Source organism: Vibrio sp. 10N.247.311.51, assembly GCF_041467855.1.
In the GTDB taxonomy this organism is placed as follows: Bacteria; Pseudomonadota; Gammaproteobacteria; order Enterobacterales; family Vibrionaceae; genus Vibrio; species Vibrio coralliirubri.
On record NZ_JBFSVK010000021.1, the window covers coordinates 1 to 57,671 of the forward strand.

Genomic DNA, 57,671 nt, shown 5'->3' on the forward strand with positions numbered 1-57,671 from the left:
GAATCTCGAATCTCGAATCTCGAATCTCGAATCTCGAATCTCGAATCTCGAATCTACTTATAAATACACAGCATGTTCAAGTAGCTATCCGTTAAGCTTGAAAGCTCTTCTGGCGTTTCTACACGTTTCGCTTGGATGAATAGCGAGTAGCAAATGCCGTGGAATAGGTTCGCTAGATGTTTAGGATCGTGATCGTCGCAAACTTCGCCGCGTTCAATCGCTTTGCTAAACATGTTTTGTACTAACATTTGGTTAGTGCGGTTGGTTGTTACGAATAGTGGCCATACTTCATCACGAGTCGAAGCGCTCCATTCGAACCATACATTTAACCAATGGCTATCTTGAGCCACTAACGTCACCATTTCAGTCGCAATATTATGTAGGTTTTGTTTTGCGTGAATATCCAGATCGATATTGTCTGAAAGGAAGTTAGAGAATTGGCGTACAACGTGATTTAGTACTTCATCAACCAGATCTTCACGGGTTGGGAAGTAGTTAAATACAGTTGCGACAGACACCTGAGCGATGTCTGCAATATCAGCGTGTCCACCACGACCGATACCGCGGCGAGAGAATACCTCAAGAGCGATTTCCATCAATTGAAGTTTTCTTTTTAAAGGTGAAAGCCTAGTTCTAGGTCTCTTAGATATTGAGTCCATTTTATTTTCCTTGCCAACGAAATTTTTATATTAATGATTTTATTATTATTTAAGCCAAGATGAGTGTAATGGTGCATATGCGAATGGTCAATCCTTTCAGCTTGTTTTATAGACAGTTACATCAAACTTGATACATAAAGCGTGATCAGCATTGATGTGAAAGGAGACGAGTATTGGATAAGGCACCAGCGCACATTTCGTTGAGAATCTGACAGTAAATTCGAACCATAAGGTGGTGTGGGTATTTGAGCAGTGCTAGACTTACGCACAAAATTGAGCGACACAACTGACGAAACTGTCAACATTCGTCGCAATCACCAAATAGAATGAGAGCAGTATGAAGCATACAGTTGAAGTCATGATCTCTGAGCAAGAAGTTCAGGATCGAGTGAACGAACTAGGCAAACAGATCACGGAACACTACAACGGTAGTGAAGATCTAGTTTTAGTTGGCTTATTGCGTGGATCTTTTGTCTTTATGGCAGATCTTGCTCGTGCTATCGATTTAACTCACCAAGTTGATTTCATGACCGCGTCTAGCTACGGCAACGGCATGGAAAGCTCACGTGATGTTCGTATTTTGAAAGACCTTGATGATGATATCCAAGGTAAAGACGTTCTACTTGTAGAAGATATTATCGATACAGGTAACACGCTGACTAAAGTAAAAGAGATTCTGAGCCTACGTGGTCCTAAGTCTATCGAAATTTGTACGCTACTAGACAAGCCTTCTCGCCGTGAAGTGACAGTAGATACAAAATGGATTGGTTTTGAAATCCCAGACGAGTTTGTTGTTGGTGTTGGTATCGACTACGCACAAAAATATCGTCACCTACCGTACATCGGTAAGGTAGTACCTCAAGAGTAATCATTACGCTTGTGGTTTAGAAGTCATTAAAAAGCCCGCTTGATGCGGGCTTTTTGTATATATGACGGAATGGGTTAGCTTTGTTGACTAAGAAGAGGTGTCGTTAAGATCTTGTTTAATGCATCTAAATGACTGTTCTCTAGAGTATCGTTACTTGAGCAACGTACGCCAAGGTCCTGCAGCTTGCCATCGCCAATACCATAAACCACACCGTGGATTTCAACGTCTTGGCCACGCTCCCACGCATTCTGCATAATGGTTGAGTTGCCTAGGTTATAAACCTGTTCTGCGACGTTAATTTCGCACAACTTGTCACCCCATTGCTCACGAGGAAGCCCCTCGATTTGTTTACGGTATTTTAGGTAATTGTCACGGATGTGAAGTAACCAGTTGTTGATAAGACCAAGTTTAGGGTTATCAATCGCCGCGTTAACACCGCCACAGCCATAGTGACCGCAGACAATGATGTGTTTAACTTTGAGTACATCGACGGCGTACTGTACCACTGAGAGGCAGTTTAGGTCGGTATGAACCACTTGGTTCGCCACATTTCGGTGAACAAACAGTTCGCCAGAATACAAACCAGTGAGACGCTCGGCCGGAACACGGCTATCTGAGCAGCCAATCCATAGAAAACCAGGGCTTTGACCCTCTTCAAGCGTTGTAAAATACTCAGGTCGTTGAGATCGAATTTCTTCTGACCATTTAGAGTTGTTTTCAAAAAGCTGTTTAATCTCTGGCATTTTGCGTCTTACATCCCTTAATTAAGAATCTCAACTATACACAATGTTACAAATTCAATCTCGTAAAAACTGTGTCAAATAGTACTCATCTGACGTGTACTCGTCGTTAAAATCATTAACTTAGCGTAGAAGCTATGATCCGGTTATAAGACATTAATAATGTGATTGAATTAACACTTTCTGAACACTTGATACATTTGTTAAAGTGATAAGGTTTGTCATTTCATCATCAGGAAGGTGTGTTTTGTTTGGAAGTCGTTTTACGGATATCAATCTCAAAGGGGATATGTTTGGTGGTGTTACTACTGCCATCATCTCATTACCTTTAGCATTGGCATTTGGTGTTGCTTCTGGTGCGGGCGCGGAAGCTGGCCTCTGGGGTGCCATCATGGTTGGCCTATTTGCGGCATTGTTTGGTGGCTCGAGTAGCCTGATCTCAGAACCGACCGGCCCAATGACGGTGATCATGACAGCCGTAATGACCAGCATGGTCGCGAAATATCCTGAAACTGGCATGGCAATGACCTTCACAGTCGTGATGATGGCAGGTGCTTTTCAGATATTGCTCGGCACGTTAAAGCTCGGAAAATACGTGACTTTGATGCCATATAGCGTGATTTCCGGATTTATGTCGGGTATTGGCGTTATTTTAATTATTCTTCAGTTGTCCCCTTTATTAGGACATGCCGCACCTTCTGGTGGGGTGATGGGCACGCTCTCTGCTCTTCCTGATACGCTAGCAAACTTAAAAGTGAGTGAACTGTTTTTAGGTGCATTGACGCTCGGTATTCTTTTCGGTTTTCCGGCTAAATATCGTAAGTATGTGCCCGCTCAACTGGTCGCTTTGGTTGCTGTGACACTCTTGTCCGTCATTGTTTTTGATACCGACTCTATTCGCCGTATTGGTGAAATCCCAGCTGGTTTACCTTCTCTCGTTATCCCTACGATCAGCGCTGAACAGTTCACGACCATGGTTATTGATGCCTTGGTACTGGGTACGCTTGGCTGCATTGATACGCTTCTGACCGCGGTTATCGGAGACTCACTGACTCGTAAAGAGCATGACTCAGACAAAGAGCTTCGTGGCCAAGGCATTGCCAATATGATCTCTGGCCTGTTTGGTGCGCTACCTGGCGCGGGTGCCACTATGGGGACTGTAACCAATATTCAGGTGGGAGCGCGTTCTCCGCTTTCAGGTGTTATTCGAGCTTTAGTACTTGCGCTCGTGGTATTGGTTGCGGGTGGCTTAACAGAACCGATTCCTATGGCAGTGCTGGCTGGTATCGCGATGTATGTGGGTTTCAATATCCTAGATTGGAGTTTTATCCAGCGCGCGCACAAGGTCAGCTATGCTGGCATGGGCGTGATGTACGGCGTGATGTTACTGACTGTGTTTGTTGACTTGATTATTGCCGTTGGACTGGGCGTGTTTATCTCGAACATTCTGATTATTGAAAGATTGAGCCGAGAGCAAGCCAGACAAGTTAAGGCGATCAGTGATGGTGATGATGAAGACGATATCCCATTGACCGATAGCGAACGTCAGTTACTCGATAGTGCCAATGGTAAGGTGCTATTCTTCTACCTTTCAGGACCGATGATATTCAGCGTTTCAAAAGCGATTTCACGTCAGCACTCAAGTATTTCTGACTATGAAGCGATGATTCTAGATCTGACAGATGTCCCTATGATTGATGTCACTGTTGGCCTTGCGCTAGAGAATGCGATTAAAGATGCATTGGATGCGCAGTGTGAGGTGTACCTGCTTTGTCCCAATGAGAATACTCGTCAGCAACTAGAGAAGTTCCACGTGATTGACCTAGTACCTGAATCCAACACTTATCGATTCAGATATGAAGCCCTGACGGCAGCAACAAGCTATGTCGACAGAGATGAGCATCAATTTGAGTCAGTTTAATTATTCAGTAATAAGCGAACATGAATGAGCTGATATGAATAATCTAATATGAATAAGCTATAGACGCTCACTTCAAGACTGATCATTAATGCCGTTAAGTGAATAACTTAGCGGCATTTTTATATTTATTGAACGTTGATTTAGTCTTCACGTAGCCAAGAGGCTTATTGGTTTTCGAAAGAAACTCTCACACGATATTTGTATTAATCGTCAATCAACGATAAACTTGTTTGCAAAATGGCCGAGTAAACAAGTTTGGGTTAGTTTTCTGCTAGCTCGTTTTAAGCATTACTCTCTTCCTCAAGCTCGGTCGTCTACATCTTATCTATAGCAAATGGCAGTCTATCTCTATGTATGCATTAGAAATTGAGCAATTAAGAAAAACTTATGCTGGGGGCTTCGAGGCTCTTAAGGGCGTTAGTTTACAAGTAGAAAAAGGTGACTTTTACGCACTACTTGGTCCCAATGGTGCGGGTAAATCAACCACCATTGGTGTTATCTCTTCACTGGTAAATAAAACGTCAGGCAAGGTTAAAGTGTTCGGCTACGACATTGATACCGATCTGGAGTTAGCGAAGCAGAACTTAGGCCTTGTGCCTCAAGAGTTTAACTTTAACCCGTTCGAAACCGTTGAACAGATCGTGCTGCAACAAGCGGGTTATTACGGCGTGCCAAAATCCTTAGCAAAAGAGCGAGCGAAAAAGTACCTATCTCAACTCGATTTGTGGGAAAAACGTGGCGAACGTGCGCGTAACTTGTCTGGTGGTATGAAGCGTCGTTTGATGATCGCGCGTGCATTGATGCATGAACCTCATTTGTTGATCCTTGATGAACCAACGGCAGGCGTTGATATTGAACTGCGTCGTTCAATGTGGGAATTCCTAAAAGAGATCAATGAGAAGCAGGGCATTACCATTATCTTGACCACGCACTACCTAGAAGAAGCAGAAATGCTGTGTCGCAACATTGGTATCATCAATCGCGGTGAACTGATTGAGAACACAACAATGAAAGCGCTGTTGGGTAAATTGAGTGCTGAGACCTTTATTCTGGATCTGGAAGAGGGCACGACTGAACCTAAGCTTGAAGGCGTGAATAGCCAAGTGATGGTCAATGGCTCGCTAGAAATTGAAATCGACAAGAACCTAGGTTTGAATACCATCTTTGCTCAATTGAGCGAGCAACAGGTTAAAGTCCTCTCTATGCGTAACAAAGCAAACCGTCTAGAAGAGCTATTTGTGAGTATCGTCCGTGAGGGGAGTAAATAATATGTACAGCCTATATTGGACAGCTTTCTGCAGTTTGTTGACCAAAGAGATCAATCGCTTTACTCGTATCTGGGTGCAAACTCTGGTGCCGCCAGCGATTACCATGACGCTTTACTTCATCATCTTCGGTAACCTGATTGGTGCGCGTATTGGTGAAATGAACGGCTTTAGCTACATGGAATACATTGTTCCCGGTCTGATCATGATGTCGGTGATCACCAACTCATACTCCAACGTTGCTTCATCGTTCTTTAGCGCCAAGTTCCAGAAGAACATTGAAGAACTGCTCGTAGCACCTGTTCCTAACTACGTGATTATCGCCGGCTTCGTAATGGGTGGTGTGGTTCGTGGCTTGTTAGTGGGCACTATAGTAACCTTCGTGTCGTTGTTCTTTGTCGACTTACAAGTTGACCATTGGGGCGTGATCATTGCGACGGTATTTTTAACGTCGGTAGTATTCGCTCTGGGTGGCTTGATTAACGCGGTATTCGCACGAACGTTTGATGATATCTCTATTATCCCAACCTTTATCTTAACGCCGCTGACGTACCTTGGTGGTGTGTTCTACTCGATCAGTCTATTGCCTGAATTCTGGCAAGGTGTATCGAAGTTGAACCCTATCGTGTACATGGTTAACGCGTTCAGATATGGCTTCTTGGGTGTGTCTGATGTGGGTATCGTGACGTCGTTTGGCGTACTAGGTGTGTTTATCGTGCTGTTGTATGGCATTGCACACTACTTAGTGACAAAGGGTATCGGCTTACGTAGCTAACTTTTGGTTATCCAGGTTCTATTCATTATCCTGAATGACAGGCAAAGAAAAAGGTCGATATTACATCGACCTTTTTTGTATCTTTCGTTTGTGCTTTGCGTTAGAAGCTGGTTTACGTAAAGAGAAGAAAGCGGATTACTCAGCCGTTTCTTCTTTCACTTCTTCTTTGGTTTCCGTTACCAAATCGAGAACTTGGTTATCGATAAGACGGGTCTTACCTAGGAAAGCCGACATTAGAATCACTGCTTGAGTTGATTCTGAAGTGATCGCTTGCAGTGTTTTCGCATCGCAGATGAAGATCTCGTCAGGTTGAAGATCTGCAGCGCGTAGCTGGTCAGTTGCATCTTCAATCACTGAGGCGTAATCATCGCGGCCACCACGAATTGCGCTGCTGATCCAACGCATAGTGCGCGCTAGAACCGGTGCACGTTGACGCTCATCAATGGTGAGGTTGCTATTGCGAGAGCTCATTGCCAAACCATCCATTTCACGAACGGTCGCAACGCCGACAACTTCAATGTCTAACGCTAAATCAGTGGTCATCTGGCGAATAACAGCAAGTTGCTGAAAGTCTTTCTCGCCGAAGCATGCAAAGTCTGGCTGAACGATATTAAACAGTTTAGTGACAATGGTTGATACACCACGGAAGTGACCTGGACGAGAGGCACCTTCAAGCATGTGAGATATGCCAGGGACCTCAACAAACGTCTGCTTGTCTAATCCATCTGGGTACATCACCTCTGGCGTTGGTGTAAATACTAGCTCAACACCTTCACCTGTTAGCTTGCTTAAATCTGCTTCTAACGTGCGAGGGTAGTTGTTTAGGTCGTCGGCACGGTCAAACTGCATTGGGTTTACAAAGATGCTTACCACAACGATGTCGGCCAGCTCACGAGCTTTCTTTACCAGAGTTAGGTGGCCTTCATGCAGGTTTCCCATAGTCGGTACAAAAGCAACCGTACGTCCATCACGCTTAAACTGTTTAATCTGCTCACGAAGAGCCGCTATTTCAGCAAAAGTTTGCATACTTACTCCTAAGCGATTGTATGAGCTTCATCAGGGAAGCGCGCGCTCTCTACTTCTTCTTTGTATAGAGCTACTGCCTTACGCATATCACCTGTTTCTGCTAGGAAATTCTTAGAGAACTTCGGCATGTAGTTCGCAGAAATACCGAACATGTCATGCATAACCAAGATCTGACCATCGGTAACATTACCCGCGCCGATACCGATAACCGGTACGTCACAAGCTTCTGTAATTCGTTTTGCCAATGAAGCTGGCACACATTCAAGTAGAACGATTTGAGCGCCTGCGTTTTGCAGTGCCAACGCGTCAGCAACCATTTTGTCGGCTTGCTCGTCGTCACGACCTTGAATCTTGTAACCACCAAAAATGTTCACAGATTGAGGCGTTAAGCCTAAGTGTGCACATACTGGTACTGCACGTTCTGTTAGCATCTTCACAGTATCAACCAACCAGCTTCCGCCTTCGATTTTTACCATGTTCGCACCAGCACGCATCAAAGTCGCTGAGCTCTCACAAGCTTGCTCTGGCGTTGCGTAGCTCATGAAAGGCAAGTCAGCCATAAGAAGACAATTTGGGCTACCAGCACGCACTGAGCGAGTATGGTAAGCAATGTCTTCAACGGTTACTGGTAATGTATCGTTATGGCCTTGTAAAACCATACCCAGTGAATCACCGACAAGCAGAACTGGCATTTCTTGGCTTTCGAATAATTGAGCAAAGCTCGCATCATAAGCTGTCGAAGTCGCGAATTTACGGCCTTCACGTTTGCATTTGATCAGGTCGTTAATGGTTACTTTTTTCATTGGTTTTCCTTAATGCGCTTGGCTATTGTTGCCAAACATTGAGCCCGTTCTTATCTACTATTTTCAGCAGTTCTGTCAGCTCAGTCCCATCAGGGAGTTGTAAACTTGGTGCGATTTCAGCAAGCGGGTAGAGTACAAACTCTCGTTCTTTCATTCCATAATGAGGAACGATTAAGCGCTCTGAATCGATCACCTCATTGCCGTATAGCACAATGTCGAGATCCAAGGTTCTTGGTCCCCAACGTTCGTCTTTACGGACGCGCCCTTGCTCTAGTTCGATCTTTTGAGTGCAATCAAGTAGTTCAATTGGCGTTAATTCGGTTTGGATAGCGACTACCGCGTTGATGTAGTCAGGTTGATTTTGCGGTCCCATTGGAGTGCTACTATATAGCTGAGAGGTCGCAATAAACGTTGATCGCGGTAGGCTTTTTAGCGTTTCGATAGCCAAATTTGCTTGGCTAACTGGGTCGGCAAGGTTGCTGCCGACCGCAATGTAAGCAGTTATCATTCGGATTGCTTACTCTTTTTGTTTCGGTAAGTCTTACGGCGACGATGGCCTGACTTTGATGGTGCCGCTACGTCGTTAGCCATTGCTTGGCGCATGTTGCGACCTGCAGTCTGATAACGCTCCCACCATTTTGCTAACTCTTTGGTTTCGCCACCTTCAATCTCACCACGCATTTCTAGGAAATCGTAGCCTGCACGGAACTTGTTGAGCTCCATTAGACGAACAGCGCGTTTACCGTTACGGCGAGGCAGTCGAAGTTGCAGTTGCCAAACTTCGCGAATGGTTGCGGTGTGACGACGAGGAATCGCAATAGACTTTACTTGCTGATCAAGAATGATGTTACTCGCTTCCATGATCGCATCGTAGTGTGCCATTCCCTGTTCAGCGACAAGTTTGTCTGCCAGTTTGTTCATTGGGTACCAAAGCATCGCTGCGAACATGAATGCTGGGTTTACTCGCTTACCATCTTCGATGCGAAGGTCGGTTGAATCGAGAACCAAATCAAGCATCTGCTCTGTGTGAGAGTCGTAATCTTCTGTGAAGTGCTCAGCTACTGCTGGGAACATCTGTTGGAACAGGTTGTACTCGCGCATCAGGTGGTAGGTTTCTAAACCGTGACCTGATTGCAGTAATTTTAGAGACTCTTCGTAAAGGCGCGCTGCTGGGATGTCTCTTAGAAGGTGAGCTAACTCTTCAATCGGGTCAGCCGTGTCTTCTTCGATGTCGAAATCCAGTTTAGCGGCGAAGCGCATTGCACGTAGCATACGTACTGGGTCTTCGCGGTAACGCGTTTCTGGATCGCCAATCAGGCGGATCAGTTTATCTTCTAAATCTTCTACACCACCCGCGTAATCGTGGATGCTGTAGTCTGCAATGTTGTAGTACATCGCGTTGATTGTGAAATCACGACGTTCTGCATCTTCATCAACACTGCCGTACACGTTATCGCGCAGTAGCATGCCTTCTTTCGATTGTGCAGAAACGTTCTTCGATGGTTCTTGGTGGTGACCACGGAAAGTTGCCACTTCAATAATGTCGCGACCAAACATGATATGTGCCAAGCGGAAACGGCGACCGATAAGGCGACAGTTTCTGAAGAGGTGTTTGATTTGCTCTGGCGTTGCGTTGGTCGCAATATCAAAATCTTTTGGCTGAGAGCCTAATAAGATATCGCGCACACCACCACCGACTAGAAATGCGTCAAAACCCGCACCATTCAGGCGATATAGCACTTTTAGTGCGTTGTCGCTGATCTGCTTGCGTGAAATATTGTGCTCTTGACGAGTATAAATATTCAGAGCTAATTCGTGGAATCCGCGTTGTTCGCTTGGGGTATTGTCGTTTGTATTCATTAGTTTAGAACAAAGTAGGTATCGCCAACTTTGTTTTTCTCTTAGTCCAAAGTGGTAGTGCAGAGTTTAATTGCGGCTAATAATAGCTTAGCGCGAGCCATTTGAGAACATCGTCTGCTTAACCACAGTGGTTGGTTATGGCATTTTTATGTGTCGTTTTTGCTATTTGCCGTGAGTTTCGAGCTAATTACAGTGCTCTTTTTGTAAACTATCAGGTAACCAGCTGACGTTCCATTGTTGGCAGCCCCACAATAAAATCTCATCCATTGAAGCCTCACAAAGAGCCGTCGGGATATCAAAACCTAAGAATCGCATCGCGTTGAGTAACGTTGGTTTTGGGTTATCGAGATCTATCGCGGTGGCATGGTTCTGTTTTGACAGTTTATTCCCCAAGCTATCGGTTGCCAATGGTAAGTGCAAGTAGCTCACTGTTTTTTGTTTGAGCGTCTTATACAAACTGATTTGTCGACCAGTTGGTTCTATCAGATCTGCGCCTCTTACGACTTCTGTCACTCCTTGTTCGATGTCATCAAGGACAACAGCCAAGTTATAGGCAAACAATCCATCTCTGCGTTTAATAATAAAATCTTCTTCAGCTAGTGCTTTAGGGATTTGAATGGTGCCGTGGCGAACATCATCAAAGGACTCTACTGGAAAGTCCATGCACAAGCGCACCGCCTGTTCGCCTGAATCGATTAAACCTGCATCTCGACAGTGACCATTGTAAAAGCCACCCAAAGCCTTTATCTGCTTGCGGGTGCATTGGCAGTAGTAGGCTTGATTGTCAGCGACCCATTGATCGATTTGAGCTTGATACAAGCCATGACGCTGGCTTTGATAGACGACTTCACCATCCCAAAATAGGTGGTAAGCCTCAAGCGTCTTAAGAATGAGGTCTGCAGCGCCGGCCATTTCTCTTGGAGGGTCGAGATCTTCCATACGAACTAACCATTTTCCTTGGTTAGATTTCGCTTGAAAGTAGCTACCAAGAGCAGCAACAAGTGAGCCAAAATGAAGAGGACCTGACGGTGATGGTGCAAAGCGCCCGATATAATTCATGAGTGAACAACCTAATCTAAATGGTACCGCAGTAGCCGATTCTTAAGACGTTTAACAAGAGCTTTAATGCGTAGAACTAAGCTTCAATCTATAGAAAAAGGTTTGATGTATAGAACTAAGGCTTAAAGCTGCTATTTACTATCAAGCGTGTGAAATACTTCGCTCGGATAACAAACAAAAAAGGGAGCCAAGGCTCCCTTTCTTTACATCTGCAAGAATTAACCTTGCATCTGTTTCTCTTTGATCTCTGCAAGTGTTTTACAGTCAATACAAAGATCAGCAGTTGGACGAGCTTCAAGGCGACGAATGCCAATCTCGATACCGCAAGAATCACAGAAGCCGAAATCGTCTTCTTCGATCTTGTCTAATGTCTTCTCAATTTTTTTGATAAGACGACGCTCACGGTCACGGTTACGTAACTCTAGGCTGAATTCTTCTTCTTGAGAAGCACGGTCAACTGGGTCTGGGAAATTCGCTGCTTCGTCCTGCATGTGGTGCACAGTACGATCAACTTCTTCCCTGAGCTGGTTGCGCCAAGCTGCTAAAATTTTTGTAAAATGTTCCGTTTGCTCAGGTGACATGTACTCTTCACCTGGCTTCTCTTGGTACGGTTCAACACCTGCGATGGCTAGGATGCCTAGCGCTTTTTTCTTAGATTCTGGCATACAGCATCTCCTATTTACACCTAGTCAACTGCAAAGCAGCTAATTTTAAGGCGGGTATCTATAGCAGAAAGAACGAATGGTGGCAAATACTCTTATTCAAACTTGCAATCAATGTGATTAGTTCAGCATCTTTGCTTAGCTATTGATAAATTCAACAGCTTGTTTTAGTTGTATTTGAGTACTGCTGAGCTCTGCTTTATAGCAAAGCACTTCAACTCCAGCGTCTTGTGCTTGTTTTAGTAATAACGAATATTTGGCGTCTATATGGTGTGCCGCAGACACTTTTTCAATACCTGAATGTAAAACAGTGAATAAAAGTACGGCTCTATTTCCAGATTCGACCATTTCTGTGAGTTCACGCAGATGTTTTTGGCCTCTGGTTGTGACCGCATCAGGGAAAAAACCTTGCCCTTTAGTTGACGTTTCTTGTTCGTCGAGCAAAGTGACGCTTTTCACTTCGATATAACAAGGCGGCTTTTCGTTATCTTCAAGCAGAATATCAATGCGACTATTCTCACTGCCATATTTCACTTCGGTTCGTAACGCGTTATAACCTAAGAGTTCAACTATAGTCCCATTTTCAATTGCTTCCACTGCTAGCTGGTTTGCCCGCGCAGTATTTACACAAATACGATGACCTTTGTCTGTTTCTGAGATCTCCCAGCTGTTTGGGTACTTTCTTTTTGCATTATCGGAGGTTGAGTACCACACCGTATTGCCAGGAGTCGCACATCCTGTCATCGCTCCAGTGTTAGCGCAGTGAATAGTACGCTCGCTACCGTCTGGAAGTTGGATGTCAGTGAGGAAACGTTTATAGCGTTTAATAAGAGTCGCTGGCTCTAATGGCGGATTGAAGTGCATATTACTTATTTAGACAGGTAGGTTTTTATGTACAATGTTGCCAACATTACACCACAAGGTTCTCCCATTGCCACAACTGCCCATAGAAGCTGTGATGCCAGATCTGCTCGCTGGCGTAGAAACACACACTCAACTTATTCTAAAGGCCGCTCCCGGTGCGGGTAAGTCAACATTCTTCCCTTTACAGTTAGTTAAGACCAACGCCGTTCAAGGCAAAATCATTATGCTTGAACCGAGGCGTTTGGCGGCAAGGAATATCGCAACTTACTTAGCCAACCAATTGGGAGAAAAAGTGGGAGAGAGCATAGGTTTTAGAGTTCGTGGTGAATCTAAAACCAGCAGTGCGACTCGCTTGGAAATCGTAACCGAAGGGATTATGACGAGAATGATCCAAACCGACCCTGAATTGACTGGGGTTGATATGGTGATCTTTGATGAGTTTCATGAGCGCAGTATCCATGCAGATACCGCATTGGCGTTTAGCTTGGAGATCCAAGATGCGTTGCGTGATGATCTAAAAGTGGTTGTGATGTCGGCAACCTTAGATCAACAAGCTCTACAAACTTTGCTGCCGAATGCCAAATACGTTGAATCACAAGGTCGCACCTTTCCGGTCGATTTCCGTTATCAGCCTCTTAGTGCAAATGAATATCTAGCCCCTAAAATGGCCAACGTGATTCGCTCTCTGATGGATAAAGAGTCAGGCTCACTTCTGGCCTTTTTGCCGGGCGTTTCTGCGATTAAGCAGGTGGAATCTCAACTAGAGCAACTTGCCAGTGATATCGATGTTTGCCCTCTGTATGGGCAACTCAGCTTTCCTCAACAGCAGAAAGCGATCGCGCCATCAGAGAAAGGGCGTCGAAAGGTGGTGTTAGCGACCAATATTGCTGAGACTTCTTTGACGATTGAAGGCATTCGATTGGTGGTTGATTCCGGGCTTGAACGTGTGGCGAAGTTCGATCTGAAAACCGGTATTACTAAGCTTGAGCAAGTGAAAATTTCGCAATCTTCAGCTGAACAACGGGCGGGGCGTGCGGGACGAATTGAAGAGGGCTTGTGCGTCCGTTTGTACAGCGAAACGCAACTTATTCAGCAACCGGCTGTACCAGAACCTGAAATTCTTCATTCTGATTTGTCTTCGTTAGTGTCTGAATTGACTCAATGGGGCGCTGCGAGTGCCGATGAACTGCAATGGTTAGACGTTCCACCAAAAGCTTCTATTGGGCAAGCCAAGCAACTCTTACAGACTCTTGAATTGTTAGACGAGAATGGTCAATTTACGGCACTAGGAAAACAGGCCCAACGTTTAGGTTTAGAGCCTCGTATTGCCAGCATGTTGGTTAAAGCGCAGCAAGGTAGTCCTGCTCTGTTGAATGTCGCGATTGTTGCTGCCGCTTTGCTGGAAGAGCCGGAACGCAATGTGACGGATATTCAACACTCTTTACATCGACTTAAGCAAAGAAAACATTCCAAAAATAGCGTGGTGATGCAGCGAGCGAAAAGTCTCGCGAGCAAACTCAATCATCACTTAGATTTGTCACAAGCTGACGAATCATTGCTACCATTAGTGCTTTGTTTTGCCTTCCCAGACCGGATTGCACAAGTGAGAAGCGCGACCACCAGTGCTTTCCTTTTGGCGAATGGTCACGGCGCTGAGGTTCGTGATGATGATCCACTGGCGAACAATGACTATATCGTAGTGATTGATTTGATGCGCAGCACAGGGCGAGCCAGTCAAATTTTCTTAGCCACCGCGGTTGATATTGCGCAGCTAGAAGCTGAATTTCCAAAGCTGTTTGTGCGTTCCGATTACGCCGATTGGGATGAGAAACGTGGCCGTTTAGTTGCCGAGCAGCGTGTATCTCTGGGCAAGTTGATTATCAGCACCAAAGCTTTAGCTGATCCCGATGCGAATCAGGCGAGCCAAGCGCTGCTCAATTATGTCGCTCGGTGCGGGTTGGATCGCTTAAATTGGACAGCTTCGGCTAAGCAGTTGGTTGAGCGTGTACGCTGTGCAGAGCTTTGGATGCCTGAGCATGATTGGCCAGCGATGGACGAGGCAAGTTTGGTTGAACACCTTGATGAGTGGTTATCCCCCTATCTGAATGGCATTAAGTCGGCAAAAGGGCTGGCTAGTGTTTCGATTGAGCAAGCATTGTCGGCTTATCTTGGCTGGCCTTTGAATCAGGAAATCGACCAATGGCTGCCAACGCATTATCTGATGCCGACCGGCAGTAAGAAGGCCATTCGTTATCAATATCAATCTGAACCAGTGATCTCAGTGCGAATGCAGGAAGTCTTTGGCGAACAAGACTCGCCATTGATCGCGCAAGGGCGTAAAAAAGTCGTGCTTGAGCTACTTTCTCCAGCACAGCGACCACTGCAAATTACTCAAGATTTAGCCGGCTTTTGGGCTGGCGCGTACAAAGAAGTACAAAAAGAGATGAAAGGCCGTTACCCAAAACATCCTTGGCCGGATGACCCTGCTAACCATGTAGCAACCACTAAAACCAAACGACAGTTGAATCGATGATGACCAAAATGTTAACGCCAAAAAAGGCACCACCTAAAAAAGCGCCAGCAAAGAAGTCACCAGCGACCAAAGCCAAGCCTAGAAAACCAAGAGCGGCTGCGAAAAAGACCAAATCTAAGGCTAAGAAGTCTGGCAAAAGAGGTTGGTTGAAGATCCTATGGGGCATTTCTTGGAAAGCGGGCTTGGCTCTTGCGGCATTGCTGTTGTTCGTCGGTATTTATCTCGATTCTGTGGTCAAACAGCGCTTTGAAGGTCAGCTGTTTGATTTGCCAACCGTGGTTTATGCGCGTGTGCTAGACCTGTCTCCGGGAACTCCGGTGAGTTTAGTTCAGGTTAAGAATGAGCTCGATGTACTTAATTATCGTAAGGTGAACGCGCCTCGTCACCCGGGCGAATACTCCTCTTCTTCAACCAAGATTGAAATGATTCGTCGTCCGTTCGAGTTTGTCGATGGACCGGAAGCGGATCGTCATGTGATGCTGCATTTCAACGGTAACGAGTTAACTCGTATTCAGTCGCTAGAGAAGAAAGGCGACATGGGTTATCTGCGTGTTGAACCGAAAATGCTTGGCATGCTTGAGAAAAGTAACGATGAGCAGCGCCTGTTCTTAAAACGTAATCAATTCCCAGAAGTGATGGTTGATGCCTTATTAGCAACCGAAGACCGAAATTTCTATCAACACGATGGAGTGTCGCCACTGGCTATCGCTCGTGCAATGGTCGTTAACGTCAAAGCTGGGCGAACGGTACAAGGTGGTAGTACGCTGACACAACAGCTGGCAAAAAACCTGTTCCTGTCCAGTGAACGTACATTGTGGCGTAAGGTCCGTGAAGCCTACATTGCACTTATCTTGGACCATCGTTACAGCAAAGACCGTATCCTAGAGGCTTACTTAAACGAGGTTTATCTTGGGCAAAATGGTGGGCAAGCGATTCATGGCTTCGGTTTAGCGTCTCGCTTGTACTTCGGTCAGCCAATTCAAGAGCTCCGTATTGATCAACTAGCACTGCTGGTGGGTATGGTGAAAGGACCTTCGTATTACAATCCGGTTCGTTATCCTGAGCGTGCCAAGACTCGACGAGATCTTGTTCTTCGCTTATTGATGCAACAAGACATATTAACTCCGCGACAATACGAAGAAGCGGCGAGTCGTGATTTGGATATTCAAGACAACCCGCGCATTGCTAGCCGTCAGCCCGCTTACTTCCAACAAGTAAACATTGAGCTTAAGAAGTATGTCGGCGATCGATTTGAGGCGAAAAAAGGGATTCGAGTCTTCACCTCTCTGGATCCGGTCTCTCAAGACAAGTTAGAGAAGTCGATTGCTCGTAAGGTGCCTGATTTATCGAAAACCGCAGGTAACAAACTGGAAGCAGCAGCTATTGCCGTGGATAGAAATACCGGTGAAATCCGAGCGATGGTCGGTGGTAAGCGTACTGGCTACGATGGCTTTAACCGTGCCTTGAACGCGAGTCGCCCAATTGGTTCTTTGGTCAAGCCTGCAATTTACTTAACCGCACTAGAGCAGCCTCAGAAGTACACGTTGGCGACAACATTGAAGGACACGCCACTGAGCTTGAAAGGCAGTAAAGGCAGCGTGTGGAGCCCGAGAAACTTCGATCGTAAGTTCCGTGGCGATGTGCCCTTGTATGTGGCGCTTTCTAAGTCTTACAACGTACCTACCGTTCGTTTAGGCATGCAGTTAGGCATTGATAGCGTCTCAGATACGATTGGAAAGCTGGGGGTCGATAAAAATGAGATTCGCCCAGTACCATCGATGTTTTTGGGTTCGTTCTCACTGACTCCGTTCCAAGTTGCGCAGATGTATCAAACTATCACCAACTCTGGCCGTATCGCACCTTTGTCTGCGCTTCGCTCTGTGGTTGATAATGATGGTGAGGTCTTATATCAATCGATTCCTCGTGTATCACAAAGCGTTGACCAGCAAGCCGCTTGGCTAACAACCTATGCGATGAAGCGTGGTGTCTCGGAAGGTACAGGCCGTTTCCTACAAGGTCAGTTTGCATGGGCAGGGTTAGCTGGTAAAACGGGCACTAGTAATGACAGCCGAGACAGCTGGTTCGTGGGCGTTGATGGCCGTGAAGTGACGACCATCTGGCTAGGGCGAGATGACAATAAGCCGACTAAGCTTACTGGTTCGAGTGGTGCGTTACGTGTTTATGCCGATTATCTCAAACAGAGAACGCCCGAGCAGTTATTGCTGCCTTGGCCGACAGGCATTGTCACGGCCAACTTTACTCGAACTTCTGAAGGGGCTTTAGAGTTTGATTGTGATGGTGCAGTCAAACTGCCAGTTTGGGATGAGGATGGAAACATTAAAAAGGGCTGTGAAAGTCAACCAAAACAGTGGCTAAAGAAGCTTTTTCAGTGGTAAAGTCGTAACAGGAAAGAATGACAAGGACAGTTAAAATAATGATTTCTCGTTGGTTAGTGAGTGGCTTAGGCATTGTCGGTACTGTGATCAGTTTTCAGCTGTTTGCATCCACCGCGACACAGGTTGATCAATCTCAGCAGGCTGAACAAGCTCATAAAAGACCAACCGTTGCTGTCGTTCTTGCGGGTGGTGGGGCAAAAGGTGCAGCTCACATTGGTGTGCTTAAAGCTCTAGAAGAGATGCAAATCCCGGTTGATTACATTACCGGTACCAGTATGGGCTCATACGTTGGTGGTCTTTATGCGACAGGGATGAGCGCAGACGAGATCGAGAGCTTTATTTATACGGTCGATTGGAATCGCGGTTATCGTGATCGCGTTAACCGTAGTGATCGCCGTGTACGTGACAAAGAATATGAAGACCGCTACCAACTGAACACCGATCTCGGTTTAGGTTGGGGCGAAATCAAAGCAAGGAAAGGGGTGGTGCAAGGCCAGAATATGTTACGTATTCTGCGTGAGACCACAGGTAATCTATCCTCATTCGATTCTTTCGACCATCTTGCGATTCCATACCGTTCCGTCGCAACCGACATCATCGAACTTGAAGAGGTGGTCATCGACCATGGTCACCTTGTTGATGCCATGATGGCCAGTATGTCAGTTCCCGGCGCGCTTCCTCCTTATGAACTCGATGGTCGAATGCTGGTTGATGGTGGTGTCACCAATAACATGCCCGTCGACGTTGCCAGAGCGATGGGTGCAGACATCGTCATTGCGGTGGATATCAGTACCAACTACAAAGGCAAAGATGATTTCACGAATTTTCTAGCCGCAGCTGACCAACTCTCTAATTATCTTGTTCAACGCAGCACCCAAGAGCAAGCTGAAACACTCACAGACGATGATGTCTTCCTGCGCCCAGATGTTGGGGAAATGGAGACGACAGAATTTGATAAAATGCCATCGGCTTTCCTCGCGGGCTATGAAGCCGCTAAGCAGCATACTGATGAACTTTCTAAGCTATCGCTCTCAAATGCCGATTATCAGCATTATATCGAGGACAAACAAAAAGCACGCAGACAGCTAAAACACGGCGATCAGACCGTCGTTGACCGAGTTGTGATCAATAACAACACCCACTATTCCGATAAGCTGATCGAAAACCGTTTAAACCTTGATTCAGGTGAGGTTCTGAAGACCAGTGAAATTGAATCTAAAGTACAAGACCTCTATGCGCTAGATAGATTCGAGTTGGTGACGTATGAATTTGACACTGTGGATGGCGAGGAGCAACTGCAGGTCGATGTGAACGAAAAATCTTGGGGGCCAAACTACCTCAACTTTCGATTCTTTCTTGAAGATGACTTCTCGACTACCAGTCAGTACTCGATCGGTGTTTCAGCCAACTTTACCGATATCAACTCGCACGGTGCAGAGCTAAGAACCAATATCGAGATGGGAACGGATAAACGAATTGAGGCGGAACTCTATTCGCCATTCTTTTCGAGTCAAAAATTGTTCACTTCTGCATCGATTGCTTATAGCAAGGAAAACAGAAATCTACCGGTAGATATTGACGATATTGAAGAGCCGACACTGGACGTAACGAAAGACTACTTTCCAATGACTTATAGCGAGTATGTCGGTGAATTGGCATTAGGCTATCAACCTACTTTGTGGCAAGAACTGAAATTTGGTGCTCGTTATACTGATGGGGATGTTGAGGTGGCTTCTTTACCTTCGTTAGGTAATGGTGGTTACACTCGTATTGGTGGGTTTATCAATTATCGATTGGATACTTTGGATAACTTCAGCTTGCCTACTGAAGGTTATTTTGTTGATTTAGAATACCTTGTTTCTCATGATGACTTTCAGAATGATACCTCGATTAACGAAACAGAGCTGACGTCTGAGAGCGATACGGTTTATGAATTTTCGGCTAATTTAATGGCTGCAAAGAGTATCGAGAAGCATACTTTAGTCGCAAAGCTCGATTACGGTATTGTAGAGAGTAAAAATTCGATTTTCCCTATTGATCCTAAAGAGCTTGGTGGCTTCTTAAACCTGTCAGGTATTCCAAGGAACAGTATGATTGGCCAGAACTTGGCCTACACCAGCCTTATCTATCGTTATAAGTGGTTTGAAAATGACTTCGGCCTTTTTGAATCACCATTCTACGTGGGTGCATCCATTGAGCATGGTGGTGTTTGGTCGAACAATGATTTGAGTATTGATGAAGCGCCAATGTACACCGCGGGTTCTGTTTTCGCGGGTGTCGATTCACCAATCGGGCCGATCATTTTAGCTTATGGCCGAACCGAAGATAATTTCGATTCGGTGTATCTGATTGTAGGTACGTCCTACAAATAATCATGCGCAGAGTCGCCATTTAAGTGCGTAATTAGGCAAAAATAGTGGGACTTTCGTCTTAACTTGCTATGTTGGTCAAAATGATAAGATTTTAATTTAACGTTAAATTTGCTATTCTACCGCCCACAGTTTGGCCTCTATGACGCCGCTCATCAATACAAATTGAATGACAAAAATGGCAATGGAGAGCCAAGTTTCCAAGGATGTTCACTTCTTTATTTTACTAACAATTATGAAGGGAAGAAGTGAACCGCAATGAGAGGAAAAAAGTCGTGCTTGAAGCCTACCGTAAACACGTCGAAGAACGTGCTGCCGAAGGAGTTGTTCCAAAACCACTAGATGCTGAGCAGGTAGCTGGCCTAGTTGAACTTCTGAAGAATCCACCTCAAGGTGAAGAAGAAATCATTCTTGACCTACTAGAAAATCGCATTCCACCGGGTGTAGATGAAGCTGCTTACGTAAAAGCTGGCTTTCTTACGGCTATCACTAAAGGTGAAGTAGCTTCTCCACTAGTAAGCAAAGCAAAAGCTGCAGAACTGCTTGGTACTATGCAAGGCGGTTACAACATCGAATCTCTAGTATCTCTACTAGACGATGCTGAGCTTGCTCCAATCGCTGTTAAAGCGCTATCTCATACTCTACTGATGTTCGATGCGTTCTATGACGTAGAAGAGAAAGCAAAAGCTGGCAATGCATCTGCACAACAAGTACTTCAATCTTGGGCTGATGCTGAATGGTTTACAGCGAAAAACAAAGTAGCGGAAAAGATCACCGTTAAAGTATTTAAAGTTACCGGTGAAACGAACACTGATGACTTATCTCCAGCACCTGATGCATGGTCACGTCCTGATATCCCAGTGCACGCGAAAGCGATGCTGAAGATGGAACGTGATGGCATTACTCCTGATGAACAGGGTAGCGTTGGTCCAATCAATCAAATTGAAGAAATGCAAAAAGATGGCATTCCACTGGCTTACGTTGGTGATGTTGTTGGTACAGGTTCTTCACGTAAATCGGCAACAAACTCAGTACTTTGGTTCATGGGTGAAGATATCCCATTCGTACCAAACAAGCGTACTGGCGGTGTTTGTCTTGGTGGTAAAATTGCACCAATCTTCTACAACACAATGGAAGATTCAGGCGCACTACCCATTGAACTGAACGTACAAGACATGAACATGGGCGATATCATTGATATCTACCCGTACGAAGGTGTTGTTCACAAGAACGGTTCTGTGATTTCAAACTTTGAGCTAAGCAAAGTACTTCTTGATGAAGTGCGTGCTGGTGGCCGTATTCCACTGATCATCGGTCGTGGTCTAACGGGTCGTGCTCGTGACGCTCTAGGTCTAGCTGAAACGGATCTGTTTGCTAAACCAATCGATCCATCTGCATCTGATAAAGGCTACACGCTAGCTCAGAAGATGGTTGGTAAAGCATGTGGCGTTGAAGGTGTTCGTGCTGGTCAGTACTGTGAACCTAAAATGACGACAGTCGGTTCTCAAGATACGACCGGTCCTATGACTCGTGATGAGCTTAAAGATCTGGCGTGTCTTGGTTTCTCTGCAGACCTTGTAATGCAGTCTTTCTGTCACACATCGGCATACCCTAAACCGGTAGATGTAAACACTCACCATACGCTACCTGATTTCATCATGAACCGTGCGGGTGTTTCACTTCGTCCGGGTGATGGCGTTATCCACTCATGGCTAAACCGTATGCTTCTTCCTGATACTGTAGGTACAGGTGGTGACTCGCATACTCGTTTCCCTCTAGGTATTTCATTCCCTGCGGGTTCTGGCTTAGTAGCATTTGCTGCAGCAACAGGCGTTATGCCTCTTGATATGCCTGAATCTATCTTGGTTCGCTTTAAAGGTGAAATGCAACCGGGTATCACGCTACGTGACCTCGTACACGCGATTCCTCTATACGGTATCAAGCAAGGTCTACTAACGGTAGAGAAAGCCGGTAAGATCAACGAATTCTCTGGTCGTGTACTAGAAATTGAAGGTGTTGAGCACTTATCTGTTGAGCAAGCATTTGAGCTTTCTGATGCATCTGCTGAGCGTTCTGCTGCAGGTTGTACGGTTAAGCTATCTCAAGAGTCTATCGATGAGTACCTGAACTCGAATATCGTTATGCTTAAGTGGATGATTGCTGAAGGTTACGGTGATGTTCGTACGATTGAGCGTCGCATCACAGCAATGGAAGAGTGGTTAGCGAACCCTGAGTTGCTATCTGCTGATTCAGATGCGGAATACGCGCATGTTATTGAGATTGATCTTGCTGACATCGATCAACCAATCCTATGTGCACCAAACGATCCAGATGATGCTCGTCTTCTTTCTGACGTTCAAGGTACTGAGATTCAAGAAGTGTTCATCGGTTCTTGTATGACCAACATCGGTCACTTCCGTGCTGCAGGTAAGATGCTAGAAGAGTTTAACGGCTCACTAAATACTCGCCTATGGGTGGCTCCGCCAACGAAGATGGATAAAGACCAACTGACAGAAGAGGGCTACTACGGCATCTTCGGTCGTGCTGGGGTACGTATCGAAACTCCTGGCTGTTCACTATGTATGGGTAACCAAGCTCGTGTTGCTGATGCTTCGACGGTTATGTCGACGTCAACGCGTAACTTCCCGAACCGCTTAGGTAATGGCGCGAACGTTTATCTGGCTTCTGCTGAGCTTTCTGCTGTTGGTGCGATTCTAGGTCGCATCCCAACGAAAGAAGAGTACTTAGAGTACGCTGAGAAGATTAATGCAACGGCTGCTGATACATACCGTTACCTGAACTTCCATAAAATGGGTCAGTACACGGAAAAAGCAGACACGGTTATCTTCCAAGAACCAGCTTAGTTCCTCGTTATATTTGTAGCTGCAGCGTTGTTGACTGCGTACGTTCACCGGAACGCCGGCCGCCCTAATTACATAGAGCTTCTATGCTCATAGGGATGAACGTACTTGTCGCCTAACTGCAACTATTTAGAGGAACCCAAATGATAGAACGTCTACTTCGGTAGGCGTTTTTTTATGTCTGAATACTGGACGACGAGCGACTCGATCTCTTGATGACTTCGCTATATACTCTTGCCTCATTTTTGCCACAACCCTTTTATTGAGCCTCTTTTTATTAGAGCTTTGGAGCCTTATGGAATTCGAATTTACTAGAAACACTCTAATGGGTGAATACTATGTGAAATGCAGTATGGGCCATGAGATTGTTGGCCGTTGGCTTCAAGAAGAGATCGGTAAAGATAAGCAGAAATTAGATCATGTGATGGCGTTGATTGAGCAATCTCGACAGGACTTGAGCAATGAAGTGACGCTGCTTGGCAAAGAGATTAGCCTTGCGATCAATGAAGATGAAGTAACGATTCAAGAAAACGTGTTAGCGCATGAGCAAGAGATGGAAGAGGGCAGTGAATTCGACTTCTATAATTGTGAAAGCCAAGCAAGCTGCGGAATCGACGATTTCGAACTGCTCATCGAACGCTGGATGGATTTTTTAGGTTACTAGTCCTAAGACCTATTTGTTAGTCACTCAGAGCTTTGAAGGCTCCGTTGCCCAAAACTGGAGCAATAAGAGCATCACGCATTAAGATAGTGAAAAGGCCGCACCATATTGGTGCGGCCTTTTTCGTTATTACGACCTTATTATCTTCATCTTATTTAAAATCAACCACTTAACTTTTTGGCACGCTACTTGGATTGTAATAAGAGAATTAACGGATTAAGTAAGAATTTAAGGAACGAATATGAAATTGATAAATGCCATTGTTAAGCCATTCAAATTAGACGATGTACGCGAAGCGCTCTCTGATGTGGGTATTGAAGGTATGACTGTTTCTGAAGTGAAAGGCTTTGGTCGTCAGAAGGGACACACTGAATTGTATCGTGGTGCAGAGTACCAAGTGGATTTCCTACCAAAGGTGAAGCTAGAGATTGCTACCCAAGCTGAGAATGTTGACCGAGTTGTTGAAGCGATTAGCCAAGCGGCACACACCGGAAAAATCGGCGACGGCAAAATTTTTGTGTATGACCTAAGCCAAGCCGTACGAATTCGTACTGGTGAAATGGATGCTGAAGCACTTTAAAGAATTACAAGGACTGGAGACTTTAATATGGAACTTACAACAACAGTAACGGAACTACGTTACGCACTAGACACTTTTTTCTTCCTCATTTCAGGTGCGTTGGTAATGTGGATGGCAGCAGGCTTCGCGATGTTAGAAGCTGGCCTAGTTCGTTCAAAGAACACCACAGAAATTTTAACTAAGAACATCTGTTTGTACGCAATTGCTTGTACAGCTTTCTTAGTGGTTGGTTACAACATCATGTATGTCGACAACGGTGAAGGCGGTTGGTTGCCATCATTTGGTACTCTAATTGGTACACAAGGTGAAGGCGCAGACCACTCTCTAGAATCAGACTTCTTCTTCCAGGTAGTATTCGTTGCAACAGCAATGTCTGTAGTATCTGGTGCGGTTGCTGAGCGTATGAAGCTTTGGTCATTCCTAATCTTCTCTGTAGTACTAACAGCGTTCATTTACCCAATTGAAGGTTACTGGACTTGGGGCGGCGGTTTCTTATCAGAAGCGGGTTTCAGTGACTTCGCAGGTTCAGGTATCGTACACATGGCAGGTGCAGCAGCAGCGTTAGCTGGTGTTCTACTACTCGGTGCTCGTAAAGGTAAATACGGTAAGAACGGTGAAATCTACCCGATTCCTGGTTCAAACATGCCACTTGCAACGCTAGGTACATTTATCCTTTGGTTCGGTTGGTTCGGTTTCAACGGCGGTTCTCAACTAATGGTTTCAGACTTCGAGAATGCGACAGCAGTTGGTCAAATCTTCCTTAACACCAACGCAGCAGCAGCAGCGGGTGCAATCGCAGCACTACTAGTATGTAAAACAACTTGGGGTAAAGCAGACCTAACAATGATTCTTAACGGCGCGTTAGCGGGCCTAGTAGCAATCACTGCAGACCCTCTATCACCATCACCTCTATTTGCTGTAGCGATTGGTTCGGTATCTGGTGCATTGGTTGTATTCAGCATCATCGCTCTAGACAAAGCTAAGATTGATGATCCAGTAGGTGCTATCTCTGTACACGGTGTATGTGGTTTCTTCGGTCTAATGGCTGTGCCACTAAGCAACGCTGATGCAACGTTTGGTGCTCAACTATTAGGTGCAGCAGTAATCTTTGCATGGGTATTCGGTGCTAGCTTAGCGGTATGGGCAGTGCTTAAAGCAACAATCGGTATCCGAGTAACGGAAGATGAAGAACTTGAAGGTATGGACATGCACGATTGTGGTGTCGGCGCTTACCCTGAGTTTGTATCAGTAAAATAATCAACAGTCGTCGCCTAATCTGAATGGGTTAGGTTGGACAAAGAAAGCCCCGTAACTCTTGTTGCGGGGCTTTGTTGTATTTACGGTTGAACAATATATAAACACGAGCGTTGAAGTTAGGCTCATTGTTTAAGGGGGATGACAAGACACAAAGTTGAAATGGTTTGTTACAAAAGTGAGAGTTTAAATGGTCTGAGTAGACGGATTTTTTGTTGGTCGTCATTGTAATTATGTTAATGATGAATATAATAACGCAACTGATAGACATTATCATTTCGATATAAAGGATTTTACAATGAAGAAACTGCTAACACTTTCAGCTCTAGCGTGTGGTGTAATTGCCCCGACAGCAATGGCTGCGGAAGAAGTAAACGTATACTCTTACCGTCAACCTTTCCTTGTTGAGCCAATGTTCAAAGAGTTCACAAAAGAGACTGGCATTAAAGTAAACGTTAAGTTTGCTAAAAAAGGTTTAGCAGAGAAGTTAGCTCAAGAGGGTGAATACAGCCCAGCTGACGTTGTCTTAACTGTAGATATCAGCCGTCTATCTGAACTAACTAAACAAGGTCTAGTTCAATCTGTAGAGAGCGATGTACTTGAAAAGAACATCCCTGCTCAATACCAAGATACAGATAACGAGTGGTTCGCTCTAACAACTCGTACACGTAGCGTTTATTCTTCACGTGACCGTGTTGGTCGTCTAGGTGAAGAGTTCACTTACGAAGATCTAACTAAGCCTGAATTTAAAGGCAAAATCTGTACTCGTAGCGGTAAGCACCCATACAATGTTTCTCTAGTATCTTCGATGATTGCTCACAAAGGTGAAGCTGAAACGAAAGAATGGCTAGAAGGCGTAAAAGCAAACCTAGCACGTAAGCCTCAAGGTAACGACCGCGCGCAAGTTAAAGCGATTAAAGAAGGTCTATGTGATGTTGCTCTTGGTAACAGCTACTACCTAGGTAAGATGGTTAATGATAAAGAGCAAAAAGCTTGGGCTGACTCTGTTTACATTAACTTCCCTAACCAAGAGACTACAGGTACTCACGTAAACATCTCTGGTATGGCAATGGCTAAATACTCTCCAAATGAAGAGAATGCCGTTAAGCTGATGGAATTCCTATCTGGTAACACAGCACAAAGCATGTACGCAGAAGTGAACTACGAATACCCAGTGAAAGCAGACGTTAAACCTTCGGAGCTTGTTGCTTCATGGGGCGAGTTCAAAGCGGATACTATTTCTCTAGATGAAATTGCAAACCACCACGCGGCTGCAATCAAGCTATTAGACGAAGTTAAGTTCGATCTATAATTTATTACGGTAGGCTTCGGCCTAAGTAAAATAACAACCTCAAGTCGCCATTTTGGCTACTTGGGGTTGTTTGTTATTGGAAAATCACTTTTTGATACAAAGCACCCCGTTGATCCCTTGAGTTATTAGCATCTCACCTTGAAGTCATTAGAGTATATGGGTATAAATAACCCCACCATTAAAAGGATATGAGATGTATTTGCAAATGCATTTGTGTTTCATTAAGCCTCGTTGTAGTTAGGCGATGAAAGAAAAGAATTATTTATGGAACACCAGTAGCGGCATTATTGCTGTATTACTGGTTTTACCGATCTTAGCGATTTTTACGACGGCTGTTGGAGAAACAGATGAGCTATTTTCTCATCTGATGTCCACAGTGATGCCTACCTATGCCTACAATACGGTGGTTTTAGTCATAGGAACCATGTTCCTGTCTTTAGTTTTTGGTATTCCGTCGGCTTGGGTTATGGCAATGTGCCGTGTTCCGGGAGAGCGTGTTTTGCAGTGGGCACTCGTCCTGCCATTAGCAATGCCAGGCTATATTGTTGGCTATATCTTTACTGATTGGTTCGACTTTGCTGGTCCTGTTCAGGTTCTACTGCGAGATCTTACTGGGTGGGGACCCGGTGAGTATTGGTTCCCGGATATTAGAACCTTATCTGGCGCTATTATTGTTCTATCTCTCGTTCTCTATCCTTATGTTTATTTGCTGTGCCGCGCGGCATTTATGGAACAAAACGTCTCCTTATTGCAATCCGCTCGGTTACTAAAATGCTCACCTTGGGAAAGCTTCCGTCGTATCTCCTTACCACTTGTTCGTCCATCAATGGCGGTCGGTTTATCGCTTGTTGCAATGGAAACCATCGGTGACTTTGGTACCGTGAGTTACTTTGCGGTAAATACTTTAACGACTGCGGTTTATGATACTTGGCTAGGCTACTCAAGCTTAACGGCAGCTGCGAAAATATCGGCAATCATGCTGGTTATCGTGATCCTACTGTTGAGCTCAGAGCGATACAGTCGCCGTAAGCAGAAGCTATTCCAGAATCAGTTCAGCAGCCGCGAAGATTTTCGTTACGACCTTTCTGGTTGGAAAAAATGGCTGGTACTATTCTGGTGCTGGGGATTAGTTTGCGTTGCATTCCTGTTCCCTCTTGGCCAGCTCATTATTTACGCCTACAAATATTTTGCTCAAAGCTGGACCCCTGAATTCAGAGAATATGCCATCAACAGCCTTTACGTTTCGGTAGCTGCTGCGATTATTGGCGTGATTATCGCGATGATTGTTAACTTTAACCAACGCGTTAGTCCGAGTAAGAAAAATCAGGCTTATATGCGCCTCGCTTCGATGGGCTATGCCGTCCCAGGCACCGTGTTAGCGATTGGTGTGATGGTACCTGTTTTGTTCATGGATCACTTGGTCAATGACATTGCGAAAGTGATGGAGTGGGGGCGACCTGGTTTGATCTTCTCTGGTTCGATGTTCGCGCTAATCTTTGCCATGGTGGTGCGCTTTTCGGCAGTGGCAATTGGCAGTATTGAAAGTAGCTTGAGTAAAGTATCTCCTTCATTGGATATGGCCTCTAAAACCATGGGTTGCAATACCAATCAGATGTTACGCCGTGTTCATTTACCTTTGATTAAACGCGGCGCATTGATCGCTGGTTTACTGGTGTTTATCGAATCAATGAAAGAGTTGAATGCGGCATTGCTGCTGCGTCCTTTCAACTTCGAAACATTGGCGACTTATGTTTATAACTATGCCTCAGATGAGCACCTAGAGTTGGCGGCGATGCCTGCTGTATTATTGGTGTTGGTGGGTTTAATTCCTCTGATCATCGTAAACCGTTCCTTGGAGCAGAAAAACTAATGAGTTGTGCATTATCAATTAAAGATCTGACTTGTAAGTATGAGTCGCAAACCATTTTGGAAGCGCTCTCGTTAGAAGTTGAGCATGGTGAAATTGTTTGTCTTCTTGGTGCGAGTGGCTGCGGTAAAACGACCTTACTGAAGGCGATTGCGGGCTTACTTCCATTAAGTAGCGGTGTGATGAGTTTGAACTGTCAAACCATTGATGATGGCGAGAATTGGTTGCCACCAGAGCAGCGTAACATTGGTATGATTTTCCAAGATTACGCCCTGTTTCCGCACCTGACGGTAAACCAGAATGTCGGCTTTGGCTTGAAAGACCTTTCTGAGCAGCAAAAGAAAGACAAGGTTCAAGAGATGCTGGAGCTGGTTCACTTAGATGAGTACGGTGACCGCTACCCACACCAACTTTCAGGTGGTCAACAACAGCGTGTCGCTATTGCTCGTTCTTTGGCGTACAAGCCAGACTTACTACTGTTAGATGAACCATTCTCAAACATCGATACTCAGGTTCGTCATGAGCTGATTTCTCAGATTCGTAAGATCTTTAAGAAGCAGGGTGTTACAGCTATCTTCGTAACTCACAGCCGTGAAGAAGCGTTCGCGTTTGCAGATAAAATGGCAGTAATGAACCATGGTGTGATTGAGCAGTATGGTTCGGCCTCTGAGTTGTATTTCCATCCTTCGAGTAAGTTCGTTGCAGACTTTTTGGGCGGCGGTAGCTACCTTAATGCACAGCGTATTTCAGAGCATGAATTTGAAACCAGTTTGGGTATGGTTGAAGCCAAACCGCAAACGGAGATTGAGTTCGGCAATACGTGTGAGCTTCTGCTAAGACCCCAGCATATACAAGCAAGTTACGAGCAAGATAGTGCTATTTCGGTGCTAGAACAGCAATTTATGGGTGATCATTGTCGTTATGTAATCGAAGCGCATGGTCAGAAGTTATTAGCAACCTCGTCAGAAGCACTTGAAGTGGGTATGCCGGTCAACGTAAAAGTCGATACCAAAGGCGTATTGGCTTTTTAAAGAGATATAACGCGATACTAATCGTTACAAGAATCGTGATAAAAAAGCCCAGCACTTTAATCAAAGTACTGGGCAAGAGTTCTTCACTTATAGGCTTTAACAAGGCAGTGATTTGTTAAGTCCCATACAAAACTGCTGCACTCTATAAGCCTATAGAGAGAGGAAGTCTTTCACTTTTTGAAGAACACGTTCTGCAGTGTCTTTATCTTCCATTTCTGCGAAGATTCGTAGTAACGGCTCTGTTCCTGAGAAGCGAGCAATGACCCAGCCGCCATTTTTGAAGTACACCTTGGCACCATCTTCATAGCTGACTTTTTCAATTTCGTATTCAAATTCAGGCAGTTGCTTCTCGACGTAGATCTTAGTGTAGAGAGCTTCTTTCTCTGAAGGTTTAAACTTACAATCGCCTTCTGCGGTGTAGGCATAGCCATATTTAGAGTAAATCTCATCAAGTAATTCAGACAGCTTCTTGCCTGTCACACTGATCATCTCAACCAGCAAGCTTGAAGCAAATACGCCATCCTTACCTTTGATGTGACCTCGAATGGTTAAACCACCCGAACTTTCGCCGCCAATCAGGGAATCATCAGCTTCCATTTGCGAGCTGATGTGCTTAAAGCCTACAGGAACCTCAAAGCTCTTCTCACCATGATCTGCCGCCACTTTATCCAGTAGATGTGTGGTTGCGATGTTACGAACGACAGAGCCCTTCCAGCCTTTGTATTCCAGCAAGTAGTAGTAAAGTAGGAGTAGTACTTCGTTAGGATGAATGAAGTGACCTTTCTCATCGATGATTCCCAAACGGTCGGCATCGCCATCAGTACCAATACCAATGTCATAGCCTTCTGCTGCAACTAAGTGCTTCAAGCGATACAACGTTGCAGCATTTGGAGATGGCATTAAACCACCAAAATCTGGGTTTTTGCCATCGTTGATGACGTCGACATCACAGCGACCGTTAATCAGCACGGTTTGCAGAGCATTTTTTGCCACGCCAAACATTGGATCAATCAGTACACGTAGGTTAGCTTTCTTGATCGACTCGATATCGATGAAGTTGATGATTGAATCAACAAAGTCGTTCATCGGGTTGATGATCTCGATTTCTTTGTCGTTTAATGCTTGTTCGAAATCGACTCGGATAACGTCTTCGTTGGTCAGTGTTGCGATTTGCTGTTCGATCTTCTCTGTGATGATCTCATCGGCATCGCGGCCGCCTTCAATGAACACCTTGATGCCATTGTAGTCTGCTGGGTTGTGAGAAGCGGTAATACACGCCGAGTAGGTGCATCCCATCTCTTTCGCTTGGAACATCACGATAGGTGTTGGAACGAACTTATCAATGAAGCTTACTTTGATGTTGTTCGCCGCAAGTACTTCTGCAAACCAACATGCGGCTTTATCTGAAAGGAAGCGGCGGTCATAGCCGATCACAAACCCATTCTTGGCTGCATCTTCGTTGTTGATGATGTTAGCGAGCGCTTGTGCTACCAAACGGACGTTTTCTCTAGTGAATTCCTCACCAATGAAAGCGCGCCAGCCACCTGTACCAAATTTAATCATTAGAAAATCCTTTTAGTCTCATTGTCTCAAGCCGTAAAGACTTGAGACAAGAGCTGTTCGTTAAATTGCGTGACTAGCCTAGAACAACGACAACATCGTTCACGCTGCCTTCTGCTTGTACTGGGATTGCGCCTTCAACTGATTCACCGTTGATAGTGATAGAGGCAACGCCTTTGCTTACGGCATTCGGGTTTTGTACTATGATGTTGTAAGTCGCGCCGCGCCATTGACGAGTAACCTCGAACTCTGGCCAATCAGTCGGGATACAAGGATCAACCGTTAAGCCTTCAAAGCCTGTACGAACACCAAGAATGAAGTTGGTTACCGCGAAGTAAGCCCAACCCGACGTACCCGTTAACCAAGGGTGGTTTGCACGGCCGTGGTCTTGGTGATCTTTACCCATGATGAACTGCACGTACGAGTATGGTTCTGCGTAACGTGTTTCAATCATGTCGTTTTGGTTGTACGGGTTCAGTGCGTCGTAGAACTTCATAGCACGGTCACCACGACCTAGTTTAGCTTCTGCTACCCAAGCCCATGGGTTAGGGTGAGAGAAGATTGCGCCGTTCTCTTTTACGCCTTGGTAAACGCGAGTTACGAAGCCGATGTCATCGTTTGGTGTTGCGAATGAAGGAGAGTTTAGGTGTAGGCCATATTCAGAGAAAAGGTTCTCATCAACAGCGTCCATCGCTTTCTCACCGCGTTCTTGAGATACCGCGCCAGATAGAACCGCGAGCGTGTTTGACTCAAGGTGTACACGACCTTCAGCTTGTTGAGCTGTACCGATCTTGTCGCCATTTTTAGTCAGACCACGGATGTACCAACCACCCTCGTCATCCCAAAGATGCGTTTCACACGCTTCGCGAACGTTAGCTGCCATTTCAGTGTATTTCGCAACGTCAGCATCGTTATTGCGGAACTTAGCAAGATCTAGGAATTCTTGTAGAGCCCAGAAGTGTAGGAATGAAACCATTGAAGATTCACCGCCACCTAGGTTCAAACAGTCATTCCAGTCTGCGCGAAGGCCTTTACAGATACCCGTTTGACCCACGTATTCTGCAGAGAAGTTCAGTGCCGCTTTCATGTGTTCGTAAACTGTTGCGTCGCCACCGTCTGCGTATGGAATCACTTCATCAAAGAAGTCGTGCTCACCGGTTTCCATTACGTATTTGATGATGGTCGGAACGATCCATAGGTGATCATCAGAACATGTGTCTTCAATGCCGTGGATCTTGTCGTCATCTGACGGTGTTGGAACAACTGTTGGTGATTTTGATGGCTTAACGTCGGCTTTCTCTGGATCGAACCAGTCAGGATCGAACAAGTGTAGACCGTAGCCCGCTTTCACTTGGCCGCGAAGCAGGTCGATAATACGCTTCTTGGTCATTTGTGGGTTGGCATGAGGTACTGAAATAGCATCTTGCGCCGTATCACGGTAACCAAGACCAGTACGACCGCCAACTTCGATGAATGATGCAAAGCGTGACCAAACCACACAGGTTTCCGCTTGGTATAGCGTCCACGTGTTGATCATTGTGTCTAAGCCTTCGTTTGGCGACTTAACTTGGAATTTGTTGCAACGCTCGTCCCAGTGATCTTTGATGCCTTGGAAAGCCGCGTCTACGTTTGCTGTGTCTTGGTACTTCTCACGTAGGCGTTCACCGTTGCCTTTACCGATACCGAGTACATACGCAAAGCGAACTTCTTCACCTGGTTGAATCGTAAATTGCTTGTGCAGAGAACCACAATGGTTGTAACAAGTTTGAGCGCTGTTAGAACACTTACCGTTTTCAACCGCAATTGGATTTGCTTCATCACGGTACATACCAAGGAAGTTGTCACGTTGGCCATCGTAGCTATCTGGTGAGAAAGTTGAAGCTAAGTAGTAGAAACCTTCAAAGTCGTTAGTGTTGTAGTACAAGTCGTATTCCAGAACACCTTCTTGGTAAGACGTGCCCGCAGAGTACAAGGACATCTGATGGTTCTGGTTGTCTGATTGAATGTGGCTGAAAGAGAACTCAACGAACGAGAATGTGCTGATGGTTCTTGGTTTGTCAGTGTTGTTCTTCAGTACGACATCCCAAACTTCTGCATCTTCACCCTTGGGAACGAATAGCGTTTTAGTTGCGGTAATACCGCTGTATTCACACTTGAACTTAGAGTATGACAGGCCATGGCGTACTTCGTAGTTCGCTTCATCTAGGCTTTTTGCCACTGGCTGCCAAGAGATAGACCAGTAATCACCTGTCTCATCATCACGCAGGTAAACATAGTGTCCTGGACGGTCGAATGTGCCGTTTGGACGGAATTTAGTAACACGGTTGTATTCCGGAGAATTGTAGAACGAGTAACCGCCCGCATTGTGCGAAATTACGGTACAAAACTTTTCAGTACCTAGGTAATTGGTCCAAGGTGCTGGTACATCAGGGCGAGTGATGACGTATTCGCGATTGTCGTTATCGAAATAGCCGTATTTCATTGTCATTTCCTTTTTAACAAACTGCATCTATGCAGCTAATTTTTAAATAGTGATGCTGAGTCTTATCTGACTGAGCACCTTAATTTGAGTCAGCAACCGCTCGATGTGAGTGTCGCTTTGGTTTTGTTTTATTGAGCTTTCCAAGGGTTGCGATAGTCAACATTGAGTCTGTCGAGTAATAGCAGGTGGCCCTTTAGGCGAGATAGGTAATCTAGCCAGTTTCGGTTGTTTTTATGTGTCCAACATCCTTCAGCTAAAGCGCTAATTCTTGGAAATACCATGTAATCCATACGCTTTTGGTTGGTGACGATCTCACACCATAGAGCACACTGAATTCCGCGGATCCGCTTACGAATTGGGTCGGTGTCGGATATCTCAGCAAGTGCTTCGTAGGTATAAGCTTGTTCTAATGGGATAACGGCAGCCCAATCTACGCCCGGTTCTTCCGGTGCATAATCTTGGGTCATGTCGAGATAGGTAAACTGTGCAGGTTGCAACACCACATCAAAGCCTTGGCGAGCGCAATTGACAGCCGCTTCTTCACTGAGCCATGAGTAAATGATGGTCTCTTTACTCACTTTGTCGCCGTGCTGTGCTTCTTCCCAGCCGACCATGCGTTTGCCGAGCTGCTTAAGCTTGTTCTCGGCATAGCGGAATAGGTGGCCTTGTAGGTCTTTGCTGTCTTGGTACTGGTGTTCTTTCATCAATGCTTGAGCAGCAGGGCTGTTGCTCCACACGCCCGGTGGCACTTCGTCTGCACCCATGTGAATCAATTCGCTCGGGAACAGCTCTGCGACTTCTTCAATAACCGCGTCTAAGAATTGGTAAGTGCCGGGCAAGCCTGGGTTCAGGACGTTGTCGTTGTAGTGCTGAATGCTCTTGTATTGAGTGGTATCCGCTTGCTCTACCAGCATGTCAGGCAGTGATTTGATTGCGGCGCGACAGTGTCCCGGAATATCGATCTCTGGGATCACGGTGATGCTGCGTTGCTCTGCGTATTCAATGACTTCGCGAATCTGTTGTTGTGTGTAGAAGCCGCCATAGTTGTCAGCAATGTGGGTGTATTGCGGTTCTAGTGCATGATCAGGGCCACGCCAAGCGCCAATTTCTGTTAGCTGTGGCAGGCTCTTTATCTCAATTCTCCAGCCTTCATCATCGGTGAGGTGCCAGTGAAAAACGTTGAATTTGTAGTGCGCCAATTGGTTGATTAAACGCTTCACTTGATCCACTGAGTGGAAGTGACGAGCGCAATCCAACATCATGCCGCGGTACTTAAAGCGCGGTTGGTCGGCTACCTTGCAACATGGTAGAGAGAAGTTCTCTGCGTCCAGTTGTTGAACTAGTTGAATCAAGCTTGCCACAGCGTGTGTAAAGCCCGACTGGCTGCCTGATTCAGCAATAATCTGTTGTGCAGTGATGGTCAGCTTGTATTCGGCTTCATCTAACGTCGGGTTGCTGCGAAATAGAATGTCGCCGCTTTCGTCTTTTGAAAGTTCAGCTGAAAGCGCGGTCGAAAGAGACAGCTCAAAGGTCGAGAGCAATTCTTGCTGGAACCAAGAGACTGCCTTATCAGCAAGATGAGATTGAACCTCAACCTTGCATTCGCTGTTTAGCGCGAAGCTACCTTGCTGAAATTCGATCTGGTTCGGCTGAGGAATCAATGCAATCTCAGCTGCATTCACTTCAGGTATCTGGTTGCGTTCACGGTATGGCGAAGCCAGTACAATGGGTGATATCGCGACAGGCAGTACCGATGTTTCTCCATCATGATGTGACTGGATAAAGGCATCGTTAAGGCCATCAGAATAGAAGCGGAATGGTGCGCTTTGAATACTGAATTCAAGGTAGTAATGGTTGTTGGCCTTTAACACTGACGAACTTGGTGTGAACGAGCAAAAGCTGCCAACTTGAGTCAGCTCTCCTTGCGATAAACTCTCTGGAAGGATGAAACGATCAAACGCAAAGTGCAGAGACCAATCTTTTACGTCGAGGTCACTTAAGTTATGTACCGTAAGGCCAAATCGGCAGTTATTTTTTTGTTCAGAAAGAACAGCTAAGTCGATGCGATAATTCATATAACTTCCCTGCTAAGCCTGTTGATACAAGTTGTGTTGTGGTTTTCCGGCAAACATCAATGCGCCTTCAATAGCGTCGAATTGAGGTTTTACGATCCATTGTTGTACTGGTGGTGATAGCCAGTTGAGAATACGCTCAGCGATACTTCCCATTAAGCACACCTTGTCAGCGCCTTTTCGATGCAGTGCTAAGACAAACATTTCGATATCAGCCGCGGTTTGCTTGAGCATATCGATAGCCAGTTCGTCACCTTCGTTAGCGAGTTGAAAAATCACTGGTGAGAATTGACCGTAATCCTTTGGAATCGCGCCTTTTGACCATTCGACAATGGCATCCACATCATTATTAAAGTGATTCATAACGTGCTGAGTCAGTGGGGTTTTGCTGCGAATACCGTCTTCTGCAAGTAAGACTTGTTGAATCAAACGTAAGCCCATAACCGCGCCTCCGCCTTGATCTGAAACCGGGAATTCACGACCGCCAACCACATGTTGCTCGCCGTCTTTTAGGTAGATACCGCAAGAACCCGTACCACCAATCATGATTGCGCCGTTTTGGCCATTGTGAGCACCAATGCAAGCGCCATAAGCGTCGGTATTTAGTGTCATGCTTGCGAAAGGGTGTGGTTGAGCCATGAAGTCGAACCATGCTGATTTTTGCTCAGCACCAGCCAGTGCTAGGCCAACATGCATGTTTGAAAAATGGCCTGAATTGAGTTGCCCTTGCTGAGCAGCTTGGGTAATTGCATCAACGATAGAGTTCATCGCGACATCAACACCCAATAAAATGTTGGCACTGCCACTTTTCGCTTCACCAATCAATTTGCCTTGGTCGTCACGAATACGAGCACGACAAGAAGTACCACCACCATCAATACCTACATAGTAAAGAGTCATGATTATTGCTCCTTACGCTGAGCTAAGAAGTTGAACTGTGCAGCGGTTGCTAATAGGAACCACGCACCGTGAGGGATCCATTGTTCACCCCAGCGCCAGTTTTGAAGCATGTCATCTTTTTGTGCTGGTGGATTGAACGCAATGTCTTGCTCATCTTCAAAACCAGCTGTGATGCCATTACAGATACCGCCTTTCGCATTGAAGAAACCAAGCTGAGGCAGGTAGTCTGGGTTGTTATGGCCATGACCATCGAGCATGCACATGTGATATGGGTTTAGGCCCAAGATCCAATCAAGGCTATTTTGTGAAAGCTGGATTAAACGCTTCTGAAGGTCATTATCTTTAATGTGCGGTTGAACTAGGTAAGCCATGGTTGCGATCGAGCCAAGGCGTGCGTTCTCGCCTTGCCACCAGTAACCGGTTTCGTTCTGTTGAGCTACGAAGAAGGCATCACGTTTATCACCATCGACAGATTTAACGTACTGTCTTGGGTAGCCGAATGGGTTGGTGACTTTGTCGGTGATGTTGATTTCGAACTGACAAGCTTGTTCAACAACTGTGCGAGCCTGTTCTTTTAGTTCAGCATTGGTTTCGTTGTCGATGTATTCACATAGTGCAATCACCGGAAGGCCGGCTTCTGCTGCATGAAAGTATGGTCGAGTACCATCAGAGTTCGCAGACCAGAAGTGCTCAAATGAATCATCTGAATGTTGGCGAGAGATTAAACGAGTCGCCCAAGTTCGGGCTTCTGTTAAGTATTGCTGATCTTGAGTTACGCGATACAGCTCATTGGCTGCGAGTAGGGCGCAATACTCATCGATGATGTTCTCTTCACCATCGTTTAGATACTGTAGGTTGTACTCTTTTAGGTGCCAGTAACCCTTAACAGCCGTTTCAAGGTATGTGTGGCTCGAGTAGCTGCCAGAGATTTCAAGCTCAGAAGCGGCGGCTAATGCTGCGATAGCAACACCTGCACCTTGTCGGTAGCCCGCTTGTAAGTCCGTTGATTTATGACCTTCTTGAGTCGCATAAGCACAGATATCGCGCTGGTTGATATCTTTGCTCCATTTATCGAATACCGTCATATAGAAGTATCCGTCAGCGTCTTGCATACGTACTAAGAAGTCGGCACCGAACAGAGCCTCTTCCGTTAGACGAGTCATGGAGAATTTTGGGAAGTCTGGGTTATAGCTAGTCAAGCGTACGCTTTTTAGCATGTTCCAAACGACCATTGGAATTTGTTGTGGGTTTAGGTAGTTACCATAAGACAGGTGGCTAAAATACTTACTGACATCACCTGATGCGTCATACCATCCACCGTGGACATCGACGTATCGGTCGGTACCTAGAATTTGTGCTTGTCGATCTTTTTTGTCGAAAATGCCGCCACAGCGTTGTGACTTAAAGTAATGAAGCACATCAGAGAATGTGTGGTTCATTAATAGGTTGCTACCAATCTCAAATACTTCTGAACGCAGGTTGTCAAAACGTAGATAGTAGCGACCAGATTCAGTGACTGAACCGAAATCGATAGTGAAGAATTGCCCTTGATGCCAATTTGCTACGCCGCCTTGTTTAACCACATCAAAACTTCCGACAGTCATATGGTTGTCTGCACAGACGAGCAGAGCCGTTGTGCTAGATAGGCGAGCTTTCTTCGTTTGTAGGATAGCTTGCTTGGGGCCTGTGGACTCATAGCCAATATGGTTGGTCAATAACAGCATCAATATTCTCCGACAGTCCTAGTTTCTATTGGCTAGGTACTTGAATGTTTTGGATATAAATAGTTAGGGCCCGCAGACCCTAACTTGGGTTTTATTGCTTAGCTTTCGTGTAGGTAACAGCGCACAAAGTGGTTATCAGCGAGCTGCGTAACCCCTGGTAGCTGCTCTTTACACTTATCCATTGCATGAGTACAACGACCTGCAAATGGGCAGCCTGCTGATACTGGTGTCCACAGAGGAATCTCCCCTTTATTGCCAGCAAGTTGTTCGTGGATCGATTTCTTAGGATCTGGAACAGCAGAAACAAGCAATTGCGTGTATGGGTGCTGAGGGTTAGCAATTACGTCATCGGTATCGCCCCATTCCACCATGTGTCCTACGTACATCACTGAAAGATCTTCAGCGATATAACGAGCGGTTGCGATATCGTGAGTGATGTAAAGCAGAGACATTTGCTTCTCAAACTTCATCTCTTCCATCAGGTTCAAAACGCCCGCACGAATCGATACATCAAGCATTGATGTTGGTTCATCGGCTAATACAACTTCTGCACCTACCGCGATGTTGCGCGCTAGGTTGACACGTTGACGCTGACCACCAGACAGTTGGTGAGGGTACTTTTTCGCCGTCTCTTTTGGCGGAATGAGACCGACTTGCTCTAAAAGATCGTAAACGCGTTCTTCTAGCTCTTTCTTGTTGCCCGGAGATACTTTCTTGTGGATCAACAGTGGTCGAGCAATGTGGTGGAAGATATTGTGCGTTGGGTTCAATGAACCAAACGGGTCTTGCCATACCATCTGCACGCCTTCACGGTAGTGCATAAGATCTTTTCTGCTTGAGATCTCTTGGATATCACGACCTTTGTATTCGATCGTGCCGCCTGAAGGTGCGTACATTTTGGCGATCATTTTTGCGGTTGTTGATTTGCCTGAACCAGACTCACCAACCACTGCTAGGCCGCGGCTTTTGTACATCTTGAATGACACGTCGTTAATCGCACGCATCATTGGGGTTTGAATGGTGGTACTGCTTATTGGGAAGTCTTTTACGACATTCTTGCCTTCTACCAATAATTGACCGAAATCTTTGCTCATAATTGTCTCCAGAATCCTTATTCGCTTTGCTTGTTTTTAGGCGGTCGAGCCGCCTTGTTCGTTATTCACGCTGAGTCAGCGTGCAAGCTATAGCTTCCTTTGTACTATTGGGTCACCGTACAGGTGACAGTTAGACAAATGTCCCGGGTCGATAGAACGCAGCTTGGTTGGCACCTTGGTACACGTTTCATGTACACGGTCACAACGAGCTTGGAAACGACACCCTTCAGGGATCTCTAACAGGTTCAGAGGGTTACCCGGAATACCTGCTAACTTTGTCTTTGGCCCTGTCAGTGGAGGGAAAGAACTTCCCAGCCCTTTGGTGTAAGGGTGGTAAGGGTTTTCTAGAATATCTTGAGAGTTAGCCACCTCGATTAGCTCACCTGAGTACATGATGCCGATGCGGTCAGAGAACTCGACCATCAATGACAAGTCATGGGTGATGAACAGAATCGAGAAGCCAAACTCTTCTTTCAGTGCATAGATCTTTTGTAGGATTTCGCGTTGCACAACCACATCAAGTGCGGTTGTCGGCTCATCCATAATGATCAGCTTTGGATTCAGTGCTAACGCGATAGCAATAACCAAGCGCTGACGCATGCCGCCAGAGAATTGGTGAGGGTAGTCACTCAATCGGCTCGGGTGAATATCGACGATTTCAAGTAGACCTTCAGCACGTTGTTTAGCTTGCTCACGAGTCATGTTGGTGTGACGCATAATTACGTCACAGAACTGCTCTTCCATCGGTAGTACTGGGTTGAGTGCGTTCATCGCGCTCTGGAATACCATCGACATCTCACTCCAACGGAACGACTGCATACGGTCATCACTGTATTCAAGGATGTTCTCACCGTTGAAGATAACCTCACCACCACTGATGTAAGCGGGCGGCTTATGAAGACGCATAAGGGAGAAAGCGACCGTTGATTTACCACAGCCAGATTCACCAGCTAGGCCGAATACTTCACCTGGAGCGATGTCGAAACTTACGTTGTTACACGCACGAACATCGCCTGACTCTGTGATGTAATCCACGCATAAGTTGCGGATAGAAATTAGTGGTTCAGACATGATTATTTATCTCCGCTCCAAAGTGCATTTTGTGGTGGTAGTTCTGGTTCACGTTCTTCTTTGTCTTGAGCTGCTAGTTTCTTCCAACGCTTCATGCCTTTGTGAGAACGCAGTTGCGGGTTAGCAATTTCATCGACAGCGAAGTTAAGTAGAGCAAGGCCAGTTACAAGTAGTGTCAGTGCGATACAAGGAGCCAACAGTTCCCACCAAGCGCCAATCAGCATTGATGAAGAGGTTTGAACGTTGTAAAGCATGATGCCCCAGCTGATTGTGTTCGGGTCACCAAGACCTAGGAACGAGATGGTTGCTTCCATCATGATTGCGTACATCACCGAACCGATGAAGCTTGCGCCAACGATAGAGATAAGGTTTGGCAGAATCTCTACGAAGATGATACGGAATGAAGATTCACCCAAAACTTCAGCGGCTTTTACAAACTCTTTTTCACGCAGTGCTAAGGTCTGGGAGCGAACAACACGGGCGCCCCAAGCCCAGGACATAAAGCCGATAACCAAGGTTATGGTGAGTGGCCCTGCCTCACCGATAAAGGCTGCTACTACGAACAGTAATGGGTATTGAGGGATTACCAGCATGATGTTCATTGCGGCTGTTAGTACGTCATCGACACGGCCACCGAAGTAACCTGCAGAAACACCAATAACAGTTGCGAGTAAACATACGGTTAAACCCGCACCAAAACCTACAGCAAGAGATACGCGTGCGCCGTATACCACTTGAGACCAAACGTCACGACCCATACGAGTTGTACCTAGTACGTGGTCTGCCTTTTTAGACATGATCAGTGTACGACGGTCGTCTGCTAGGTTTTGAGCAACCCAGCCATCAGGGTTAGTTTGTGCAGACTTCACTACGAAACCAGGGTATTCGTGTGGGTTACCTGTACGTTTGTCTGGTACATGTTTAGTGATCAATGGAGCTGCAATCGCGCCAAGAATAAAGATACTTAGGATGATGACGCCTGTTAGAGCCATCGGGTTACGCCAAATGAGTTTTAGAAAGTCTTTCATGATTATTTACCACCCTTACGAAGACGAGGGTCAAGAACAACGTAAAGCATGTCTGCAACTAGGTTAAAGAACAGCATGAATAGCGTCATGATAAGCAGCTGACCTTGCAGTACTTGGTAGTCACGAGCGTTAATTGCGTTGAAAAGTACGCTGCCAAGACCTGGGTAGTTAAAGATGATTTCGATAATTAACTGACCACCGATTGCCATACCTAGCGACATTGAAAGGGCTGTCACACTAGGTAGCATCGCGTTACGAGCTGCGTAGTTGAATACCACTCGGTTTTCGCTCAGGCCTTTGCCTTTCGCCATGGTGATGTAGTCTTCGGCTAGTAGGTTGATCATGTTGTTACGCATGTTTACTAGGAAGCCACCAATTTGAACAACAGAAGCACAGAACAGTGGTAAGAAGGCGTGGTAAGCGACATCTTTAATGAATGCCCAGCTTGTCCAGTCAGGCATAGTACCTGCGGTGTAGGCGTAACCTGTTGGGAACCACTTCAAGCCAATTGCAAAGGTAAATAGTGCAATCATTGCGATAACAACTTGAGGAACGGCTTGTAGAATCAGCATCCCTGGCGTTACGAAGGCATCGTACTTACTGCCGCGTTTCCACGCTGCGAAAATACCTAGGATTGAACCAATCGAGAAAGAAAGAATAACTGCGGTGCCGGCTAAGAAAAGCGACCAACCGAATGCTCCACCCAACAGTGTGTTTACAGAAAGTGGGTAGAATTGAATTGATGTACCAAGTTCCCAGCTAAGAATGTTCTTCATGTACGCTACGTATTGAACCAGTAGACCGCCATCAACGAAGCCTAATAGTTCTTTCATTGCAGCAATACGCTCTGGAGTAACTTGTACAGAAGCGTTCGCAAACATCATGGTAACTGGGTCACCAGGCATTGCTCTTGGAATAATAAAGTTTAACGTCGCAGCAACTAATAGCGCGACAAAATAAAATGACAAACGTCTTAAAAAATAACCCATAACTCACACCTTACTCACCCAGATTGTTTCCCTGTTTCTGGATTCAGGTCGCTCCTAGCGAAATTTGGAACGAAAAATCCCCTGACGACTAGCGCCATACTTTCAATTGAGAGTGTGGGGATTTTTATAAGCGGCGTAAGAGGTTACGCCGCAAGGATTGAACGATTACTTATTTAACTGGTTTTAGGTCCAGTACATGAAGTAGACGCTCTGGAATACCAGCCCAAATGTTTGGACGGCCTTTTGGATTTTCTTCGTTCCACCAACCAGTGAAGCGAGTTGTGTTGTATTGGTACATGTAAGCACCAGACATCACAGGGATTGTCACTTGGTCTGCAGCGATGATTTGCTGGATACCGTGTGCAATGTCTAGCTGCTCGTTCTTATCAGCTGTTTTGTAGAAGCTGTTTAGAAGACCATCTAGCTTGTCGTTTTTGTAGAAGTGCATTGCGAAACGAGGCATACCATCACCAGATTGTAGTGATGAGTTGTAAGCACTGTTCCAGTACGTGTATGGATCCGCACCGTGGAAGTAGTTTGTGTATGCTACGTCGTATGTACCTTCAAGCATTGCTTGGTTGTAAACAGAGAAGTCAGGTGTACGAGCTTTCGCTTTAATACCGATTTCGTTCAGCTGTTCTACCGCTAGTTGAACTGTGTTGTTGAAGTCAGTCCAGCCGTTTGGCGATTGAATCATTAGTTCGAAAGACTTGCCTGATGGAGTGTCAACAAAACCATCTTTGTTTACATCTTTGAAGCCAGCGTCAGCAAGAAGCTTCTTCGCGCCTTCAGCGTTGTAAGTGTTGAAGCCTTTGTACTTGTCGTGAGTTTTTTCATCAGACCAAGCTTCAAACGCGTAGCCAAGACCCGATGCGAAATCGTTCACAGTACCGCCACCGTAGAATGCGATGTCGATGATAGTTTGACGGTCAAGAGCCATAGAGAAAGCACGACGGAAGTCAACGTTGCTCAATGCTTCATGCTTCGCAGCATCAGGGTGCTTGAAGTTAACGATGAATGCCTGTGTACCTGCTGGCGGGTACCAGTAGTGGTGTTTAGGGCTAGCTGCTGCGTATGTACGATCGATATCTGGAACGAAAGAAGACGTCCAGTCCATTTCACTGTTTACAACTTTACCTAGGAATTGGTCGTTGTTCGCAATTTGTGGAACACGTAGACAGTCAACATCTAGGTTGTCTGCATCCCAGTAGTTCGGGTTTGCACACTGGATGTAAAGTTGCGCTGTAAACGTATCGATTTCTGTAAATGGACCAGAACCTACCGGGTTCTCATTGGTAAACGTTGATGGATCTTTAACGTCTTTCCAGATGTGCTTAGGTACTACAGGTACTTTAGCAATCTCGTAAGGTACGTTTGAGTTTGCTTCTGTTAGTGTGAACTTAACTTGATTGTCGTTCAGTTTTTCTACAGAAGTTACCCAAGAGTTGATACCAGATTGGTCAAGCTCTGGTTTCTCTTTTACAAGGTTGAAAGAAAAAACAACATCATCAGCAGAGAAAGTTTCTCCGTCTGACCATTTAACACCCTTACGAATGTCGAAAACAACGCTCATCAGATCATCTGACATCTTGAAGTTTTCAGCTAGACGGAACACTGGAGTGTTACCGTGCATTTCGTTAAATACTACTAGCGGCTCATACATGAAGTCAGTTGTAGTATGTAGGTTAGTAGCACCAAGGTACGGGTTAAAGTTACGTACGAATGTAGTGTACTCTTTCGGGTGAACGGTCAGTTCACTGCGTTCTGCAGCGGTTGCTACTGATGCAAAACCTGTTGTAGCAGTTGCAATAATTGCTGTTGCTATTGCTGTTTTTTTTATATTGGCAAGCATAGCTGTTCCTTACTATTTGCTTTCATTTCACTAATGGATTGAATGTTATCTGTCGCTAAATTGTTTAGTAGATACACACTCTGGTTAAAGGCCTACCTCTTCTTCGTTGCTCCAGATTCATCGTTGATTCTGAGAAGTGGTAAGAGTGGCCTGTAGGCCTTTGGCAGGAGTAAGAAAACACCTTATCGATGAATTAATCAAACTCGTTTCCCGTCAAAAACGTTAAAAACACACAACCTCACGTCATTAACGTCAAAATAGGTTGCTTTGGTGGTTTTTTGTGCGCAATTGTTAAGGTGATGTGACTCGCATTTGGTTTTGTGGTTACCGCTAGTTGTAAGTGGTCACTAACTTTAAAGGCTTTTTATTATAATGCTTTACCCTACGTTGGTATAATTGTAGATCTCGGTCACTTGCCAGTTTTACGTTAAATTTCCCTAGAAAATTAAATCTGCCGTTCTGTTGTGACTCGCTTCTCAAACTGCAACAAAGAGTCAGATAACGGTCAGATATGATTGAGAATAGAACGAAAAGTACTGACACTTACAAGCACGCACTGTGCGTAATTGGCGTGAATTCTTCCTTGTTTAAAGACGTAAAAAAAGTGTGTTGCAAGCGTTGGGATTCTACTTTTTGTGTTTATGAGTCGTACAAAAAAGCCCACGCTAGGTGGGCTAATTTGGTGATGTTGGTTCAGGGTTTAACTGGTCAGTAGTTTCTGCAGTTTATCCCTTAGCATCTCAATATGGGTTCTTTCTGGCGTCTGTTCTTTACAGTGTTCCAGTATGAATTCGATTGAGCTCAGTACCGTTCGCCAGCGAGGCGTTTTCGGTAGGGTTTCGACGCGTAGGTATTTGTCTAGCGTTCGAGTTTGCAGTGTACTGCGGTCTAAGTAGACGCGCCACAAGCCACTCTTTTCGGCGAAAGCAAACTTGGTTTCACCAGTCACTGATTCCCAGTAGATGATGGCATTAGTCATCGCATCGACCAGTACCTCACGCATTAACTCTTGCTTGTTTTTACCTTCACCGGTTGCCTTGTCAGCAAGACGAGTAAATTCTCCGCCAAGCTCTTTCAGCTGCTGTAACTTGTCTTTGTCGCCTTCAAAGGCATAGCTAGAAAGAGCCTCAACCGCCGTTTCAAGGTTATTGATTCGGTTGGAGTTAACACCACCACCTACATTAAAGATATACATGGTGTCGAGCCCTGAGCCTTCAGGCAGCTTAAGGATGTCACTTGGTATGCGCTGACGTGTGTCGTCTATATAGATATCAATGTCACCGCAGTAGTGGGCTTGTTCCACCTTAAGGTACTTAGGCGCAATGATCTCGTCGGCCATTGAGCGTTTAAGTTGTTCTTGTCCGCGCCTGAATAGCTTCGCCGCCGCTTCGTTAGCAAAGCGAATACGTTGGTCATCACGAATACAGATGATGGCTTCAGGTGCCGATTCTAGTTGCTCTAATAAGCGCCCTTGAGTTTCTAACAAGTTAGCCTCAACCATCGCTCTATGTTTGAGCTCGAGTTGCAGTTGGTCGTTTTCAAGGCGTCTCTGTTCAGCTTTGCTTGCTGATAGATGCGCTGTTATTCGAGCCGCTAATTCTTGTTTGTTGAACGGTTTAGACAAATAGTCATTAGCGCCCGCTTCGAAACCTCGAACACGGTCTTCTGCTTGGTTGAGGGCTGTTAGCATGATGATTGGCAATTGAGCATGATCGTATTGCTTTCTCAGTGCTTCACAAACCTGATAGCCGCTCATTCCTGGCATCATGATGTCGAGTAGAAGCAGCTCTGGCTTCTCTTTTTCAATCAGTTCAATGGTTTCAGGGCCATCACATGCAGTACGCACTCGATAACCTTCTAACTTCAAGAAGCTGTCTAATACTCGCAGGTTAACCGGCTCATCATCGGCGATGACCAGTAACGGGCCATCTGGGTTCTCACTGATAACACTGTTTTCTTGTTGGCTGTTATCAATCAAATCAGGCGCTTGGAAGTGCGAGTAGTGACCGGATTCGTTGTAACTGTCCAACTCATCTTGAGTCGCTAGGGGCAGGGTAAAGCTAAACGTAGTGCCAAGCATTGGCTGACTACTAACGTAAAGTGAACCGCCCATTAGCTCGATCAGCTGACGACTGATAGATAATCCAAGTCCGGCACCTTGGCGGTAGTTACTCGCATCTTGGCCTGCTTGAATCAATGGCTCAAAGATGTGTTCAAGATATTCGGCCGGAATACCTTGACCAGTATCGACAACTTGTACACGAATGTTGTCGTCGATAACGCTGGCAGAGATAACAATTTTACCTTCCGAGGTGTACTTGATAGCATTGCCGACCAAGTTATACATCACTTGCTCAAGTCGTTGAGGGTCAGATGAAACCAGCCCTAAATCACTTGGGACTTGGTTAATGATACGGATTGGTTTATTGCCCAATAAGTGATGAGATAACTCTAGGACCAAGCTGGTGGCTGCAGATAAATCAACGGCTGATTTCTTAATGTCTAAGCTGCCATAGCGCATCTTGTGATAATCAAGCAGATCATCAACCAAGGTCGCCAATCTTTGACCACTATTGATGATGATATCCAGCTGATATTTCTGGTTAGCCGGAATAGGACCGTTCGCTCCAGATATCAACGCTTCAGCGATACCCACCATGCCATGCAGTGGTGTTCTCAACTCATGTGAAGTAGTCGCTAAGAACTCATCTTTGAGTTTGTTGGCCAGTTGCAACTCTTCGTTTTGCTTTTGAATGGTCTTAAGGTTGTCCTCAAGCTCATCGTTTTGGCTTTTGATGAGTTGCATTTTTTCACGAATAGAGCGCTGCATTCTTTCGAAGCTCACCGCGAGGCGGCCGATTTCATCTTTGCGTTCGGTATTGATCATGGTTTCATCGAGATCACCCGCCGATACTTTCTCGGCAGCCCACGTCAGTTTAAGTAGTGGGGATGTGATGAAGTTAGACAGGTAGTGCGATGCAACGACTACGAGAATGATCGCCGTTAGCATCACGATCACGAAGATCTTTTCTAACTGATGAATACGAGCAAACGCCTCTTTTTCTGGCAGCTCTACGACAAGAGCCCATGTTGCATATTTCAGCTCAATTGGTGTATATGCTGCGATGATCGCTTGATCTAGGGTGTTGTCGAAGGTGCCAACCGCTGTTTCGCCAGCCAATGCTTTATCAACAACGTCTAGGCTCAAGTTGATAGATTCTTGTGAATGGGCAAGGCTACGCGGTAGGTGATCATCACCTACAAGCAGCGTTTGAATATTCGAACTCTTGTTGAGATCCGCAATCAGCTTAGTAATGCCGTTGATTGGCAGCCTAAACATCGCGTAGCTGTGTAGATAGCCTTGTTGGACAATAGGCGCACCTAACCATGCAGTCTGCTTGCCGTTCTCGTCTTTAAAGTCAGAAACGATAACCGGCGTGTAATCTTCGTTAGATTTACGTCGGTCGGTTACGTCTTTGGCTAGTCGTTGAAAGGTAATCCCTAGGTTGGAATCCTTGTATTTTCCAGTCAGTAAATTGGTTCCGTAATCGTCATTTTTAAAGACGGAATAAGCGACGTTACCGTTGATATCAACTAAGAGAATATCGTCAAAATCAGAGCGTTTAAGCAGTTCTAGGTAAGCATTATGGTAGCGCTTGTGCAGTAAGCGATAACGTTCGCTGCCAATAAAGCTGCTGGACTCTGGAAGAATCGACGTTTTGATTTGATCGCCAGAGCCTTGAATGTAGCGTTGCTGCGCATTACTGCGTGCCTCGTGAATATCTAACCCCAATCGTTGGAATGCATTGATCAAACCATAAAATCGCCCGCCACTGGCATTGGCCAATTCTGAGCGAACAAAGCCCATCACTTGGGATTCTTGAGCTTGTAGGTAATCGACAATTTGCTGCTGCTTAGTATCACGAACCGAAACAAGGTGTGAGGTGCTTTGTTCCTGGAGATCCTGACTGTGCGATTGGAGGAAAAATATCGCGATAAGTGTCACTGGGGTAATACTGAGGACAAGAAATGCCAGCATTAGGGTATTTTGAAGGCGCTTAAACTTCTGCTTACGATAGAATCTAAACATAAATTGGGTACTACTTTCCTTTGATGTACTGCTAAAAGGGGCGAAAACAAGTACAGAGAATAGAATTAACGGGTTCCAATTTAACGAAATTAACGAGTTTTTTTACTTTGACAAGTAAGTGGTATTTAAAGCGTGTGCAAAAGCTCATTTTTATAGAGTTTTGACAAAAATATGAACAGACAGCGCAGATAATGACCCTGCGCTGTGCTAGAGAGGTTATTTGTTTGCGTGATAGATCGCGAATTTAGTAGTCTTATTTAGAGTCGCGCATTTTCCAAACGCTTGTTCAATAATTGGAATGTATTTTAAGAAACTATTCGCAACAATAATCATCTCTCCAGAACGCTTCAAATGCTTTGGAGCCTGAGCAAGTAAGGTCTCAGTCGCGCTGTAGCTAGTATCTAAACCTGAATGGAATGGCGGGTTACTGATGATGAACTGATAGTCTTCTGCAGTATTAGAATAGACATCGGATGCGAAGACTTTACCCGATAAACCATTCGCTTCTAGCGTTGCTTGGCTTGATGCCACGGCAAACGCACTGATGTCGCACATTTCTAGCTCGATATCAGGGTTACGAGATGCCATTACCGCGCCCAGCACGCCTGCACCACAACCAAAATCCAGTACCTTGCCTTTTAGTTTTGGCAGAGTATCCAGCAGCAGTTGGCTACCAACATCGAATTGACCGTGACTGAAGACGCCAGGAAGGCTTTTTACCGTCAGAGGTTGTTCATCAATGTTAACCGTGTAGGTCTTAAACCAGTCTTGTAGGTTAAATGCTTGTGGCTGCTCGAAGCATTGACCCCAGTAGAAAGAGCAACGACGCGCTGAATCGTATTTAACAACTTTGCCGTAAGGAGCAAACATCTTCTCGATGCTTTTCACGCCTGAACGGTTTTCACCAACCACGACGATCTCGGTATCTTTGCCTAGCTTGGCAAATAGCATCGCCAACAAAAACTCTGCTTCCGCTTTGGCTTTTGGCCAGTACAGCATCACTAAGTCGGCTTTGGTCTCTTCGGTAAACTCCGCACCATAAAAACGTTGGATGGTGTTGCAGCCTTCTAATTGACGGTAGTAGCTGTAATTAGAAGTAAACACAGAGACAGATTCACAATGCTTCGCTAACTCAACAGGGAACAAGTCTTCTGCCTCACCGGCAACTAAAACATGTTTGCCTTCAAAGTAGGCGAGTTGGCGTTGAGCAATCTGGCTTGGGGCAATATAAGCTGACATAGGACACTCTGTTGAATCGTTAGCAAAAAATGAGGGCGGATTTTCGCATAATCCGCCCAAAGCTTGAAGTGTTTAATACTCGTTCGGCAACCAAGTTGTCGAACCGCTGATTAACTCTTGTCTTGCTGGTTTAAAAAGTCCTTAAACTCTTCATCGTAGATGTTGAATAGGACAATGGTAATCGCAAAAATCAGTGGGCCGTAGATAAGACCAATTAGGCCAAACAGTTGAATACCGCCCAAGAGTGAGAAGAAGATCATTAGGGTATTCATGCCTGCACTGCCTTGCATCAGCAGCGGACGTAGCAGGTTATCAATTGAACCAACAATCGCTACACAGTAAACCGTTAGGAAAATCGCCCACGTGGTATCACCCGTTAGGAACAAGTAGGTTGCAGCTGGGATCCAGATTAATGCGGTACCCACAACTGGGATGAAAGAGGCAAAGCCCATCATGGTGCCCCAGAATAGACCTGGGAAACCAGCAATCCACATACCTAAACCGCCGGCAAAACCTTGCGCGATTGCGGTTAAGAATGAGCCCATTACTGCTGATTTAGATACTTGCTCTATCTCTGTTAGAAGTTTGTCTTCTTGGCTACGAGACAGCGGCAGAATATGACGAACCACACTGATGATTTTGTCATGATCTCTTAATAAGAAGAACAAAACGAACAGCATCAAGAAGAAATCCATCAAGAAATTGGTCGCATCACCTAAGATTTTGGCACTGATACCAACTAGCTTAGAACCAAAGCTTGTCGCAAACTCACCGACTTTTTGTGCGATGGCTTGGGGCTCAATGTTGTCGAAAGGCAGGTAGTTATTCACAAACGACAGCGCTTTGACCACTAACGGATGAGCAAACAGAGTTTGAATGCCGCCGTGTGTCACCCATTGGTAAGTGTTCTGAGAGAATAGAGAGCCTTGCTGGACAATTGCTGCGAATACTGCCAATAAAGGGATAACAATAATGAAGGTCAGTATGATACAAGACAGCAGAGAGACGATGTTTTCTTTATTAGGGAGCTTTTTTTCAAGCCACTCATGGATTGGGAACATCAATAGTGAAATGATAAAGGCCATCACGATAGAGTTAACGTATGGCTCAATAAGCAGGTAACAAGCATAAGCCGCCGCGAGTAGGGCAATGATGATCACCCAGTGGCTGGAATTGATTTTGAGTTTTTCTGACACGGTAATGGTCTCTATATTTGCGTTCTGAGTTTATAATGGCTGCAAAACAGAGAGTTAGCAATGAGGAGTTTTGATAATGGGATGCTGTAATAAAGATAAGAAATGCCAAGACGATGAACAGCAAGCAAAAAAAGAGATCCCTTGGTTCAGAATGTTCCTTGGTACCTTGATGCTGTTGGTTTTTCTTTTCTGGGAACGTTAGTCGCTTTTGGTTCAGTTTTAGCCTCAATTAACGGCTAAATAAGCTGTCATATTTGTGGCTGGTGAGCGCAATATATAAAAAAGGGCTGCATTTAATGCAGCCCTAAATTCAATCGGTTAGCGACTTATAAAGTGCTTTCGATTATTTGCTTTCAGCAGCAATGATCGCAAGAGAGCGGTCAGCAGCTTCTAGTGTTGCATCAAGTTCTTTTGAACCATGAGCAAGAGAAGTAAAGCTTGCTTCGAATGCTGAAGGTGCAAGGTAAACACCGTGATCCAGCATTAGGTGGAAGAAGCGCTTGAAGCGTTCTACATCACACTTAGTTACATCTTCGTAGCACGTCACGGTTTCTTGGTCTGTGAAGAAGAAACCAAACATACCACCCACTTGGTGTACTAGCATCGGGATACCGTGCTTGTCAGCAAGCTGCTTGAAGCCATTCGCTAGCTGCTTAGTTTTTGAAGCTAGACGCTTTTCGTTGCCTTCTTCACGTAGAAGGTTCAAACATGCGTAGCCAGCAGCCATTGCAACAGGGTTACCTGAAAGCGTACCTGCTTGGTAAACTGGGCCAGTTGGTGCGATGTATTGCATCACTTCTTTACGACCACCAAAAGCACCGACAGGCATACCGCCGCCGATAACTTTACCAAGACACGTTAGGTCTGGCTTGATGTTGTAGTAAGCCTGCGCACAGCCTTCAGCAACGCGGAAACCTGTCATTACTTCATCAAAGATTAGCAATGCACCTTCTTGGTCACAGATTTCACGTAGACCTTCGTGGAAGCCTTCTACTGGTGGGATACAGTTCATGTTGCCCGCAACTGGTTCAACGATGATGCACGAGATCTCGCCTTTGTTCGCTGCGAATAGCTCACGCACTGAATCTAGGTTGTTGAAGGTTGCTGTAAGCGTGTGCTTAGCAAAATCAGCTGGAACGCCTGGAGAGCTAGGTTGACCTAGAGTTAGCGCACCAGAACCTGCTTTCACAAGTAGGCTGTCTGCGTGGCCGTGGTAGCAGCCTTCAAACTTAAGAATTTTGTCACGACCAGTGAAGCCACGAGCAAGACGAATCGCACTCATTGTTGCTTCTGTACCTGAGCTCACCATACGTAGCTGTTCCATTGAGGGAACCATCTCAGACACCAGTTCAGCCATTTTGATTTCAGTTTCGGTTGGAGCACCGAAGCTAAGGCCGCGTTGAGCTGCTGCAATAACAGCGTCACGAATAACCGCGTGGTTGTGACCAAGGATCATTGGACCCCAAGAGCCAACGTAATCGATATACGCTTTACCATCAGCATCAAAAATAAGTGGGCCATCAGCGCGTTCAACGAAGATTGGAGAACCACCTACGCCATTGAATGCACGAACTGGAGAGTTTACGCCACCAGGAATAGTTTGCTGTGCTTTTTCGTACAGCTCTGCTGATTTGGTCATTGATATATCCTCTTTTGACTGTCGGACCAATTGGCACGCATTGTACCTATCCCTAATCCAACTAGGAATGCTTTCGCCCAGATAATCACCCGAATCTGGTTGTTTTGTGTGGTTACACGTTTTAATTGTTAGATATTGGTGAGTTTACAGCAGTAAAAGGACCGATCCTGTGGTGAATACTTGAACGTTTCAGTCAGGTATTAGATAATCACCGGAATATAAGAAAATACTCAACAACTATGGTCTCGAATTAGATTTGTATCATGTTGTTTTTGACACAGGTAAGAGAGGTTGTCGTGAGCGAAGTAAATATCCCATTGTCTTTTTCTGATGCAGCAGCTACCCGCGTACAAACGCTAATTGCTGAAGAAGAAAATCCAGAACTAAAACTACGTGTGTACATTACAGGTGGTGGTTGTAGCGGTTTCCAATACGGCTTCACATTTGATGAAAAAGTAAATGATGGCGACACTACGATTGTAAACAGCGGTGTAACGCTGGTTGTTGATCCAATGAGCCTACAGTACTTAATGGGCGGCATGGTTGATTACACAGAAGGCCTAGAAGGCGCTCGTTTCTTTGTGAACAACCCGAACGCGACAACAACATGTGGTTGTGGTGCATCATTCAGCGTATAGCATGAGTTGAAAATAGCTTGAGCTCAAAGCTGCATTAGAAATATTTCAAACGCCGAACTTATGTTCGGCGTTTTTGTTTTTATATCCCCAAATTTCTCTTCATAACAACGCTCCTTTCTTAGCAAGGCTCTTGTTTTTCACGCAGCCTCAAAATTGCTAAGACATATTAAGTTATTGCTTTTAAAACCATTCCAACCTTCTATTTTGTCATTTTTAGTACACGGCATATTTTTTAAACTGTCGATAGCGTCCAACTTCGTTGAGGATTGGTCTGTTAAGGTTACCTTTGTGCATAAGGAAGTTGCACATCACGCTATTAAGCCAACTAGCGCGCCTGAATTACATCGGACAAAAGGATTTGTTATGCCCACTCTATTTTCTAACTCACCACTTTTTCAGAAATTGAAGCAGCCGTGGCTGGTTTCTCTGACTCTAGTCGTGTTGTTGTCGATCTGGCTTGGTTTAGGCGTAGGGCAAGCAGAAGAGTCACCTGAAAAAAAGGCGACAGAAATTCCGTTGGCTAAGGTTTCCTTTCAAACATTCACCTCATCACCGACCTTTAAAACGATTGATCTCTATGGAAGAACGGCGCCCGATCGGCATGCTCGTCTAGGTGCAGAAGTCGCGGGCAAGATTGTCAGATTGAACGTTGTTAAGGGGGATATGGTTAAAGCTGGACAAGCCATTGCCCAGATAGATAAGGGTGATTTAGAGATTCAACTAGAGCGAGCCTCGGCTTTATATCGCTTGAAGCAGAAAGAGTTTAAAGCGGCGCAGTCACTGAAGAAAAGAGGACTGCAAGGCGAAATCGCCTACACCACAGCAGAGGCTTCATTAACAGAAGCAAAAGCCATGATGCGCAATGCGGAATTGGCTTTAAAGAATACTGTCATTACTTCGCCTTTTTCGGGTGTGGTTCAAGACTTAATGGTTGAGCTTGGTGACTTTGTTGGGGTTGGCGATCCGGTCGCGGGCGTGATTGATCTCGATCCTCTGGTCATCGAAGCCGATGTCAGTGAACGTCATATCCAGCATTTGTTAGTTAATCAGTCCGCTTTGGTTCGCTTGTTGGGAAGAGAAGAAGCGGAAGGCCGCTTGCGTTATGTTTCTCGAATCTCTTCGGCCTCTACCAATACTTTCCCAATCGAGATTGAAATTGATAATTCCAAAGGCCTATTACCTGCAGGTGTCAGTGCCGAAGTAAAACTCAACCTAGAAACAAGAGACGCAATCAAGATAACACCGGCGATGCTGGCATTGGATGAAGCGGGTAACCTCGGGGTCAAAACTTTGGTTTCAGTCGATGTCTCACCAGCGGTGAAGTTTGTAGGCATTCAGCTAGTAAAGGCCGAACAAGATGGAGTGTGGCTCACTGGACTGGGTCAACGCGTCGACATCATCACCGTAGGCCAAGGCTTTGTGCGTGATGGTGATTCTGTGATTGCTGTTGAGCAGGGTGCTGAACCCTCAAATGTAACCGCAGAGTAGGAGATTGCCGATGTATTCAATTATTGATGCAGCTTTGTCTCGTGCTCGAACAATGCTTTCCCTTTTGGCGTTGATCCTTGTAGCCGGTGTCGTCACCTATATCACGATCCCCAAAGAATCGAGCCCAGATATTACCATCCCTATTATCTATGTCTCTGTTGGGCACCAAGGTATTTCGCCAACCGATGCCGAACGCTTATTGGTTAGGCCGATAGAGCAAGAGCTGAGGTCGATTGAAGGCGTAAAAGAGATGACAGCAACCGCAGCAGAAGGCCACGCCTCTGTTGTGTTGGAGTTTAATGTCGGAGTCGATCTCACCAAAGCGATGGCCGATGTGCGTGATGCCGTTGATCTGGCTAAGCCCAAATTGCCAGAAGACAGTGATGAGCCGACCGTAAATGAAGTGACGCTGGCTTCTGAGCAGCCTGTTCTGTCTGTTGTGCTATTCGGTACCGTTCCTGAGCGCACCATAGTACAAATCGCTCGAGAGCTCGGAGATAAACTCGAAAGCTATCGCCAAATCCTTGAAGTCGATATTGCAGGCGATCGCGAGGACATCGTCGAGATCATTGTCGATCCGTTATTGATGGAGAGCTACAGCTTAGATCAAGCGGATATCTATAACCTGATCGCTCTGAACAATCGAGTGGTTGCCGCTGGCTTTGTTGATACGGGGTATGGGCGTTTCTCTGTCAAAGTCCCTTCAGTGTTTAACTCCTTAAAAGACGTGCTTGAGTTGCCAATCAAAGTGGATGGTAAACAGGTAGTCACTTTTGGTGATGTCGCCACGGTTCGTCGAGCGTTTCGAGATCCTGAAAGTTTTGCTCGTTTAGATGGCAAATCTGCGGTGGTGTTGGATATCAAGAAGCGTGCAGGCGAAAACATCATCGAAACGGTTGAGCTAGTCAAAGCAGTAATGGCAGGCGCTCAGCACCTAGCGGAATGGCCAAATAACCTGTTGGTCAAATACACCTGGGATGAATCTAAAGATGTGAAGATCATGCTTAATGATCTGCAAAACAATATTCTATCCGCCATCATTTTGGTGGTGATCGTGATCATCGCTATTCTTGGTGTGCGTACTGCATTATTGGTGGGTATCTCCATTCCTGGTTCATTCCTGACGGGGTTATTGGTTCTGTCTGTATTCGGTTTAACCGTTAACATCGTGGTGCTGTTTTCGCTGATTATGGCGGTGGGGATGCTAGTAGACGGTGCGATTGTGGTGACCGAATTTGCCGACAGGCGAATGCAAGAGGGGGAAGGGCGCAAAGCCGCTTACCGAGATGCTGCGAAACGGATGGCGTGGCCAATAACCGCATCCACAGCCACAACCTTAGCCGCATTTGCCCCGTTACTGTTTTGGCCGGATGTGACGGGCGAATTCATGAAGTTCTTACCACTAACTCTGATCGCGACATTAACTGCTTCGTTAATTATGGCGCTGTTGTTTGTGCCCGTGCTGGGAGGTTTGATTGGCAAACCGCAATACGTATCGTCTCAGAGCCAAGCTCGAATGGTCGCACTGCACAACGGTGATTTCTCACAGGCTACTGGTTTAACCAAGGCTTACTACCACACGCTTTCGATTGCGATTAAACACCCATTTAAGATCCTCTTCAGTGCGATATTACTCGCGGTTGCGGTTGGCTTTACTTACTCCAAAGCCGGTCTTGGAGCAGAGTTCTTTCCTGAGGTTGATCCGCCATTCTTTAACGTCAAAGTTCGTTCTCATGGTGATCTGTCTATCCAAGAAAAGGATGGCATTATGCGCGATATTGAACTGATGATGCTCAATCATGATGAGTTCGATACCGTTTACACGCGAACGGGTGGTGACGACCAGATTGGTTTGATCTCAATTACGCCGGTTGACTGGCAATACCGCCGCAGCGTTAAAGCGATCATTGATGAATTGAAGGTACAAACCGATCAATACGCTGGTGTTGAGATTGAATATAAGTTCCCTGATGCTGGGCCTCCGGTTGAAAATGACTTAGTGATTGAGCTGTCGGCAAGAACGCCAGAGCAACTTAATCAGGCTGCAAAAATTGTGAGAGATTGGGCGGATGGCAATCAGGCACTGACCAATATCAGTGATACCGCGAGTAAAGACGGCATCGATTGGAAGGTGGATATTCGCCGCGACGATGCTGCGCGTTTTGCAGCTGATGCGACCTTGGTGGGTAATACCGTTCAATTCGTGACTAATGGTCTCAAGATTGGTGATTATCTGCCCGATGACTCTTCAGAAGAGGTCGATATCTTGGTGCGTTACCCGAATGATAAAAGGGATATCGGACGCTTCGACCAGCTGAGAGTCAAAACACCTGCGGGCTTGGTGCCGATCACCAATTTTGCTCAGATTGTTCCCGACCATAAGCAAGATACGATTAAACGCCTCGATGGTAAGCGTGTGGTGAACATCATGGCTGATATGGAAGAGGGTTATAACCTTGCCCTTGAATTACCAAAGATTGAGCAAGCGTTGAGTGAGCTGGGGCTACCGAGTAGTGTAGAATTTCGTATCCGCGGTCAAAACGAAGAACAAGAAAACTCGTCAGCCTTCTTACAAAGTGCTTTCTTGGTTGCTTTGGCGGTAATGGCGTTGATTCTGATTACTCAGTTTAATAGTTTCTATCAAGCATTCCTGATTCTGAGTGCGGTGTTGTTCTCAACGGTTGGTGTGTTTGTTGGTCTGCTAATCTTCCAGCGCCCGTTTGGCATCGTGATGTCTGGTATTGGAGTGATTGCACTGGCAGGTATCGTGGTGAACAACAATATCGTGCTGATCGACACCTATAACCAGCTAATCAAAAGAGGCTTGGATAAGCGAGATGCGATTCTAAGAACCGGTGTTCAACGTTTAAGACCTGTAATGCTGACTACGGTCACCACCATTTTAGGCTTAATGCCGATGGTGTTAGAGATGAACATCGACCTGATTAATCAAAAGATAGAATTCGGCGCTCCGAGTACGCAGTGGTGGTCACAACTCGCTACGGCAATTGCCGGGGGCTTAGCTTTTGCGACAGTACTAACCTTGGTACTGACACCATGTCTGTTAATGCTAGGCCGAGACAAGAAGACTGAAAAATAGTAGATGTAGTGGTTCGATGAACATAAAAAAGAGCACCTTGACGGGCGCTCTTTTCGTTGGTTTATATGGCTATTAACCTAATTGGTCGCTAGTAGCTTAATTAGTCGCTAGCAACTGGCCGTATCGCTCAAGGTTATTCAGTC

42 protein-coding genes (1 of these 42 running past the window's edge) are annotated in these 57,671 nt (G+C 45.6%); 18 read left to right on the plus strand and 24 right to left on the minus strand.

Annotated elements, in window-relative coordinates:
* Window positions 1–53 precede the first annotated feature (53 nt).
* Window positions 54–659, minus strand: a complete 606-nt coding sequence (locus AB6E85_RS17480; protein WP_019824386.1) for a LuxR/HapR/OpaR family quorum-sensing transcriptional regulator — start codon at window positions 657–659, stop codon at window positions 54–56.
* A gap of 337 nt (window positions 660–996) precedes the next feature.
* On the opposite strand from AB6E85_RS17480, the gene hpt reads away from it, so the two are divergent.
* Window positions 997–1,527, plus strand: coding sequence for a hypoxanthine phosphoribosyltransferase (gene hpt / locus AB6E85_RS17485; protein ID WP_017059438.1), 531 nt, complete (start codon window positions 997–999; stop codon window positions 1,525–1,527).
* Window positions 1,528–1,601: 74 nt separating this feature from the next.
* Here the strand turns inward: hpt and can are convergent, their stop codons facing one another.
* On the minus strand, window positions 1,602–2,270 hold the full coding sequence (gene can / locus AB6E85_RS17490; RefSeq protein WP_017059437.1) for a carbonate dehydratase: 669 nt from the start codon (window positions 2,268–2,270) through the stop codon (window positions 1,602–1,604).
* 286 nt (window positions 2,271–2,556) lie between these two features.
* Between can and AB6E85_RS17495 the strand changes: the two genes are divergently transcribed.
* From AB6E85_RS17495 to AB6E85_RS17505, 3 genes are all read left to right on the plus strand, one after another.
* Window positions 2,557–4,188 (plus strand): SulP family inorganic anion transporter, encoded by a 1,632-nt coding sequence (locus AB6E85_RS17495; protein ID WP_197279006.1) that lies wholly within the window; start codon window positions 2,557–2,559, stop codon window positions 4,186–4,188.
* 350 nt (window positions 4,189–4,538) lie between these two features.
* Window positions 4,539–5,456: an ABC transporter ATP-binding protein gene (locus AB6E85_RS17500; RefSeq protein ID WP_372143377.1), complete on the plus strand. Its 918-nt coding sequence runs from the start codon at window positions 4,539–4,541 to the stop codon at window positions 5,454–5,456.
* A 1-nt stretch (window position 5,457) separates the two neighbouring features.
* The gene (locus AB6E85_RS17505; protein ID WP_010435987.1) at window positions 5,458–6,228 is read left to right on the plus strand and encodes an ABC transporter permease; all 771 of its coding nucleotides are present in this window, start codon (window positions 5,458–5,460) and stop codon (window positions 6,226–6,228) included.
* Between the two features lie 135 nt (window positions 6,229–6,363).
* On the opposite strand, the gene panC is transcribed toward AB6E85_RS17505, so the two are convergent.
* The 7 genes from panC to sfsA form a co-directional block, all read right to left on the minus strand.
* Entirely contained in the window at window positions 6,364–7,254 is an 891-nt protein-coding gene (gene panC / locus AB6E85_RS17510; protein ID WP_048615611.1) for a pantoate--beta-alanine ligase, read from the minus strand.
* A gap of 8 nt (window positions 7,255–7,262) precedes the next feature.
* Window positions 7,263–8,057 carry a 3-methyl-2-oxobutanoate hydroxymethyltransferase gene (panB, locus tag AB6E85_RS17515; RefSeq protein ID WP_048605732.1) on the minus strand — a complete coding sequence of 265 codons (795 nt, stop codon included), beginning with the start codon at window positions 8,055–8,057 and terminating at the stop codon, window positions 7,263–7,265.
* A gap of 22 nt (window positions 8,058–8,079) precedes the next feature.
* Window positions 8,080–8,565, minus strand: coding sequence for a 2-amino-4-hydroxy-6-hydroxymethyldihydropteridine diphosphokinase (gene folK / locus AB6E85_RS17520; RefSeq protein WP_004735459.1), 486 nt, complete (start codon window positions 8,563–8,565; stop codon window positions 8,080–8,082).
* A complete protein-coding gene (pcnB, locus tag AB6E85_RS17525; protein WP_017059432.1) occupies window positions 8,562–9,917 on the minus strand; it encodes a polynucleotide adenylyltransferase PcnB in 1,356 nt (451 codons plus the stop codon). The genes folK and pcnB overlap by 4 nt, the downstream gene beginning before the upstream one ends.
* A 183-nt stretch (window positions 9,918–10,100) precedes the next feature.
* Window positions 10,101–10,976, minus strand: a complete 876-nt coding sequence (gluQRS, locus tag AB6E85_RS17530; protein ID WP_372143379.1) for a tRNA glutamyl-Q(34) synthetase GluQRS — start codon at window positions 10,974–10,976, stop codon at window positions 10,101–10,103.
* A gap of 218 nt (window positions 10,977–11,194) precedes the next feature.
* A complete protein-coding gene (gene dksA, locus AB6E85_RS17535; RefSeq protein WP_004738189.1) occupies window positions 11,195–11,641 on the minus strand; it encodes an RNA polymerase-binding protein DksA in 447 nt (148 codons plus the stop codon).
* A 135-nt stretch (window positions 11,642–11,776) separates the two neighbouring features.
* Window positions 11,777–12,502, minus strand: a complete 726-nt coding sequence (gene sfsA, locus AB6E85_RS17540; RefSeq protein WP_017066814.1) for a DNA/RNA nuclease SfsA — start codon at window positions 12,500–12,502, stop codon at window positions 11,777–11,779.
* Between the two features lie 34 nt (window positions 12,503–12,536).
* On the opposite strand from sfsA, the gene hrpB reads away from it, so the two are divergent.
* The 10 genes from hrpB (at window position 12,537) to AB6E85_RS17590 (ending at window position 29,366) form a co-directional block, all read left to right on the plus strand.
* The gene (hrpB, locus tag AB6E85_RS17545; protein ID WP_372143381.1) at window positions 12,537–15,035 is read left to right on the plus strand and encodes an ATP-dependent helicase HrpB; all 2,499 of its coding nucleotides are present in this window, start codon (window positions 12,537–12,539) and stop codon (window positions 15,033–15,035) included.
* Window positions 15,032–17,431, plus strand: coding sequence for a penicillin-binding protein 1B (mrcB, locus tag AB6E85_RS17550; protein ID WP_048612327.1), 2,400 nt, complete (start codon window positions 15,032–15,034; stop codon window positions 17,429–17,431). Before hrpB ends, mrcB begins: the two co-directional genes overlap by 4 nt.
* A gap of 38 nt (window positions 17,432–17,469) precedes the next feature.
* Window positions 17,470–19,803: a patatin-like phospholipase family protein gene (locus tag AB6E85_RS17555; RefSeq protein WP_372143383.1), complete on the plus strand. Its 2,334-nt coding sequence runs from the start codon at window positions 17,470–17,472 to the stop codon at window positions 19,801–19,803.
* A gap of 272 nt (window positions 19,804–20,075) precedes the next feature.
* Entirely contained in the window at window positions 20,076–22,664 is a 2,589-nt protein-coding gene (gene acnB / locus AB6E85_RS17560; RefSeq protein ID WP_048605714.1) for a bifunctional aconitate hydratase 2/2-methylisocitrate dehydratase, read from the plus strand.
* Window positions 22,665–22,956: 292 nt separating this feature from the next.
* Window positions 22,957–23,325 carry a YacL family protein gene (locus AB6E85_RS17565; protein WP_019824378.1) on the plus strand — a complete coding sequence of 123 codons (369 nt, stop codon included), beginning with the start codon at window positions 22,957–22,959 and terminating at the stop codon, window positions 23,323–23,325.
* Window positions 23,326–23,563: 238 nt separating this feature from the next.
* Window positions 23,564–23,902, plus strand: coding sequence for a P-II family nitrogen regulator (gene glnK, locus AB6E85_RS17570; protein ID WP_004738200.1), 339 nt, complete (start codon window positions 23,564–23,566; stop codon window positions 23,900–23,902).
* Window positions 23,903–23,929: 27 nt separating this feature from the next.
* Window positions 23,930–25,159 carry an ammonium transporter gene (locus AB6E85_RS17575; RefSeq protein ID WP_048612324.1) on the plus strand — a complete coding sequence of 410 codons (1,230 nt, stop codon included), beginning with the start codon at window positions 23,930–23,932 and terminating at the stop codon, window positions 25,157–25,159.
* Between the two features lie 295 nt (window positions 25,160–25,454).
* Complete coding sequence (locus AB6E85_RS17580) at window positions 25,455–26,468, plus strand: Fe(3+) ABC transporter substrate-binding protein (RefSeq protein WP_016790767.1); 1,014 nt, start codon at window positions 25,455–25,457, stop codon at window positions 26,466–26,468.
* 244 nt (window positions 26,469–26,712) lie between these two features.
* Window positions 26,713–28,338, plus strand: coding sequence for an ABC transporter permease (locus AB6E85_RS17585; RefSeq protein WP_372143385.1), 1,626 nt, complete (start codon window positions 26,713–26,715; stop codon window positions 28,336–28,338).
* Complete coding sequence (locus AB6E85_RS17590; protein ID WP_017059417.1) at window positions 28,338–29,366, plus strand: ABC transporter ATP-binding protein; 1,029 nt, start codon at window positions 28,338–28,340, stop codon at window positions 29,364–29,366. The genes AB6E85_RS17585 and AB6E85_RS17590 overlap by 1 nt, the downstream gene beginning before the upstream one ends.
* Before the next feature lie 150 nt (window positions 29,367–29,516).
* On the opposite strand, the gene AB6E85_RS17595 is transcribed toward AB6E85_RS17590, so the two are convergent.
* The 13 genes from AB6E85_RS17595 to AB6E85_RS17655 form a co-directional block, all read right to left on the minus strand.
* Window positions 29,517–30,929 (minus strand): phosphoglucomutase/phosphomannomutase family protein, encoded by a 1,413-nt coding sequence (locus AB6E85_RS17595; protein WP_048612323.1) that lies wholly within the window; start codon window positions 30,927–30,929, stop codon window positions 29,517–29,519.
* A gap of 73 nt (window positions 30,930–31,002) precedes the next feature.
* Complete coding sequence (locus tag AB6E85_RS17600) at window positions 31,003–33,408, minus strand: GH36-type glycosyl hydrolase domain-containing protein (protein WP_372143387.1); 2,406 nt, start codon at window positions 33,406–33,408, stop codon at window positions 31,003–31,005.
* 128 nt (window positions 33,409–33,536) lie between these two features.
* Window positions 33,537–35,483 (minus strand): beta-N-acetylhexosaminidase, encoded by a 1,947-nt coding sequence (locus AB6E85_RS17605; protein WP_372143388.1) that lies wholly within the window; start codon window positions 35,481–35,483, stop codon window positions 33,537–33,539.
* Between the two features lie 12 nt (window positions 35,484–35,495).
* A complete protein-coding gene (locus AB6E85_RS17610; protein ID WP_372143390.1) occupies window positions 35,496–36,380 on the minus strand; it encodes a BadF/BadG/BcrA/BcrD ATPase family protein in 885 nt (294 codons plus the stop codon).
* A 2-nt stretch (window positions 36,381–36,382) separates the two neighbouring features.
* Window positions 36,383–38,104, minus strand: coding sequence for a glycoside hydrolase family 9 protein (locus AB6E85_RS17615; RefSeq protein ID WP_372143392.1), 1,722 nt, complete (start codon window positions 38,102–38,104; stop codon window positions 36,383–36,385).
* 98 nt (window positions 38,105–38,202) lie between these two features.
* The gene (locus AB6E85_RS17620; protein ID WP_017059411.1) at window positions 38,203–39,198 is read right to left on the minus strand and encodes an ABC transporter ATP-binding protein; all 996 of its coding nucleotides are present in this window, start codon (window positions 39,196–39,198) and stop codon (window positions 38,203–38,205) included.
* Between the two features lie 87 nt (window positions 39,199–39,285).
* Entirely contained in the window at window positions 39,286–40,269 is a 984-nt protein-coding gene (locus AB6E85_RS17625; protein ID WP_048605693.1) for an ABC transporter ATP-binding protein, read from the minus strand.
* Window positions 40,270–40,271: 2 nt separating this feature from the next.
* Complete coding sequence (locus AB6E85_RS17630) at window positions 40,272–41,297, minus strand: ABC transporter permease (RefSeq protein WP_017056648.1); 1,026 nt, start codon at window positions 41,295–41,297, stop codon at window positions 40,272–40,274.
* A 2-nt stretch (window positions 41,298–41,299) separates the two neighbouring features.
* Window positions 41,300–42,286, minus strand: a complete 987-nt coding sequence (locus tag AB6E85_RS17635) for an ABC transporter permease (protein ID WP_017633262.1) — start codon at window positions 42,284–42,286, stop codon at window positions 41,300–41,302.
* 169 nt (window positions 42,287–42,455) lie between these two features.
* Window positions 42,456–44,138, minus strand: coding sequence for an ABC transporter substrate-binding protein (locus AB6E85_RS17640; protein WP_017056650.1), 1,683 nt, complete (start codon window positions 44,136–44,138; stop codon window positions 42,456–42,458).
* 700 nt (window positions 44,139–44,838) lie between these two features.
* Window positions 44,839–48,228: a response regulator gene (locus AB6E85_RS17645; protein WP_372143394.1), complete on the minus strand. Its 3,390-nt coding sequence runs from the start codon at window positions 48,226–48,228 to the stop codon at window positions 44,839–44,841.
* Between the two features lie 216 nt (window positions 48,229–48,444).
* Window positions 48,445–49,467, minus strand: coding sequence for a 16S rRNA (guanine(1207)-N(2))-methyltransferase RsmC (rsmC, locus tag AB6E85_RS17650; RefSeq protein WP_248366676.1), 1,023 nt, complete (start codon window positions 49,465–49,467; stop codon window positions 48,445–48,447).
* Window positions 49,468–49,577: 110 nt separating this feature from the next.
* Window positions 49,578–50,663 carry an AI-2E family transporter gene (locus AB6E85_RS17655; RefSeq protein ID WP_017059406.1) on the minus strand — a complete coding sequence of 362 codons (1,086 nt, stop codon included), beginning with the start codon at window positions 50,661–50,663 and terminating at the stop codon, window positions 49,578–49,580.
* A 76-nt stretch (window positions 50,664–50,739) separates the two neighbouring features.
* Here AB6E85_RS17655 and AB6E85_RS17660 point away from each other — a divergent pair, with 76 nt between their 5' ends.
* A complete protein-coding gene (locus AB6E85_RS17660; protein WP_372143396.1) occupies window positions 50,740–50,865 on the plus strand; it encodes a hypothetical protein in 126 nt (41 codons plus the stop codon).
* Window positions 50,866–51,006: 141 nt separating this feature from the next.
* Here AB6E85_RS17660 and hemL read toward each other — a convergent pair whose 3' ends face one another.
* Window positions 51,007–52,302, minus strand: coding sequence for a glutamate-1-semialdehyde 2,1-aminomutase (gene hemL / locus AB6E85_RS17665; RefSeq protein WP_060982636.1), 1,296 nt, complete (start codon window positions 52,300–52,302; stop codon window positions 51,007–51,009).
* 296 nt (window positions 52,303–52,598) lie between these two features.
* Between hemL and erpA the strand changes: the two genes are divergently transcribed.
* The 3 genes from erpA (at window position 52,599) to AB6E85_RS17680 (ending at window position 57,528) form a co-directional block, all read left to right on the plus strand.
* Window positions 52,599–52,940, plus strand: a complete 342-nt coding sequence (erpA, locus tag AB6E85_RS17670; RefSeq protein WP_004734539.1) for an iron-sulfur cluster insertion protein ErpA — start codon at window positions 52,599–52,601, stop codon at window positions 52,938–52,940.
* A gap of 363 nt (window positions 52,941–53,303) precedes the next feature.
* The gene (locus tag AB6E85_RS17675; protein WP_372143398.1) at window positions 53,304–54,428 is read left to right on the plus strand and encodes an efflux RND transporter periplasmic adaptor subunit; all 1,125 of its coding nucleotides are present in this window, start codon (window positions 53,304–53,306) and stop codon (window positions 54,426–54,428) included.
* 10 nt (window positions 54,429–54,438) lie between these two features.
* Window positions 54,439–57,528, plus strand: a complete 3,090-nt coding sequence (locus AB6E85_RS17680) for an efflux RND transporter permease subunit (RefSeq protein WP_372143400.1) — start codon at window positions 54,439–54,441, stop codon at window positions 57,526–57,528.
* Between the two features lie 96 nt (window positions 57,529–57,624).
* On the opposite strand, the gene AB6E85_RS17685 is transcribed toward AB6E85_RS17680, so the two are convergent.
* A protein-coding gene (locus tag AB6E85_RS17685; protein ID WP_050645391.1) for a peptidoglycan DD-metalloendopeptidase family protein crosses the window boundary here: on the minus strand, window positions 57,625–57,671 show its final stretch. 1,243 nt of this gene lie beyond the right edge of the window; the window shows 47 of its 1,290 coding nt (coding positions 1,244–1,290); its start codon lies beyond the right edge, outside the window; the stop codon is at window positions 57,625–57,627.

Bases quoted from the DNA above. Each gene is read 5' to 3' on its own strand.
- panB (WP_048605732.1), bottom strand. From the start codon at position 8,057: ATGAAAAAAGTAACCATTAACGACCTGATCAAATGCAAACGTGAAGGC.
- pcnB (WP_017059432.1), bottom strand. From the start codon at position 9,917: ATGAATACAAACGACAATACCCCAAGCGAACAACGCGGATTCCACGAA.
- gluQRS (WP_372143379.1), bottom strand. From the start codon at position 10,976: ATGAATTATATCGGGCGCTTTGCACCATCACCGTCAGGTCCTCTTCAT.
- dksA (WP_004738189.1), bottom strand. From the start codon at position 11,641: ATGCCAGAATCTAAGAAAAAAGCGCTAGGCATCCTAGCCATCGCAGGT.
- AB6E85_RS17555 (WP_372143383.1), top strand. From the start codon at position 17,470: ATGATTTCTCGTTGGTTAGTGAGTGGCTTAGGCATTGTCGGTACTGTG.
- hrpB (WP_372143381.1), top strand. From the start codon at position 12,537: ATGTTGCCAACATTACACCACAAGGTTCTCCCATTGCCACAACTGCCC.
- AB6E85_RS17505 (WP_010435987.1), top strand. From the start codon at position 5,458: ATGTACAGCCTATATTGGACAGCTTTCTGCAGTTTGTTGACCAAAGAG.
- hpt (WP_017059438.1), top strand. From the start codon at position 997: ATGAAGCATACAGTTGAAGTCATGATCTCTGAGCAAGAAGTTCAGGAT.
- AB6E85_RS17680 (WP_372143400.1), top strand. From the start codon at position 54,439: ATGTATTCAATTATTGATGCAGCTTTGTCTCGTGCTCGAACAATGCTT.
- hemL (WP_060982636.1), bottom strand. From the start codon at position 52,302: ATGACCAAATCAGCAGAGCTGTACGAAAAAGCACAGCAAACTATTCCT.
- AB6E85_RS17660 (WP_372143396.1), top strand. From the start codon at position 50,740: ATGGGATGCTGTAATAAAGATAAGAAATGCCAAGACGATGAACAGCAA.
- AB6E85_RS17480 (WP_019824386.1), bottom strand. From the start codon at position 659: ATGGACTCAATATCTAAGAGACCTAGAACTAGGCTTTCACCTTTAAAA.
- AB6E85_RS17615 (WP_372143392.1), bottom strand. From the start codon at position 38,104: ATGCTGTTATTGACCAACCATATTGGCTATGAGTCCACAGGCCCCAAG.
- AB6E85_RS17595 (WP_048612323.1), bottom strand. From the start codon at position 30,929: ATGATTAAATTTGGTACAGGTGGCTGGCGCGCTTTCATTGGTGAGGAA.
- AB6E85_RS17590 (WP_017059417.1), top strand. From the start codon at position 28,338: ATGAGTTGTGCATTATCAATTAAAGATCTGACTTGTAAGTATGAGTCG.
- glnK (WP_004738200.1), top strand. From the start codon at position 23,564: ATGAAATTGATAAATGCCATTGTTAAGCCATTCAAATTAGACGATGTA.
- AB6E85_RS17580 (WP_016790767.1), top strand. From the start codon at position 25,455: ATGAAGAAACTGCTAACACTTTCAGCTCTAGCGTGTGGTGTAATTGCC.
- AB6E85_RS17610 (WP_372143390.1), bottom strand. From the start codon at position 36,380: ATGACTCTTTACTATGTAGGTATTGATGGTGGTGGTACTTCTTGTCGT.
- AB6E85_RS17600 (WP_372143387.1), bottom strand. From the start codon at position 33,408: ATGAAATACGGCTATTTCGATAACGACAATCGCGAATACGTCATCACT.
- mrcB (WP_048612327.1), top strand. From the start codon at position 15,032: ATGATGACCAAAATGTTAACGCCAAAAAAGGCACCACCTAAAAAAGCG.
- AB6E85_RS17605 (WP_372143388.1), bottom strand. From the start codon at position 35,483: ATGAATTATCGCATCGACTTAGCTGTTCTTTCTGAACAAAAAAATAAC.
- AB6E85_RS17645 (WP_372143394.1), bottom strand. From the start codon at position 48,228: ATGTTTAGATTCTATCGTAAGCAGAAGTTTAAGCGCCTTCAAAATACC.
- AB6E85_RS17575 (WP_048612324.1), top strand. From the start codon at position 23,930: ATGGAACTTACAACAACAGTAACGGAACTACGTTACGCACTAGACACT.
- AB6E85_RS17635 (WP_017633262.1), bottom strand. From the start codon at position 42,286: ATGGGTTATTTTTTAAGACGTTTGTCATTTTATTTTGTCGCGCTATTA.
- can (WP_017059437.1), bottom strand. From the start codon at position 2,270: ATGCCAGAGATTAAACAGCTTTTTGAAAACAACTCTAAATGGTCAGAA.
- AB6E85_RS17625 (WP_048605693.1), bottom strand. From the start codon at position 40,269: ATGTCTGAACCACTAATTTCTATCCGCAACTTATGCGTGGATTACATC.
- AB6E85_RS17585 (WP_372143385.1), top strand. From the start codon at position 26,713: ATGAAAGAAAAGAATTATTTATGGAACACCAGTAGCGGCATTATTGCT.
- AB6E85_RS17495 (WP_197279006.1), top strand. From the start codon at position 2,557: ATGTTTGGTGGTGTTACTACTGCCATCATCTCATTACCTTTAGCATTG.
- AB6E85_RS17675 (WP_372143398.1), top strand. From the start codon at position 53,304: ATGCCCACTCTATTTTCTAACTCACCACTTTTTCAGAAATTGAAGCAG.
- AB6E85_RS17500 (WP_372143377.1), top strand. From the start codon at position 4,539: ATGTATGCATTAGAAATTGAGCAATTAAGAAAAACTTATGCTGGGGGC.
- folK (WP_004735459.1), bottom strand. From the start codon at position 8,565: ATGATAACTGCTTACATTGCGGTCGGCAGCAACCTTGCCGACCCAGTT.
- AB6E85_RS17630 (WP_017056648.1), bottom strand. From the start codon at position 41,297: ATGAAAGACTTTCTAAAACTCATTTGGCGTAACCCGATGGCTCTAACA.
- rsmC (WP_248366676.1), bottom strand. From the start codon at position 49,467: ATGTCAGCTTATATTGCCCCAAGCCAGATTGCTCAACGCCAACTCGCC.
- panC (WP_048615611.1), bottom strand. From the start codon at position 7,254: ATGCAAACTTTTGCTGAAATAGCGGCTCTTCGTGAGCAGATTAAACAG.
- AB6E85_RS17620 (WP_017059411.1), bottom strand. From the start codon at position 39,198: ATGAGCAAAGATTTCGGTCAATTATTGGTAGAAGGCAAGAATGTCGTA.
- sfsA (WP_017066814.1), bottom strand. From the start codon at position 12,502: ATGCACTTCAATCCGCCATTAGAGCCAGCGACTCTTATTAAACGCTAT.
- AB6E85_RS17565 (WP_019824378.1), top strand. From the start codon at position 22,957: ATGGAATTCGAATTTACTAGAAACACTCTAATGGGTGAATACTATGTG.
- AB6E85_RS17640 (WP_017056650.1), bottom strand. From the start codon at position 44,138: ATGCTTGCCAATATAAAAAAAACAGCAATAGCAACAGCAATTATTGCA.